Genomic DNA, 40,542 nt, shown 5'->3' on the forward strand with positions numbered 1-40,542 from the left:
AGTTCTAGTCTCTTCACCTTCTAAAATAGACGCATATACGATATAGAACCCTAGTCCAATCAATAAAATGGCTCCTGCAAAATTCGCAACATCCCCATACCTCTCTGATAGAAAACGTCCTAATATCATTCCGGTAAATGGCATGATAATATGAAATATTCCTATCGTCATACCGATATAAAGGATTTGTCTTAACTTTAATGTCACCATCCCCATACCGAGGCTCACTGAAAATGCATCCATCCCTAAGGCGAACGCCATAATTATTAAAGGTATTAGCTGTTCAAGCGTCATTCATGTCCCCCCTCGGACGTGCTACTTCACAATATGCTTATCCGAGGAGAAATATTCTGTTTGCTCAAGGTACATTATCATTCAGTGATAATATGATGTCCCGCAGCTTTTGTTAAACGATTCATAATTGCATTTCCTATTCCTTCATTCGGGAATGACTCACTAAAAATAACATCTACTTCACTTGCATCAAACGTTCTAAGTACATCATATAATTTAGTCGCAACGCTAGCTAAATCACTTCGCATACCACAAGATAATACAACATCAGCACTATATACATGTTGATACTCTTCGGTCGTTAATACACCTACTTTAAGCCCTTCTTTCTTTTTCTCATCCACAATAAGCTGAATAAACTCTCGTGATCCTTCAACAATACTAAGTGGTGCTTTCGGTGCATAGTGTGTATATTTCATTCCCGGTGATTTTGGCTTTTCTTTCGCATCCTTTAAAGCTGGATCTAAAGAAACATTTCCTATCACGGCTTCTAATTGCTCCTTCGTAATCCCACCTGGACGTAAAATCGTCGGAACCTCGCTCGTACAATCAATTACAGTTGATTCAACGCCTACTCCTGTTGCCCCGCCATCAACAATACCAGCAATTTTTCCATTTAAATCTTCATACACATGAGAAGCTAACGTTGGACTTGGGCGTCCTGAACGATTCGCACTCGGTGCCGCAACAGGCACGTTTGCCTCTTCAATAAGGGCGAGCGCTACTGGATGATCCGGCATCCTCACTCCGACTGTATTAAGTCCTGCCGTAACCCTCTCTGAAATCCCTTTTTTTCTCGGTAAAATGATTGTTAATGGTCCTGGCCAAAAATGCTCCATTAACTTTTCTGCAACCGGCGGAATTTCTCTTACAATACCATCTAACTGAGATTTTGTTCCTATGTGGACAATCAGTGGATTATCGCTTGGTCTCCCTTTCGCTTCAAAAATTTTCGCTATCGCTTCATCATCCATTGCGTTTGCTCCTAACCCATATACCGTTTCCGTCGGGAAGGCCACCGCTTCATTTTCTCTTAATAATCTCGCTGCTTCTTTTAATTGTGGATAATATTTTTTTCTTTCCACAACATTATCCACAATCCACATATTTGTATGCATTTTTCCCCACGTCCTTTTCTACCATGAAATACTTGTCTATTTTTAGTTTACTATGAGATTTATCCAAAAGACAAACAAGGTTTATCCACAAAATGTGGATAAACCTTGTTAATCCGTGGATAACTTTGTGAATAGCTGACAATTTAGTATTATTGCATTTAGCTCTTTTATATTTTTACAAAAGTGTTCTAACTGTCGAATTTCCTCTGGTACTTCCTCTTTCTCTATAATGACAAAGTTAAAAAACTGAAAGATTGTCACAGATTGTGGATGATTTGTGAGTAAGTACAATTGTCGAATATCTTTTTCTTTCATATACTGCAAAAACATCTCAAAAAAATATAAGAAAGTCTGTTTATCCACATTAGGTGTGAATAAACAAGAACGGATAAGTGCATTTTCTCCACTTTGTTCATATCCAATTACCGCTCGTATTTCTCCCGCCTCTTCCAAGATCATAAATTGTGCGTACAACTCATTTATTTTATCATCTTTTTTATTAGCTTGTCCGAAAAAAGAATGCAATCTTTCTACATCTGCTTTCGTAGCAAAATACACGTTCTTCATAGTAAATCCCTCCTCATTGATATATATGAGGAAGGATTTATTAATAGTACTATTTAGAGAATAAAGATGTAAAAGCTTCGACGATAAATAATTTAACCTCTGGTTTTTCTTCTTCCTCTTCTACTGTTACATACTCATTTTCCTTTTCTTGTTTTTGCTCCACAGGTTTCTCTACTTTTTTTACAGGCTGTTCTTCTACTTGCGTTTCGTGTTTTACTACTTTCTTTTCCTGTGCTGTTACTTTTTCAGCTTTTTCCAGCTTTACTACTTTCTTTTCTTTCACCTTATCCTCTTTCTTCTCCGGTGCATCCACTACTTCCTCATCTGGTTGTCTCACCTGCTCCTCTTCAGGAGATTCAGCTTTCACAACATGTTCTTCTTTCCTTACAGCTGTACCACTTGAAAAATCTAAGAAACACATCGGTGGAAATAACACACACCACCAGTTTGCACCTTCACCTTTTCCAATTGTAATAAGTACCGCTTCATATTCTCCTGCCGGATAAATAAAATTCCCATATACCTTTGTAGGAAACTTCACATTCTTACCGAATTTCACTTGAAACGCCTCTTTACTTCCTTCTCTTTTCAGCGTATTCGCCACTGTCTTTTCAATTTCAGGAATATGATTTTGAATTACTTTTCGAGCTTCTTCAAATGACGTTAAATCCGCTACCCATCCATCAATTTGTACTTTCACTTCATCACGTACTTTACGTTTTAATGCCTGATCTTTATCAGAATCACTATTAGCTAAAATACGTAATCGAACGGCCTCTTTCGGAATAACAGCAGGCCCTTTTGCATCAGCTTTCATATATCCAAACTGCACAAGTAACTGTGCACCAATTAATAATAAAAGAAAGTAAGCAATAACTTGTTTTTTCATTTCCTCCACCGTCCCCTCTAGAAACAGTGTGGACAGAGTTACTTCTTTCTAAACTATTAAATTCAAAATCTATATAAATTTTTGTAACTACTCCGCCACTCTATGAAAGGCCGACAGAAAAGCATTTTTTTAAATGGACGAGAGGGACTGGCTACGTACAGGAGCGGTCAGGGCCTTTTCCTGCCACACGCAAAGTTTTAAAACAAAGAAAGCTAGCAAAGTGTATGTCCATTTTTATTTTCATGGCAGCAATCTATATGCTGAAAAATGAAAATAACTTTCTATAGGTAATAAGAGGCGTATTTTCTCTGGAATAATACTCCTTACCAAACTTCTAAATGAAATGTATGGCTGAGTAGTTACGAATTTTTTATACAAAAAATAGAGTAAGGCTTATGCCTTACTCCATCTCTGCAAATACCATGCGATCTTTTCCATTAATATCAAATACAACTTCAACTTGAGCGCGCGGGAAAGTTTGCTGTAATAATGCTTTCACATCTTCACCTTGCCCTACACCAATTTCGAACGCCACAATCGCCTTTTTCTGTAATACATTCGGCAATTCCTCCATAAAACGACGATAGAAATCTAGTCCATCTTCCCCACCAACAAGCGCACGCTTCGGCTCATGCTCCTTCACAACAGTAGAAAGACCACGCCAATCTTCCTCTGGTATGTACGGAGGATTGGAAACAACAACATCTAACTTCTGACCTGTTTCATAAAACGGCGACAGTAAATCGCCGTGATAGAAAGTTACATCCGCCCCTAAAGTTTTTGCATTTTCTTTTGCAACTTCAATCGACTCCTGTGCGATATCTACTGTATGCACATGAAGATTTTTATTTTCTAAAGCGAGCGTAATAGAAATCGCTCCACTACCAGTTCCAATATCCGCTATGTGAAGCTCCTCATTACCGAAATGGCGCTCAATTCTCTCTAGCACCCCAACTATAAGTTCCTCTGTTTCCGGTCTTGGTATCAATACCTCTTCATTTACAAAGAATGATCGGCCATAAAACATTTCATAACCAAGCATATATTGGATCGGAGTACCTTCTACGTGCTTGTGGATAAATTCTGCAAAACTTTTCTCTTGTTCCGCAGTTATTTCTTCACGCATATTCATGAGCATTCCGGTTCTGTTCGTCTTTAATACATGACAAAGGACAATTTCTCCCGCATTTTCATCTCGTCCATTTTCCTGTAAAAAAGAAGAAGCCCATTTCAGGGCTTCATAGACACGCATTACTCAGCTGCCTCCATCTTTTGAGCCTGATCTTCCATCACTAAGGCATTGATGAAATCATCTAACTTACCTTGTAGGATTTGATCTAGCTTTTGAATCGTTAAACCGATTCGATGGTCTGTAACACGGTTTTGCGGGAAGTTATACGTACGAATACGCTCTGAACGATCTCCCGTACCAACAGCTTGTTTACGGTTTTGATCATACTCAGCTTGCGCTTCTTGTCTAAACTTATCATAAACACGTGCGCGTAATACTTTCATCGCTTTTTCTTTATTCTTAATTTGTGATTTCTCATCCTGACAAGATACAACTACACCAGTCGGTAAATGTGTTAAACGTACCGCTGACATCGTTGTATTAACGCTTTGTCCACCTGGACCACTAGAAGCAAACGTATCAACACGAACATCTTTTTCATGAATATTAATTTCTACTTCTTCTGCCTCTGGTAATACAGCTACAGTTGCTGTAGATGTATGAATACGTCCACCAGATTCCGTTTCAGGAACACGTTGTACACGGTGAGCACCATTCTCGAATTTCAGCTTAGCGAAAGCACCTTTACCATTAATCATAAAGATAATCTCTTTATATCCACCTAACTCTGTATAGCTCGCTTCGATAATTTCAGTTTTCCAACCTTGCACCTCAGCATAACGGCTATACATACGATATAAATCACCAGCAAATAAAGCCGCCTCGTCACCACCAGCAGCACCACGAACCTCAACGATAACGTTTTTATCATCATTAGGGTCTTTTGGAACAAGTAAAATTTTCAGACGTTCTGATAATGTTTTCTCTTGTCCTTCTAATTCAGAAACCTCTTCTTTTACCATGTCACGCATATCAGCGTCTAACTTATCTTCTAACATTGCTTTTGCATCTCGTAATTGCTCACGAACATCTTTATACTCACGGTACACCTCTACCGTGTCCTGAATATCAGATTGCTCTTTTGAATACTCACGAAGCTTATTTGTATCGCTAATAACCTCTGGGTCACTTAACAACTCATTCAACTTCTCATAACGATCTTCTACAGCTTGCAAACGATCTAACACACCATTCACCTCTACATCCTAGTATCTAATACAAATAGTATATGGTACTTAATCAAAAAAACGCAAATTATATTTAAAAGTGTAGGTGGCTCGTTCAGCTCTGACCAGCTAAGGTTCTCTCGCACAAAAGGTGCTTTTCACCTTGAGTAGCGGAGGTTCTTAGGCACGAAGAGCTTGCCACCAATCTTCATCTATTTTCGAAAAAAACCCGCTCTACATAGCGAGTTTCATTTATCTTTGTTTTGTAGGTACTGCATGACAATGACGACAACGTGGTTCATACGATTCTGAAGCCCCAACTAAAATAATTGGATCATCAAATGCCGCTGGTTCTCCATCGATTAAACGTTGCGTACGACTTGCAGGAGATCCACATGCAGAACAAACTGCCTGCAATTTAGTTACATGTTCAGCAATCGCCATCAGCTGAGGAACTTGTCCAAATGGTAGACCACGGAAATCTTGGTCTAATCCAGCTACAATGACGCGATAGCCACGATTTGCCAATACTTGCACCACTTCCACAATGTCCCCATCAAAAAATTGTACCTCATCGATTGCAATAACATCCATTTCTTCTGTTACATGGTTAAATATATCTTTTGAAGCTGAAACAGGAACTGCTTTAACCTTTAATCCATTATGTGATACAACATCTTCTTCACTATAACGATTATCAATACATGGTTTAAATACAATTGCATGTTGTTTCGCAAATTGTGTACGGCGTATACGGCGGATGAGCTCTTCTGATTTTCCAGAAAACATACTCCCGCAAATCACTTCAATCCAACCATTTTGATTCATTAAGTACATTGAGCTCTCCTTTCATCTACTTTCCTAATCCAAAGTAGGGTAAAGGTTTAATATTTTCGCAAAAAAAACAGACAAGCGAATACATACACTTGCCTGTTTTATGTTCTTTATTACTTAATACCGTATTTCTTATTGAAGCGGTCAACACGTCCGTCTGCAGTAGCAAACTTCTGACGTCCAGTGTAGAATGGGTGAGAATCAGAACTGATCTCAATTTTTAGTAATGGATAAGTGTTACCATCTTCCCACTCAACAGTTTCGCTAGAGCCTTTTGTAGACCCGCTTAAGAATTTGAAGCCAGTGTTCGTGTCCATAAATACAACTTTATTGTAATTTGGATGGATTCCTGCTTTCATTCTTTTCATCTCCTTCCGCCCTGAATCATTTTCGAAACAGAGTTTTTCATCTTCAGCTGCTTACACAACTATATTGATGAAACACATATGATGAAATTATAACAAGGCTAACCCCATTTTGCAACTACCTGTTTTTGTCTTTTTAAAATTAAAAGCGCAAGCGGCTCGTTCAGAATCGTAGGGCACTTCAAGCTCTCGATCCAAATATGATTTTCATCTCAAAAAAACAAAACTATTTCCATATATTACTCTCTCTAATATTCCCTTAAAAACATAAAAAACTCGCTTACTACGAAATAAGCGAGTCTCAATCTTTTCCCTTTACTTAGTTGTTACATATCTTTTTGAGTCTGCAACAATGTTTTGTAAAAATTCTTCATTTGTCTTTGTTTGACGAAGTTTACGTAAGAAGCCTTCAACAAAGTCTGGTGTATCACGCATTGTTTTACGAATACCCCACAGCTTGTCTAAATGTTCTTTCGGAATTAATAGGTCTTCTTTACGCGTACCAGAGCGACGAATATCAATCGCCGGGAAGATACGACGCTCAGCTAATGAGCGATCTAAATGAAGTTCCATATTTCCAGTTCCTTTAAATTCTTCGTAAATTACATCATCCATACGAGAACCTGTATCAACAAGCGCTGTTGCTAAAATTGTTAAGCTACCGCCCTCTTCGATATTACGTGCAGCACCGAAGAAACGCTTTGGCCTATGGAAAGCAGCTGGATCAATACCACCTGATAGAGTTCTACCACTTGGCGGAATAACAAGGTTGTAAGCACGCGCTAAACGGGTAATACTATCCATTAGAATGACAACGTCTTTTTTATGCTCTACAAGACGCATTGCACGCTCTAATACAAGCTCAGCTACTTTAATATGATTCTCTGGCACTTCATCAAAAGTAGAACTTACAACATCACCTTTAACAGAACGTTCAATATCTGTTACTTCTTCTGGACGCTCATCAATTAAAAGTACAATTAATTCTGCTTCCGGATGATTTGTTGTGACACTGTGTGCAATTTCTTTTAACAGACTTGTTTTACCAGCCTTTGGAGGCGCGACAATTAAACCACGTTGTCCAAATCCAACTGGTGCGATTAAATCCATGATGCGTGTCGGTAACTTTTTCGTTTCCGTTTCCAATTTCATTTGGCGATCTGGGTATAACGGTGTTAATGCAGGGAAATGCACACGCTCTTTTGCTGAGTCTGGATCATCTCCGTTTACAGCTTCAACTTGTAATAATCCAAAATAGCGTTCATTTTCTTTCGGAGGTCGTACTTTACCAGAAACCTTATCTCCATTACGTAAATCGAAACGACGAATTTGCGAAGCCGAGATATAAATATCTTCTGAGCTTGGAGAGTAGTTGATAGGACGTAGGAATCCAAATCCTTCTGATTGAATAATTTCTAATACGCCTTCCATGAAAAAGAAACCTTCTTTTTCTGCTCGAGCTTTTAAGATAGCGAAAATCAGCTCTTTTTTCGTTAACTTGCTGTAATACGAAATCTTAAATTCTTTCGCAAGCTCGTATAACTCTTTTAATTTCATGTTTTCTAATGCTGCAATTGACAAATTCATTCAGACACCACACTTTAACGTTATTCTCTTTTCACATGGGTAAAGGGAAAAAATACGGAAGGCAAATAAATAATAATGAAAGGCAATAAGTTCAAGTAGGATAATATTCACTATTGTAACCCTTTTGTCTAGTTTTAATCAATACGTTGAAACACAAATACAAGAAGCGAAGACAAGAAAATTTGTCTTCGCCTTTTATATTTCTTACTTTTTTCTACTCACCTTATTATAAAGAAGAATAGATAAGGCATTTCTGCTTTTATTTAATCTAGCTCCAGCGGCTAGAATCTCCGGTCATTTCACTCTCTCACTCGAAGCAAAAAGCGCTTCAAGGTCGAGAGTTTGAAGTGCCCTGCGATTCTGAACGAGCCGCCTCCACTTTTTACTTAATCCAGCTTCAGCAGCTAGAATGGTCGGTGGCTTCGCTTCTTCCTACGAGGCAAAAAGCGCCTCTACGTCAGAAGCTCCATCCCCCTCCCATTCTGAACGAGCTGCTTACGCTTTTTACTTAATAACCAAATTCGGTTTTTTGTTTAAGCTATGGCGTCCGTCTACGAAGCGTACTGTACCTGATTTTGCACGCATAACAAGGGATTGTGTTGTTCCTACGCTACCTTTAAATTGAACACCACGTAATAGTTCTCCGTCTGTTACACCTGTCGCTGCAAAGATTGCATCGTCACCCTTTACTAAGTCTTCCATACGAAGGATACGATTTATATCTTCAATGCCCATTTTTTTACAACGCGCTAATTCAGCTTCATTTTGAGGAAGAAGCTTCCCTTGGATTTCTCCACCTAAACATTTTAATGCAACAGCCGCTAATACTCCTTCAGGCGCCCCACCAGAACCGAATAAAATATCTACACCTGTACGGTCAAATGCTGTATTAATTGCTCCAGCTACATCTCCATCGTTAATTAACTTAATACGAGCTCCAGCTTTACGAATTTCTTCAATAATTGCTTGATGACGTGGACGATTTAAAACTGTCGCTACAACATCTTCAATATCTTTATTTTTCGCTTTCGCCACAGCACGTAAGTTATCGATGATAGGTGCGTCGATATCAATTGCTCCAACCGCTTCTGGGCCAACCGCGATTTTATCCATGTACATGTCAGGAGCATGTAACAAATTGCCGTGATCTGCAATTGCAATAACAGCAAGCGCATTCCAGCCGCCAGCCGCTACGATATTTGTCCCTTCTAAAGGATCAACTGCAACGTCTACGCGTGGTCCATATCCTGTACCCAATTTCTCTCCGATATATAGCATTGGCGCTTCATCCATTTCGCCTTCGCCAATTACAACTGTACCTTTCATCGGAATTGTATCAAATACATCACGCATAGCTGATGTTGCTGCACCATCTGCCTCATCTTTTTTTCCGAGACCCATCCAACGCGCTGATGATAATGCTGCAGCCTCTGTTACACGTACTAACTCCATAGATAAACTTCTTTCCACGATAATCCCTCTCCTTTAAGTCTTTATATTTCTGCCGTATTTTGTGAACCTTGTTTTTCTATAAAGTGTGCTTCCGTTAGTAGTGATTCTTCGCTCCCCATTAACGGAAGTATCACCACCTTATCCCGATTGGTGAGGGCTAATAATCGGCGTGGGATACCCCATACTGATTAAAGTTTCACTTTATGCATTCTTCATTTCTTCAATTTCTTGCTTTGTCATTTGTTCTCGCCAAATGTTTGCGCCAAGCCCTTTAAGCTTGTCTACTATATTTTCGTAACCTCGATCAATATGATCAAGCCCCGTTACTTCTGTAATGCCATCTGCCATTAAACCCGCAATAACAAGGGACGCACCAGCTCGTAAGTCACTCGCTTTCACCTTCGCACCTTGCAATAAAACAGGTCCAGTCACAATTGCTGAACGGCCTTCTACTTTAATTTGCGCGTTCATACGGCGCAATTCATCAATATGCTTGAAACGTGCGCTGTAAATTGTATCAGTTACAACTCCTGTTCCATGCGCTTTTGTTAAAAGTGTTGTAAACGGCTGTTGTAAATCTGTTGGAAACCCTGGATATACAAGCGTTTTTACATCAACTACTTTTAACCTTCTATTGCCATTCACTGTAATTTGGTCATCGTTCGTTTCAACTTGAACACCAGCTTCTCTTAGCTTCGCAGTAACGGATTCTAAATGCTGAGGAATAACATTATCAACTGTTACTTCTCCTCCTGACGCTGCTCCTAAAATCATATACGTACCAGCTTCAATACGGTCTGGGATGATAGTGTGGTGACACCCATGTAAAGAATCCACACCATCAATTCGGATTACGTCTGTACCAGCACCTTTAATACGTGCTCCCATACTCGTTAACAATGTAGCTACATCAATAATCTCTGGTTCTTTCGCTGCATTTTCAATAACAGTTCTACCTTTCGCTCGTACAGCCGCTAGCATAATATTAATCGTAGCTCCTACACTAACAACATCTAAATAAATACGCGCTCCACGTAGTTCGTCTGCTCTTAAATAAATGGCACCTTGTTCATTTGTAACATGTGCCCCTAACGCTTCAAACCCTTTAATATGCTGATCAATCGGTCGTGGCCCTAAATGACATCCACCTGGAAGCCCAATAACAGCTTTTTTAAAACGGCCAAGCATTGCACCCATTAAATAATAAGAGGCGCGCAATTTTTTCACTTTTCCATTTGGTAAAGGCATCGCAACCATGTTAGAAGGATCGACTACCATCTCTTCTTCCTGCCCATAAGTTACTTTCCCTCCAATTTCCTCTAGTAAGTCTCCTAACATTTTCACGTCCGAAATATTAGGAACGCCACCGATAGTTACTGGAGTATCTGCTAAAATTGTCGCTGGAATTAGTGCAACAGCACTGTTCTTTGCACCACTCACGCGAATTGTTCCATTCAAAGCTCTTCCGCCTTCAACTAGCAACTTTTCCATATTGAGCTCCCTTCTTGTGAATGTATTTATCTTCTACTTCTTTAATAAGGAGAAGTAGAAGATTCCCCCTTAAGAATCTCAATCCCTCTTTCCATCCAAACTCAATAAGTAGAAAACCATCACCTGCAGCTCCCCTGCTGTACAAATAGATGAAGATTAACTATTCATCGAATCAAATTCCTCAATTCAGATACTTACCACATTTATTAATAGGATTATGCACATTATTTTCTATATTCGCAAACCAAAAATTCACTTTATAAAATCTTTAGATTTGTTCGCGCTTTCATTATACAACAAAAGGAAACCGTCTAAAAGACTAGACGGTTTCCAAAACGGAATTTTATTCTTACGCTTTACCGTTAGAACCGAACTCACGCATTTTACCAGCAACAGTTGCTTTGATAGCGTCGCGGCCAGGTCCAATATATTTACGAGGATCGTAAACTTCTTGGTCTTTGTTTAATGCTTCACGAACAGCCTTTGTAAACTCAATTTGGTTCTCAGTGTTTACGTTAATTTTTGAAGTACCTAAAGAAATAGCTTTTACGATATCAGCAGTTGGGATACCAGTACCACCGTGTAATACTAAAGGTACGCCAGTGAAGTCACGAACTTGTTCCATTTCAGCGAATCCTAAGTTAGGCTCACCTTTGTAAGGACCGTGTACAGAACCTAAAGCTGGAGCTAGGCAATCGATACCTGTTGCTTCAACAAGGTGCTTACACTCTGCAGGATCAGCGTAAATTACGCCTTCAGCGATGATGTCGTCTTCTTGTCCGCCAACTGTTCCAAGCTCAGCTTCAACAGATACGTTACGAGCGTGTGCGTATTCTACCACTTTTTTAGTAGTTTCAACGTTTTCATCGAATGGGTGGTGAGAAGCGTCGATCATTACAGATGTAAAACCTGCATCAATTGCTTCTTTACACTTTTCGAAGCTTGAACCATGATCAAGGTGAATCGCTACAGGAACAGAAATGTTCATTTCTTCGATTAAAGCTTTAACCATAGCTACAACTGTTTTGAAACCAGTCATATGACGAGCTGCACCCTCAGATACACCTAAGATTACAGGAGATTTTTCTTCTTCCGCAGCAGCTAAGATAGCTTGAGTCCACTCTAAGTTGTTCATGTTAAATTGACCAACTGCGTATTTTCCTTCTAGTGCTGTGTTTAGCATTTCTTTCATAGAAACTAAAGGCATGGTGAATCCTCCTAAAAAACGTTTTTTGTATCCGATAAGTTCTTATCGCTGGTAGTATGACCAGGATAAGGTAAAATATGTATATTTACATACCGGACTTCTTTCTACACTCAATAGGATAACAACTTGTACTCAAAAACTCAACCGTATTCACCTGCTCAATAGTCCATGTAAACGCTTTTTTCCATATTTTTTATAAAAAATTCATTTTTTACGCCTCTACAGCAAGCTGATCTCTCACTGCTTGACGAATCTCATCAATATCAAACGGTTTAGCAAAGTGCATTAAAGCTCCTAAATCTTTCGCTTCTTGAATCATATCCAATTCTCCATAAGCAGTCATTAAAATCACTTTAATACTCTCATCAATTTCTTTTACATGTTTTAAAATCTCTATACCATCCATACCTGGGATTTTCATATCTAACACTACTAAATCTGGATTATCTTTTTTCACGATATCTAAAGCTTGAAATCCATTCGCTGCTTGGAACGTCTGATAACCTTCTTTTTGGAACACTTCATGCAATAAAACACGAATGCCATATTGATCATCAACGATTAAAATTTTCCCTTCCATAACTCCCAACCTTTCTGTGTAAGTACAAGATTTAAAGCTTCTTATATCTTATCGGTTTATTTTCGCTACTCTTTGCCAAATCCCTTCCTATTCTTTCTTATTTTACCGTTTCCTATTTTGTTATGCCACCCTACTATTTCCCCTTTCCAAAAAAAATAAGCTATAATGAGAACCAGCTAACACGAAAGAAAGGAGCAACAACATGTTAAAAATTTTCTCGACTCAATTAAGTGGATATTTCTCAAAAATTTCTCAAAAAGAGGAAATGAATATAGAAGATAGCGCTCGTCTACTTGCCCAGGCGTTAGTTGGCGACGGTTTCATTTACTTGTATGGTACAAACGAAATGGAGGGTATTGTTTCAGAAGCATTATTTGGCGCCGAACCAATGAAACAAGCAAAACGTTTAATAGAAAACGGTGAACTGGCGGTAGTGACTTCTGCGGACCGCGTACTTCTTATTAGTCGTTTTTCGACAGATGAAGAAATTATAAAAGCCGCGAAAAAACTTCATGAAGAAGGCCAATCTATCGTTGGAATCTCGGCTATTCAAGAAGGTGCTGAATCACTGGAACAATATACAGATGTACATATTGATACAAAGCTGTTAAAAGGTCTTATTCCAGATGATGAAGGTAACCGTTATGGTTTCCCAAGTTTAATTGTAGCTTTATTTGCTTATCACGGAATTAAATTTACAATTGATGAAATAATTGGGGACTATGAATAATTTATGTTAACAGGGCCTAAAACTTAGTTCCTGTTATACATTTCTATTTAATCTTCTTTGCTAATACGCGTACTTAACAATTTACTTCTTTCTATATCCGAATAATATTGAAATCCAACTTAAGCAAGTAAACGACCGACGTATCGTTCCTATCTTTTTTCATATAAACGGGAAATCATTCTCTGTCGTGGATAGAAATGGCCATTTTTTAGATCACACTAATTCCAATTTTAATATCATCAGTGTCGTGCACACATTTAGTCATATGTATACTGAAATATCAGATGCAAACTTTAATGAATAGTTAAAAACAGATGTCTATATTTTCATGAGAGACCTTCTTATTTTCAATATATTAATTAAACGCGGCATTATATCAAAGTTTGAAAACCAAAATATATTTGTATCTAACAAATATGATGGTCCAATATTTGTTGATAAATTTAAAGAAATATTTGCGATTGCTTAAGAAACCATCGACGCTCATATGGACTGGATTTCCTCAGGGAATAATAATTCTAGAATCTCCACACTTCTTGAAACTTTAGAATTACCTGTAGATACAAGAGATATGAATGTTATCAAAAAACAGTATAGAAGTTTAGCAAAGAAATATCACCCTGATACAGGAAATGGCTCAGAAGAAAAAATGAAAAAAATTAATGTAGCTTACGAGGAACTTTGCCAACAACTTGCAGCATCCTAAGTCATTATTATAATTACATAGAAAACTTATAAAAAAACAGCCATCACTTTAAAGTGACGGCTGTTTTTTTATTACTTGCTCTCTTTATTCGTAATAGAAGCACTTACGAAATCATGGAACAATGGTTGTGGACGGTTTGGACGAGATACAAGTTCTGGATGGAACTGTGCTGCCACGAACCAAGGGTGATCTTGTAATTCAATAATTTCCACTAGACGACCGTCTGGGCTTGTACCAGAGAATACAAATCCCGCTTTTTCCATATCTGGACGGAATTGATTGTTGAACTCATAACGATGACGATGACGCTCATATACAACCGGCTCGTTGTAAGCATTGTAAGCATTTGTTTCTTCAGCAAGCTTACATGGGTATAGACCAAGGCGAAGCGTACCACCTAAATCTTCTACATCTTTTTGTTCTGGTAATAAATCGATAATTGCATAAGGTGTGTCAGGATTAATTTCAGAAGAGTTAGCCCCTTCTAATCCTAATACGTTACGTGCAAATTCGATTGATGCAAGTTGCATACCTAGGCAAATTCCTAAGAATGGAACTTTGTGTTCACGAGCATATTGAATTGCAACGATCTTACCTTCTACACCACGATCGCCGAAGCCACCTGGTACAAGGATACCATCTGTGTCGCCAACTAATTCTTTTACGTTCTCTGCTGTTACGTGCTCAGCGTTTACCCATTTCACTTCTACATCTGTGTCGAATGAATAACCTGCATGACGAAGTGCTTCTACAACAGAAATGTATGCATCTTGAAGCTCTACGTATTTACCAACAAGAGCGATTTTTGTTTTCTTAGAAAGGTTACGTACTTTATTAACTAGCGCAGTCCACTCTGTCATATCTGCAGCTGGATTGTCTAATTTTAAGTGATCGCAAACGATTTGGTCCATGTTTTGTTCTTGAAGAGATAATGGAACCGCATATAAAGTATCTGCATCGCGTGCTTCGATAACTGCTTTTGTATCGATGTCACAGAATAATGCAAGCTTGTCTTTCATGTCCTGAGAAACAGGTAGTTCTGTACGAACAACGATAATATTTGGTTGAATACCTAAGCTACGAAGCTCTTTAACGCTATGTTGCGTTGGTTTTGTTTTCATTTCACCCGCTGCTTTTAAGTACGGGATTAACGTACAGTGAATGTACATTACATTGTCACGACCGATGTCGCTCTTAATTTGACGAATTGCTTCTAAGAATGGCAGAGACTCAATATCACCAACAGTTCCACCGATTTCTGTAATAACAACGTCGGCGTTTGTTTCGCGACCAGAACGATATACACGTTCTTTAATTTCGTTAGTAATGTGAGGAATAACTTGAACTGTTCCTCCTAAATATTCACCACGACGCTCTTTTTGAAGAACTGAAGAGTAAATTTTACCTGTTGTTACGTTGCTGTATTTATTTAAGTTGATGTCGATAAAACGCTCATAGTGACCTAGGTCTAAGTCCGTTTCTGCACCATCATCTGTTACGAATACCTCACCGTGTTGGTATGGGCTCATAGTCCCTGGGTCTACGTTAATGTATGGATCAAACTTTTGAATAGTTACGTTTAAACCACGATTTTTTAAAAGTCTTCCAAGAGATGCTGCTGTAATACCTTTTCCTAAAGACGATACTACACCGCCTGTTACAAAAATATACTTAGTCATGAAAATACTCCCTTCTACTTCGTTGTTATATAATCACCGTTGCAAAGTGCAACGTATGTAGATAACACTGTATCTATCTTATTGTTAGACTCTTTTTATTTTCTAAACAAAAAACAAAAAAGAAAATTGCTCCCCTCATCACATAAAGTAATAAGTAGGGAGCAATTTTCTTTTATATTTACACTTTAAAAGTATTATCGTCTTTTTTAAAGAGCCCAAAAATGATTCTACATGGACGATAATGAAAAGTCAAGAACTACCGCTCTTCCTCTTCTTCTTCTTCAGTTTCATCGTACTCAAGTTCTTCTTCTGCGAAGTCTTCATTATCTTCTTCTACATCATCTGCGTCTTCGTCTTCAAGAACCTTGTCCAAATCTTCTACATCTTCTTCTACATCTTCTTCTACATCTTCTTCTACATCATCTTCTTCAATGTAGTCGTCAAAACCGTCCTCTTCAACTTTGCGTTTCTTCTTTGGTTTTGGCTGAGGCAGAATTTCTTCATCAATTTGCTCATATGGGTACCAGCTACGTAGCCCCCAACGATTTTCGCCTAAATTAATGAAACGTCCATCGATGTTTAAATCTGTATAAAATTGTGCGAGTTTCGCATTAACTTGTTCTTGAGATAGTCCCAGCACTTGAGCGATTTCTTGAACCAACTCGTTGAATGTCGTTGCTTGTCTTTTATCCCCTAAAACGCTATGTACAACTTCAATCATTGAACATTCTTTTAGCTCTTCTGGTGAATATTGCTTAAAATTCACTTATGCGGCACTTCCTTTCTTCAAATATAACCTTATATACAACGGTCTGCTTAAAAAAATCCATACTATTCATTATAAACAAAAGTCGCACAAATATGCTACAAAAAAAACGGGAAACTTTTATCCCGCTATTTGCGGGCAGTAAAACTCCCACCTCAAAATTCGGCTGGAGCAAAGAAGTTAGGTGGGAGATCCACTGCCCGTAAACGCCCGATTGGTGAAGGCTAATAATCAGTGTGGGATGAACACCCCCCCCCACTGATTAAAGTTTCACTTTATATGGTAATAAAATTATAATTTGTCTATTCCTTATTTCGGAAACATATGTGCTCCTTGCAGTACATACCTAATTTGCATTTCAGTATATTCTTCAAGCGTATACAGTTTTTGCAGGGCCCAACGTCTAAATCCCCACATTTGTCCTTGTATGAAAATATTATGTGCAAGAAGCTGTACTTCCTTTTTATTTAGTGTAAATGTCCCATTTTCCGTACACTGCTCTAAAATATTCTCAAATATCCCGACCATTTGAAACTCTTTTTCTAATACATATGGGAGTGATTCTTTCGGTAAAAAACGTACCTCTTGATACATAATTAATACTTCTTCTTGCAATTCATCCATCACTTTAAAGTAATTCGTTATCGCTATCTTTAAGCTTTCTATACTTCCCTTCTCTGTACACACTACTTCCTCTAACCGCTCTTTTACATGTTCATAAATACTATCACAAACTAAATATAATACATCATCTTTTGTGCGAATATATTCATACAGTGTTCCGATACTAAATCCAGCCGCTTTCGCAATTTCTCTCGTTGTTGTACGCGGGAATCCTTTTTGCTTAAACAGCTGCACCGCACCTTTAATCATCTGTTCACGCCTTAACGCAACTAATTTTTCATCTTTCACTGACGCATGTACATTATGTTTAACCATCCCTTCACCTCTCTCTATTATTTTTGGAAGTAAAAAGCGTAGGAAAATACCTACGCTTTCGTTCCTACTTCGTTAACATACGAGAAATTACAAGCCTTTGAATCTCTTGTGTTCCCTCATATATTTGTGTAATCTTTGCATCGCGCATATAACGCTCTACTGGATAATCTTTCGTATAACCATAACCACCAAATACTTGTACTGCTTCAGTCGTTACCTTCATCGCTGTATCACCTGCAAATACTTTTGACATCGCTGATTCTTTCCCGTACGGAAGCCCTTCAGATTCAAGCCAAGCCGCTTGATATGTTAAAAGACGCGCTGCCTCTACATCCGTTGCCATATCTGCAAGTTTAAAGCCAATTCCTTGTTGCGCCGCAATTGGCTTCCCAAACTGATGACGTTCTCTTGCATATTCTACAGAAGCATCTAAAGCGGATTGTGCAATCCCGACCGCTTGCGCCGCAATACCATTACGGCCGCCATCTAACGTTTGCATCGCAACTTTAAATCCTTGGCCCTCTTCCCCTAGCAGATTCTCTACAGGAATACGGCAGTCTTCAAACATAATTTCAGTCGTTGGCGAAGAACGAATTCCTAACTTACTTTCCTTCTTCCCAACTGAAAATCCTAGCGTATCACTCTCCACAATAAATGCACTCGTGCCGCGTTGCTTTGACTCAGGATCTGTTAATGCAAAAACAACATAAATATCAGCAATGCCGCCATTTGTAATAAAGATTTTCGAACCATTTAAAATGTAATGGTCTCCATCTCGTTTTGCAGTCGTCCTCATTCCACCAGCATCTGACCCAGAGCTTGGTTCTGTTAAGCCATATGCACCAATTTTCTTCCCTTCAGCCATTGGGCGCAAAAATTTTTGTTTTTGCTCTTCCGTTCCAAATTTAAAAATCGGCCATCCAGCAAGTGAAGTATGTGCAGACAACGTTACACCTGTAGAAGCACAGACACGAGATAATTCTTCAACGGCAATTACATACGCCAAGTAATCGCTTCCAATTCCGCCGTATTCTTCAGGCCACGGAATACCGGTTAAACCAAGCTCTGCCATTTGATCGAATAAAGCGCGATCAAATCGCTCTTCCTCATCACGCTCTGCTGCCGTCCGTGCTACTTCATTCCTTGCAAAATCCCGAACCATTTTTCTTATCATTTCATGTTCTTCTGATAATTTAAAATGCATTCCCGTCTCCCCCTCTGCCTTTTTATAAAGCTCGACTAATTACAAGCTTTTGTATTTCGCTCGTTCCTTCATATATTTGTGTGATCTTCGCATCACGGAAAAATCTTTCTACTGGATAATCTTTCGTATAACCATAACCACCAAATACTTGCACCGCTTCAATCGCAACTTCAACAGCCGTCTTAGAAGCAAATAATTTCGCAATAGAAGCTTCTTTACCGCATGGTAATCCTTGTGCTCTTAGCGATGCTGCTCTGTATACAAGTAATCGCGCTGCTTCTACGCTAGTCGCCATATCTGCAAGTTTGAATCCGAGTCCTTGCTGCGCCGCAATTGGCTTTCCAAATTGCTCACGCTCTTTCGCATAATCAATCGCACATGCAAGCGCCGCTTCCGCGATTCCTAATGCCTGCGCTCCGATTCCAATTCGCCCAACATCTAAATTCGCCATTGCCACCTTAAATCCTTGTCCTTCTTCACCAAGTAAATTCTCGACCGGCACTTTCATATCTTCAAACGTAAGTTGCACTGTACGAGAACCAAGAAGACCCATCTTATGCTCATCTTTTCCGATGATTAAGCCTGGTGTATCTTTCTCTACTATAAATGCTGAAATCCCGCTTTTCCCCGCATCTGGATTTGTAGACGCGAAGACGATATATGTACTTGCTTCACCACCATTTGTAATAAAGACTTTCGATCCATTAATGATGTAGTGATCGCCTTTCTTTACAGCTCTTGATTTCAAACTACCTGCATCTGATCCTGCATTCGGTTCTGTTAGAGCAAATGCGCCTAAATATTCACCAGTCGCCAGTTTAGAAACATATTTCTGCTTCTGTTCTTCTGTTCCAAAATACAAAATCGGATTCATTCCAACTGACGTATGTACAGCTAAAATTACACCAACCGTTGCGCTTACCTTTGAAATTTCTTCAATCGCTAGAATATAAGAAATAAAATCCATTTCTGCCCCGCCATATTTTGCAGGCGCTGGAATACCCATTAGTCCAAGCTCACCCATCTTTTGCAAAATCTCTTTTGGGAACACCCCTTGTTCCATACTAGGAACAAAGGGAGCTATTTCCTTCTGTGCAAAATCTCGAACCATTTTCCTCATCATTTGTTGCTCTTCAGTAAAATGAAAATTCATGTACTTCGCCTCCGTTTGCTATATATCCTTTTAACAACTTGGTCAGACCACTACTTTAATAAAGGGAGGAATTTATTCGTAAACGTAGAAACCACGACCCGTTTTACGCCCTAACCATCCTGCATTCACATACTTACGTAATAATGGACATGGGCGATATTTACTATCTCCTAATCCTTCATGCAACACTTCCATAATGTATAAACACGTATCTAAACCGATAAAATCAGCTAATGTAAGTGGTCCCATCGGATGATTCATACCGAGTTTCATTACTTCATCAATCGCTTCTTTCGTTGCTACACCTTCATATAACGTATAGATCGCTTCGTTAATCATCGGTAATAAAATACGGTTCGATACAAACCCTGGGAAATCATTTACTTCAACTGGCACTTTCCCGATTTTTTTCGTAATATCCTCAATCGTTTCGTACACTGCATCATCTGTAGCTAAACCACGAATAATTTCAACGAGTTTCATAACCGGAACTGGATTCATAAAGTGCATGCCGATTACTTTCTCAGGACGTTTCGTTACCGCTGCAATTTCCGTAATTGGTAACGATGACGTATTCGTCGCTAAAATTGCGTGTTCTGGAGCGATTTCATCTAGATTCGCAAAAATTTTCTTTTTAATATCCATTTTCTCAACAGCTGCTTCAATAACAAGATCCGCTTCTTTTACACTATTTAAATCGAGCGTCCATGTAAGACGATTTAAAGTCGCTTCTTTCTCTTCTTCCTTCATACGGCCTTTTTCTACTTGACGGGCTAAATTTTTCGAAATAATAGCTAGCCCTCGGTCTAATTGCTCTTGCTTTAAATCTTGCACTTTCACATCATAGCCTGCCATTGCACACACTTGTGCGATACCTGAACCCATTTGCCCTGCACCAATTACAACTATTTTTTGTACACCCATTCTTTCTTCCCCCTTAATATAAGTTGTTAATAAACCAAAAATTTTCTGAACGTAAATTAATGAACCTCAATCATCACTGCATCACCTTGACCGCCACCGCTACAAATAGAAGCAATTCCAATTCCGCCGCCGCGCTGCTTCAGTGCATGGATAAGTGTAACGATAATACGTGCTCCGCTCGCTCCAATTGGATGCCCCATTGCTACAGCACCGCCATTTACATTCAACTTTTCCGGATCAATCCCTGCGATTTCTGTACTTGCAATTGCTACTGCCGCAAATGCCTCATTGATTTCAAATAGATCAATTTCTTCAATTGTCTTGCCTGTCTTTTTCAGCAATTCATTAATTGCATAACCTGGCGTTCTTGGGAAATCTTTCGATTCTACTGCAATCGCCGTATGCGCCAAAATTGTCGCCAATGGCTTTCTTCCTTCTTGCTTCGCTCTGTCCTCGCTCATTAATACAAGCGCAGCACCGCCATCATTTAGTCCAGGAGCATTACCAGCTGTTACTGCCGACGTCTTATCAAAAACAGGCTTTAATTTCGCTAATTTTTCAACCGTTGTATCTTCACGCGGCGCCTCATCCTTAGCCACGACGATAGGATCGCCTTTTCTTTGCTGAATTGTTACTGGTACAATCTCCTCTTCAAAACGACCTTCCTTATGTGCCGAAACCGCACGTTGATGGCTACGATATGCCCATTCATCTTGTGCTTCTCGAGAGATCCCATCCTCTTTTGCAACTTCTCCGCCATAAACACCCATGTGTATACCTGAAAATGCGCATGTTAAACCGTCTGCAACGTTTAAATCGATAACTTCGTTGTTACCCATTCTGTATCCCCATCTTGCCCCTCGTAAAATGTAAGGGCTGTTACTCATCGATTCCATTCCACCAGCTACAATCAGTGATTGATCACCAGTACGAATAATTTGATCCGCTAACGTAACTGCACGAAGTCCTGATGCACAAACTTTATTTACTGTTTCTGTCTGCACTTCCCAAGGAATGCCGGCCGCTCTTGCTGCTTGGCGTGATGGAATTTGTCCTTGCCCTCCTTGGATAACCGTTCCGAATATAACTTCTTCAACATCACTAGCGGAAACATTCGCTCTTTCAAGCGCTGCCTTAATTGCGATTCCTCCAAGTTCTGTTGCTTTCACGTCTTTTAAAGTTCCTCCAAATTTTCCAACCGGTGTTCTTGCAGCACTTAAAATAACTGTTTTATTCATATTTCTTTCCCCCATTTCTTTTTTTAGCACCGAGCGCTCGCTCGGTATTCCTACGTTGAGAAGAGGTGCAATTATTGCACCTCTTTCTAAAGTTGGATGCATTCCTACAAACTACATTGCTTCTTTCTTTTGTCCGATAACTGAGCGTTCTAAAATCTCTGTTACGTCCAGAGTTTGAACTGTTTCTTCAACTTCTTTCGCTTTCGTACCGTCACTAATCATCGTTAAGCAATACGGGCAGCCTGTACCGATAATTGACGGCTTTACAGCTAGCGCTTGTTCTGTACGAGCAACGTTAATACGAGAACCTGTCGTTTCTTCCATCCACATTAGGCCGCCACCCGCACCACAGCACATTCCCGTTTCACGGTTACGCGCCATTTCTACAAGGTTTACACCTGGAATTGCTTTTAGAATATCGCGCGGCGCTTCGTATACTTCGTTGTATCTTCCTAAGTAACAGGAATCATGGTACGTAACTGTCTCCTCAATAGAATGGACAGGTTTTAAACGTCCTTCCTTCACCCACTGGGCTAGTAATTCTGTATGATGATAGACTTCTGCTTGTAAGCCAAAGTCCGGGTACTCATTTTTAAAGGTGTTATAAGCATGAGGGTCAATCGTAACGATTTTCTTCACTCCTGCTTTTTCAAATTCTTCAATATTTTTAGTCGCCATTTCCTGGAATACAAATTCATTTCCAAGGCGGCGCGGTGTATCACCAGAGTTCTTTTCCTTATTACCAAGAATTGCGAATGAAATGCCTGCTTCGTTCATTAGCTTCGCAAATGATATCGCAATCTTCTGACTGCGGTTGTCATACGAACCCATTGATCCAACCCAGAATAAGTATTCAAACTCTTCGCCAGCTTTTGATTTCTCCTTTACAGTTGGAACTGTTACTTCATCATCACCTTGGCGCCATGTTTCACGCTCTTTACGGTTCAGTCCCCACGGATTCCCTTGACGCTCAATGTTTGTCATTGCACGCTGCGCTTCCGCATCCATTTTTCCCTCTGTTAAAACGAGATAGCGGCGTAAATCAATAATTTTGTCAACATGCTCATTCATAACTGGGCACTGGTCCTCACAGTTACGGCACGTTGTACATGCCCAAATCTCTTCTTCTGTAATAACATCTCCGATTAAACTTGGATCGTACGCTAGCGCTGTAGCCGCTGATTCCTGTTGTCCTTTTCCAGCTGCCATCATCGCTAACTGATTTCCTTGTGTATTATTAAAAGCAACAACTGGAACCCACGGTGCTTTTGATGTTACCGCTGCTCCTTTATCAGTTAAATGATCACGAAGTTTTAAAATTAAATCCATCGGTGATAACATTTTCCCTGTTCCTGTTGCCGGACACATATTTGTACAACGACCACATTCGACGCAAGAATATAAGTCGATAAGTTGATTTTGTCTAAAGTCTTCAATTTTACCAACACCGAATGTTTCTTGAGTTTCATCTTCAAAATCGATTTTTTCAAGTTTTCCTGGATTTGAAAGACGACCAAAAAATACGTTAACTGGCCCAGCAATTAAATGCGCATGTTTTGATTGTGGTACATAAACTAAAAACGTTAACAAGATTAATAGATGCACCCACCAAGAGAAATAGAACACTGAAATGGCTACGGTTTCATTTACCCCTGAGAAAACGTAAGCTATTGCAGAAGCGATTGGTTCACTCCACGAAAGCTCTTCGCCATGCCATATAATTCCCATCCCATTACCAAGTAGCACAGAAATCATTAAGCCACCGATAAAGATAAGGACAAGACCTGATTTGAAATTACGTTTTAAACGAACAAGCTTTTCAACATAGCGTCTATGAAAAGCCCAAAAGACTGCAATTAAAATAACAAGTGTGACAATTTCCTGGAAGAATGTAAATGCAGGGTATAGTGGTCCAAGTGGAAGATGTGATCCTGGTGCGAGCCCTTTCCAAACGAAGTCAATTGCTCCAAATTGGACAAGAATAAATCCGTAAAAGAACATAACGTGAATGATGCCGCTCTTTTTATCTTTCAGCAGCTTTTTTTGACCGAAAACATTGACCTTAAGGAGATCCCAACGCTCTTTAAAACGACGGTCAAATTCAATCTTTTTTCCTAATTGTATGTAGGCCATCCTCGTTCGTATAAGATATACAAACAAATATCCCGCATAAGCAATAACAGCAATGGCAGCCAGCCAATTAATGATTAGTAAGCTATTCATTTTATGCTACCCCTCTCTTTGTAAGCCTTCTTCTTTTTTTAGAATCTTCGAAAATATATAATTTTCTGAATTATATCCCCTATTCCCATTATATAATGAGTGAGCATTCAGTCAACAGTTTTTTGTTATACAACAACACATTTTTTAATAAAGCTGTTTATTTCGGTAAAACTATAAAGTGAAACTTTAATCGGCGGAGCTGTTCATACCCCATGATTATTAGCCCACACTAATCGGACTTTTTCGGGCACCCCGAATCCCACTCAACTTCTTGGTTTTACCCTAATTTTGAGGTGGGAGTCTTATTGCCTGCAAATAGCGGGATAAATTGAATTTTTGATTTGTAAAAAACTGATGGTGAAAAGACCGTGAAGGAGGGAATTTACTTATGTTTTTCTTATCTCTCTTGTTATTAGGCAGCGCTCTCTGGATTACAATCGACCTTTCATATGGGAGAATTGTTCACTTAAAGCGTGTACGTTCTCGTTCTTTCCCTTTACGTCAAAGTGATTTTCGCCTTTATACATACGGAAATGATCTGTACGATGCTCTCTTTACTGATATAAAACAAGCTAAACACCATGTGCACGTTTTATTTTTCATTGTAAAAAACGATGACATAAGTCGTACGTTTTTAAAGTTACTTATCGATAAAGCACAAGAAGGAATTGAAGTAAGACTTTTACTCGACCGGTTTGGAAGTCATTATTTATCAAAAGAAGCGATTTACTCCCTACAAAAGCATGGTGTCTCTTTTTCATTTTGTCACAAAGTGAAATTTCCTTTTCCCTTCTTTTCTGCAAATCAAAGAAACCATAGAAAAATTACAGTTATTGACGGGAAAATTGGTTATATTGGTGGATTTAACATTGGCGAGGAATATTTAGGGCATAATCAAAGGTTAGGGTTATGGCGAGATTATCATTTACGTCTTACAGGAGAAGGGATACAAGATTTACAAAAACAATTTTTACATGATTGGCTCGACGATACAGACCAAAATTTATTAGATTCATCTCTTTATTTTCCTACGCAACAACCAGGGACCGTTCTACATCGTTTCATCCCTACTGATGGTGCCTATTTACAAAATACATTTTTACATTTAATCGAAAGCGCGAAAAAAGAACTCTTTATCGGTACACCATATTTTATTCCTGGAAAAAAAATTATGAATGCATTATTAAAAGCGCGAAAACGTGGGGTTCAAATAACCATTCTCGTTCCACAAAAGGCTGATCACGCCCTCGTTCGAGAAGCAAAATTCCCATATTGCCGAAAGTTAATACAAGCTGGTTGTAATATTTACGCTTTTCAGCAAGGATTTTTCCACGCCAAAATTATTATAGTAGACGATCATATTTGTGATATCGGAACTGCTAATTTCGATATGAGAAGTTTATATGTTAACCATGAAATCAATTGCCTTTTATACGATAAACATTTCATACAAGAAGTAAAAAGTAAATTCGAGGAAGATTTGGGACGCTCCTCATTACTTTCCTTTGAAGATGTCAGCCCTCTCTCCATTATCGATAGAGGAAAGGAATGGATAGGAACGATACTCGCGTTCTTTTTATAGAGAAATTTCAAGAGCCAAAGAGGTGCATCACATATGATAATTCGATTTGGATATGTCTCACATGCTACGGCATTATGGGACTGTTCGCCTGCCAAAACAATGACATTTACAAGCTGGAAAAAACTAAAAAAACAAGAGCGTGAAGATAAATTATATAATGTTACACTACAAAATCTAGAACATACAATACGTATCCTTCATTACAATATTGCACATGAAATTCCATTATATCGTTTATCATCTTCTATCGTCCCGCTTGCAACACATCCTGAAGTCAAATTTGATTACCTTCAAGCATTTGCACCGCTTTGGCGTAAAATAGGGGCATTAATTCAGGAACACAATTTGCGCATAAGTTTCCATCCAAATCAATTTACGCTATTTACAAGCGACAAGCCACATATTACAACTAATGCGATTACAGATATGACCTATCATTATAACGTATTAGACGCTATAGGAATTGCAGATTCTTCCTACATTAATATTCATGTAGGCGGCGCATATGGAAATAAGGAAAGTGCAATTGGACGTTTTCATGAAAACATAAAAAAACTTCCTTCACATATAAAAAAACAAATGACTCTTGAAAATGACGATAAAACATATACCACTTCTGAAACTTTGGCTATTTGTCAAAAGGAAAACATCCCTTTCGTATTCGATTATCATCATCACATAGCGAATCTGTGTGATGAACCGCTAGAAAGGCTACTTCCTGCAATTTTTGAAACTTGGCCACATACAAATGTACCTCCTAAAGTTCATATTTCTTCTCCTAAATCAGAAAAAGAATTTAGGGCCCACTCAGATTATATTGATTTAGAGTTTATTAAACCCTTTTTACACATCGCAAAAAAAGTTGATCGTAATTTCGATATTATGATTGAGAGTAAACAAAAGAATTTAGCACTTCTTCAATTAATAGAAGAACTCTCTTCTACTAGGGGAGTGAAAAGAATAAAAGGCGCAACATTACAATGGTAAATTGTAACGTTGCGCTATTTTTTTCAAAAAGTATTTCTTATAGTAAAAAAGCTCCTGTTTTATATGCTATTATTTAAATTAGCATTTTCCCCCTGTGATTCAACTTTATTGAAACGGAGCCATTATATGATCAATCAAAAAAAATATGTACAATTTGTCATGATGTATATTATTATATTTTCTCTTTGGATATTCCTTATCCCTAAGGACTTGAATATAAAAGAAATTGGAATTCTCTTCTTATTTTGTTTTGCTGCACTCTTTTCTTGCTATTGTTTATATAAAGCAATTAAAAAAATGAAGCGCGGTGATAAACTATTTTGGGTTTTACTACTATGTACTTGCCTATGTGGACTAACTATGGAAATAACTTTATTCCTTCATTCTCTTTCTATTTATGACCAAGTCATATTTTCATATAAAGCACTACCCTTTTTCATCGTACAATATATTTTGCTCTTTTCTGGCTTTGCTATAAAGTTTATACAACATTACTCCATTAGAGGTCTTGCTCAATTTTCATTCGATAGCATCTTTATTGTTATTATGAATATTTACTTTAACTTAACCTTTATTTTAGACATTTCAAGCTTTCGTATGTTAACAACGGATACGTGGGTTTCAATTGGATATTTCATTGCTCAATCATTAGTAATTTACGCCGTTATTAGCTTATATAGAAGAGAGCAGTATTCTTCTAGTAGAATCTCATTAATTGTCGGCTTCACTATCATACTTGTTTACGGATATATACACCTGTTCCAGTTAAGATCAGGAATGGAAACTTCTTCTGAAGTCTCTTATTTAATACATACTGCTTCAATTTTATTAATCGGTTTATCGTCCATACTATACATTTTAGATAAACCAATGCAACATGAAACTAAGACTAAATATTATCGATTCGATTATGTACGCTTTATATTACCTTATTTTAGTATAATCATTACTTTTTCCTTTATTGTCATTCAGCCTTGGGATGATAAGTTCATGTTAATCGGTCTCGTATTATCACTCATCTTATTATTCCTACGACAACTTTACATGTGGAAAGATAATCAAGTATTAATCGATACATACGAACAGTTGACTACACAACTAGAAGGCAAAGTTGAAGAAGGTGCATCTGCACTATCAAAAAGTGAACAACGTTATAAATCTTTATTCGAAGATCATCCTGATGCTGTTTTTTCTTTGAATATGAACGGGATTTTTCAACAATCTAATAAGGCTTGCGAAAGTTTATTTACATCCTACTATTGTGAAGTAACAAGCTATTCTCTTCTACACTTCATCGATTTGCAAGATCATAAATTATTGAAGAAATCTTTACAAATTACAAAAGAAGGTAGACCACAAACTCTAGAAGTTCGTACAAAAGAGAAAGAGGGATATTATTATTACCTTCACATTACACTCATCCCGACTTTTATAAATAAAGAAGTTGTTGGAATGTTTGGTATAGCACGTGATATTACAACTTTATATGAAAAACAAAAACAAGTAGAACATTTGGCTTTCCATGATGCACTTACAGGACTACCGAATCGCCGGAAATTCGAAAAAGATTTAAAAACGATTTTAAATACAGCTCAAAATAGCGCAAATGACGTTGCTGTCATGTTCCTTGACTTAGATCGATTTAAAAAAATTAACGATCGACTCGGCCATGATGTTGGGGATTTATTATTAATTGAAGTAGCCAAAAGATTACGTGGATGTTTGCGTTCAAAAGATATCGTTGCCCGCCAAGGGGGAGACGAATTTACAATCTTATTACCAGATATGTACTCTGAAAAAAGTGCTACTTTTATAGCCGAACAAATTTTAACTATATTAAATAAGCCTTACTTCATTAAAGATGAAGAACTTTCTGTTACACCGAGTATAGGAATTGCAATGTGCCCTGACTACGGAACCGATGTAACTGAATTAATGAAAAATGCAGATATGGCTATGTATCGAGCAAAAACTAATGGGAAAAATAGATTCATTTTCTTCTCAAAAGAAATGAGTATTGCGCAAAATGAAATACACTTCCTAGAAGGTGAACTTTCAAAAGCTCTGCAACAAAATGAATTTTTCCTTGAATATCAACCACAAGTAAATACAAAAACAAAACAAATTATCGGTTTTGAGGCATTAATTCGTTGGAAACATCCAAAACTCAGAATTGTATCGCCTGCCCAATTCATTCCTCTAGCGGAGGAAACAGGATTTATTATTGAACTTGGTAACTGGATTTTACGTACCGCCTGCTTAGAAGCAAAAAAGTGGCATAACCAAGGATTTTCTCACTTAAAGGTTGGTGTAAATTTATCTGTTGTTCAATTTAATCACGCAGATTTAATATCAACTATTTCAAAAGTCTTGGAAGAAACAGAACTAAAGCCGGAAGCGCTAGATATTGAGATTACAGAAAGTATCGCAATTAATCAAAATCATTCGGTAATTGCTAAACTAGAAGAACTTCAAAATCTCGGTATCCAAATTTCAATTGATGACTTTGGAACTGGTTATAGTTCTTTAGCTTATTTAACGAAATATCCAATCAATACATTAAAAATTGCTCGAGAATTTATTTGCGGAATTACAAATAGCCCTTTAGAAGAAGCGATTATCGCTTCCATTATTAAGCTATCGAAAGAATTAAAGTTAGAGGTTATTGCGGAAGGTGTAGAAACAGAAGAACAATGGAAGTTTTTACACGAACAAAACTGTGACCACATTCAAGGATTCCTCTTTAGCAAACCTGTTTCTAGTAAAGATGTTTGGATGTTACTCCACGAAAAAACAACCGTCTAAGTAAGACGGTTGTTTTTTTTAATATTCAAAAGGTAGATCTGAAGCTAATTGTACCTCTTGATCGTTATGAGAAATTACTTGGCTTTTCTCGAAAGCTGTATCCCCTAGTGAAATACCCCATGCCATTGCTAACGTTAATAGACTACCAATAAGTAGTTTCTTCATATTCCATCACCCACGTTTTTTCTTTTAATATATCATGAAAATTTATCCATATCGTATGCAATTATGCATATCCATTTTTTAGGCTGTTTATCTACTGATTTTATTTGCGAGCGCTTCTTTATATGCATGCATTTCTAATATATCAAAAAAGAAACTTGCCTTTTTATATGCATCTTCAATCTCTGCCCCATCATACTCCAACTTCCCTAGGCATTCACCTCTTTGATAATATAGCTGTCCAATTAATGCCATACTATTAATTCGGCATGATATTTCAATCGCTTTATTTACTTGATAAAGTGACTCTTCATATTGGTCATCTAAGTATAATGCTTTTGCATGATTATACCTTACCTTCACGTCAAATTCTTCATTATCATGCAATGCCTCTAATTGTTTTAATATATCTTCAAATAACTCAATGCTCTTCTTAAAATAGCTATTTTCAGCATAAATATTTGCAATTGCATTTTCTATATAAAGATTTTGATACATATCTATCCCAGTTAATTGTTGATTTAGTAGCTTTTTTAACTCTAGAATACAATATTCATAATCAATCTTCTTCAACACATACGCAGATACATGATATTGCCATTGAAGAAACTGCTGAAACTCAGGGTGATATTCTTCCTTTTTCAGCTCATTCCATACTTTATTATAAATTTCTTTATATTTCTTTTGCTTACAAAGTACAATAATTTGATCTTTAAACTGCTTTTTCTTCTCAATATCGGAATAAATGAGTACCTCATAAAAATGAATAATGGGAACTTGTAATTTTGCTGCGATACCTTGCAATATATCCATACTTGGGTATACCGCGCCCGATTCAATTCTGCTCACTTCCGATTGATGACATACATTATCGGAGAGTTGTTTCTGTGTTAATCCTCTCATTACCCTAATTTTCTTTATTTCGCTTCCTAATTTTTCTGCGTGCATACTTACTCACCATCCCATTATAACAATCTAATTTTTTAAGTTGTCATACCACTACAATAATGTGCATTCGACAATTTTTGATATGAAATAATGCATAATATATATAAAATTCGGCAAATTTCTCATACAATTCATCTCACATACACAATACGAGATTAGGAGTGTTATAGATGAATTATAGAAAACTTGCTAGTGCTTTCGTCACATTCGGTCTTCTTTGTCCTTTATCAACAGAAGCTATTCACGCTCAAGAATTAGATAAAAATGAAGTAAAAGTTGAAATTGCTCAGCCTGGTTTAACAATCGGGAAATTAACACAACCTCAAAATGATACGAAAGAGAATATTGCTAAAAAATATTTAAAAGGTGAGGTAAACGGGGCTAAAGCTCAACAAGAGCAAGTCACTACTGAAAAAAACGTAGATTTTCAACCTACAAATAAAGAAACAAAAGAAAATCAAACCGAAGTACGCCTTGCACAAACGTACAAAAACTATAAAGTATATGGTCAAGATCTCATTGTAAAAGTAGATAAAAATGGAGTAATTACAACTGTTAGTGGTAAAGTTGTCCAAAATTTAGACCAACAACCTAATCTTACTATAACAAATTTTTTGTCGAAAAATGAAGTAAAATCTAAATTACGCAATACACTTCAAATTCCAAGTGATGCGACAGAAACAGAATTTTCTAGCGAAACGGTAGTTTATAAGAAAAAAGATGGCTACTATACATACGCAACGATCCTTACATTTACGTATGAAAACAATGAACAAATTATAAATGGAAATGCCATCATGGACCTACAAAATGGTGAAGTACTTTTCCAAGAAAAGTTCATTAAAAATAAAGAGAATAAAACTATTAATCAAGTAACATCACCTAGTCTTTCCCTAGCTAAAGAGCAAGGAACTGGGAAAAATGCCTTACAAGAAAATGTATTATTTAATATCGCAAAAGGTACTGACGGAAAATTTTATTTAGCTGATTTATCCCGTGGAAATGGTATTTATATTTATAACGCAAACTATGCTGATTCTCTTGGTGGCGATAGCCAAGCCGGTTATCCAGGGACACTTATTTCAAGCAACACTTCGAGCTTTGCAGATAAAGAAGCAGCTGGTGTTATGAAAAATATGAGTGATATTTACGACTATTTTAAGAAAGAACATAATCTAAAAAGTTATGATAATAAAGATTCGAAAGTTGTTGCTAGCGTCCACGGATTCGATTCTACCGAAGTTAGTGATGGTGTAAAAGAAAACTATGTAAATGCATTTTGGCATCCAGCTTGGAATCAAATGGTCTTTGGCGATGGTCTAAACGGGAAATTAACCTCCGCTCTTGATGTAACAGCCCATGAATTTGGACATGCTGTATTTAGTGGTACGACGAAAAATAAAATTGTGCGATATCCAAGTGCTGAAACATCTGCACTAAATGAAGGTTTAGCAGACTTCTGGGGTACACAAATAGAATATTACGTAAAGAAAGATAAAGGAAATTGGATTATGGGCGATACGTTAGGCGGCCTAACAATTCGTGACATCCCAAGGGAAATTGGTGACGGTGGCAACAAACTATATACAAACTTACAAGATTTCTATAATGACGGAAATGATCAAGAGTCGCACGTAAATTCTGGTATCATTAGTCACGTATTATATCAATTAGCTGAGGGTAAGACATACAACGGGATTGCTGTTCAAAAACAAGGCAATGAAAAAGTAAGTAAAGTTGTTATGCGTGCATTGCAAAACTACGCAACTTCAGCAGAAGATTTTGAATCACTTCAATCCCACATTGTACAGGCTGCAAAAGATTTATATGGCAATACAACATCGACAGAATTCGAAAAGGCTTTCCAAGCACATGGATATAAAGCACTAGCAAAAATTAGTAAAGTAGTAGAAGTACAACAAGGAAAATAAGCAAAAAAGAAGTTTACCGATTATAGGTAAACTTCTTTTTCATATCCATCCCTTTTCTTCCGCAATTGTAATTGCCTCAATTCTATTTTTTGCATCGAGCTTCGTTAATACTTCAGAAATGTAATTACGAACTGTGCCAGGTGAAAGATAAAGTGCCTTCGCAATTTCATTTGCAGTCTTTCCTTCTTTCGCAAGTAACAGCACTTCTTTTTCGCGATCCGATAACGGATTCTGCTCTTGCCATAAGCCAAACATTAACTCTTGAGAAATCTCTCGTTTCCCTTTCATTACGTTACGAATTGCCGAAGCTAAATCCTCACTCGGACTATCTTTCAATAAATATCCGTGCACACCAGCTTTCATTGCCCTTTCAAAATAGCCCGGTCGTGCAAATGTTGTTAAAATCATTACTTTACAAGATGATTTTTCTTTCTTTAACGTTTCAGCAACATCTAAACCACTTTGAATCGGCATTTCAATATCCATAATACTTATATCTGGCTCTAACGATTCAATTAACTTTAAGGCCTCTTCACCGTTCGCCGCTTGCCCAACTACTTCAATATCATCTTCTAGATCAAGCAGGGCTCCTAATGCACCACGAAGCATCCGTTGATCTTCTGCAATAATAATTCGAATCATGCCCTCACCTCATCTTTTCCCGTTCTAATTACAATTGGAACTTTCACTGTTAACAGCGTCCCCGGATTAATCGTATCTAGCTCCACTAGACCGTCAATTAAGGCAATTCGTTCCTTCATACCACGAATGCCGTTTCCATCATGATTTTGCTCCTCTAAACTGATACCATTATCTTCTACTTTTAAAATCAATTCACCTTGTGATTCTAATATAGAAACAATGCACACCGTCGCCTTACTATGCTTCACGACATTCGTAACAGCTTCACGTAAACACATACCTAAAATATTTTGCTCAATTGGTGATAACGAACTAGAATTAGCTTCCTGTTTTACTTCTAATTCAATATTGGCTGCTTGCAAAATCGCTTTTATTTGCTCAAGCTCTTCTTCTACTGTAATCATACGCATATCAGAAATTAACTCTCTCAACTGTTTTAAAGCCGTACGAGATGTTTGTGTAATTTCCTTCGCCTCCATACTTGCACGCTCTGGATTTTTCACAATTAACTTCTCCACGAGCTGACTTTTTAAAGTAATAAGAGATAACGTATGCCCTAACGTATCATGAAGATCTCTTGCAATTCGCTGCCGTTCTTCGCGCTTTACTAAATCTTTAATTTGTTCATTTGCTTCGTTCAATTGATTCCTTAACATCTTTTTTTGATTGAAATTTCGCATTCCAAATGGTGTAAGTAGCATTAAAATAAACATTGGAACTATATTCACTAAACTCGTAACTGTTAGTTGATCAATATTTACAAATATAAAAGCTCCAAGCATTACAACTAACAAACCTAGTAACACACGAAATACTTTCTTACTTGGCGTAAATCCCATCGCACTCGCCGTGAAATATCCAAAAAGTATCATGAAAGGATTATAAAATAAAGCAAATAAAAAGGTTAGTAACATTTGAATACATGCCCATAAAATGAACGTCTTTTGAACGAAATAAAGTTGGCGGTATGTGACGATGAAAACCATCAACATACCGATGCCAATTACAAGCTTCCACCCTGATACTTGCGTTAAATTATAAATTGGAAATAACAGATACACGAGCCACATATACGGGAAGAACCCCATATGTTTCGGAAAAATCTCAAACTTCTTCTCTATCATTTATACCGCTTCCTGTCTTTTTCTTATATATATTGATACTACAACAAATATAAGGAAATAACCTCCTAGTACCGCGATATTTTCCCATCCAATTGATTTTCCAGCTACAATATCCCATGCCCCGCTACCAAAATGATATGTTGGTGTCCATTCTCCAATAGTTCTTAATACTTTTGGGAATACTTCAATTGGCATCCATAATCCGCCAACTACAGCTAAGCTCATATTTAAAATATTAGCCAGGCCAGCAGCTGCATCCGCCTTTTTGATTGAACCTATTACTGTTCCGAGTGCTAAAAATGGTGTCACGCCTAATAATAACCATAATCCGGCACCAATCCATTGACCTACTGTTAACTCGACATTATTAATTAATATTCCTGCCATAAAAATAACTAAGATTGAAAAAGCATTCACTACTGTTTGAGCAATAATCTTTGCTGCTAAATATGCTCCCTCTGGAAGTGGTGTAATTTTTAAAAGATGTGTCCATCCTTGCCCTTTTTCCTGAGAAAGTCTCACACCGAAACTAAAAAGTGCAGTCCCTACAATACTGAAAGTCGCCATTGAAATTAAATAATGAGCTTTCCAAGCATCTCCGTTTTGTGGGACTTGAATAACATTTGTGAAAATGTAGTAAAACATAACTGGCATTAATAATGAGAAAAAGATAAATAATTTATTACGGAACGTACGTAAAACCTCTATTTTACATTGCATCCATAATGCTCTCATGCGATTTCCCCCTTCTGATTTGCGACAAACTGTTCAAATGCTTCATCGAGACTTCCACGTTCAACTGAAATATCTGTTACAGGTAAGTTTTTTTGATAAATTGCTTGTAACGTGGCATCAGTATCCTCCGTTGTTAAAATAAACCGCCCCTCATTTGACTGTACTTCTGTTACATTCGGCAATTCCTTTAGCAAACCCATAGGGATATTTTCTTTCGAATAAAACGAGATCGTTTTTCGAGAAATCGTCGCTTTCATTTCATCTGGCGTACCATCTGCGATGATCTTTCCGTTCGCAAATAATAAAATCCGATCCGCTAAAGCATCTGCCTCTTCTAAATAGTGCGTCGTTAAAATAATCGTTTTCCCTTCACTTGCTAATTTTCTAATCGTTTCCCAAAATGTTTTTCGTGACGTAATATCCATTCCAACTGTTGGTTCATCTAAAAATAATAAATCTGGATTTCCTGCAAGTGCGAGTGCAAAATTTAACCTTCTCTTTTGACCACCTGATAACTTTTCACATCTTTGCTTTCTCTCTGATTCTAAATTTGATAACTGAAGTAATGTTTCTTTCGCTACTGGATTCGTATAATAACTACGGAATAACTCAATTGCCTCTTCTACCGTGATACTATCAATCACGCTTACTTCTTGCAGCATCGCACCAAGGCTATTACGAACATCTCTATGCTTCGGACTTTTTCCAAATATAGAGACATTCCCTTCTGTCGGATCTTTTAACCCGAGCATCATCGAAATTGTCGTTGTTTTCCCCGCACCATTCGGGCCGAGTAATGCTACTATTTGCCCTTTATTTACATGAAATGAAACATTATTTACTGCTTTTTTATGTTTAAATGTTTTAGAAACACCATTTACTTCAATAATCTTTTCCATCTCTCCACCCCCGCTGTTTCTTATATTTACATTGTATGCGCTGGAAAAGTCAGGAAACAGTATGATGCGTCATGACATCAATATGACAATTGTCATGTATTCTTTATGAGAGGAATCAACCCGCATACCGCACGCGAGTAGCAGTACAAAAATAAACATGATACAATCGGATAAGACATATATTCGAGGAAGGACAGTGGTTTTCATGATTATTCGTAATGAACAAGATTTAGAAGGTTTACGAAAAATCGGCCGCATCGTTGCACTTGCACGCGAAGAAATGAAAAAACAAGCGAAGCCAGGTATGACAACGAAAGAGCTTGATTTAATTGGTAAAAAAGTATTAGACGAGAACGGTGCTATTTCAGCGCCTGAAAAAGAATATAAATTCCCAGGTGTAACTTGCATTAGTGTAAACGAAGAAGTTGCTCACGGCATTCCAAGCGATCGCGTATTAAAAGAAGGCGATTTAGTAAACGTAGACGTATCGGCAGCACTTGACGGCTATTATGCAGATACAGGTATCTCATTTGTTCTTGGCGACGATGAAGAAAAAGAAAAACTTTGCCAAGCAGCAGTAGACTCATTTTGGGAAGCAATGAAAAAAGTAAAAGCTGGCTCAAAACAAAATCAAATTGGTCGTGCTGTTTCTAACTTTGCACATAAAAGTGGATATAACGTTATTCAAAACTTAACTGGTCACGGCATTGGTCTTAGCTTACACGAAGCCCCAAATCACATCTTAAGCTACTATGATCCAATGGATAATGCACTTCTAAAAGACGGCCTTGTTATCGCTGTAGAACCATTCATCTCTATGAAAGCTGATCATATTATTGAGCGCGGTGACGATGGTTGGACATTCGTTACACCAGATAAGAGCCTTGTTGCACAATGTGAACATACAGTTGTTGTAACACGCGGTGAACCGATTATCTTAACAGAAATATAATAAAAAACAGCCGTTTTGTAGATTCCTTCTACTAAGCGGCTGTTTTTTATTATTTTTAGGTATGTAAAAGCTTATATAAATAAAAAGGTGATGCATCAAAGTATCACCTTTTTAACGGGGTGAGGCTGTCCAAAAGTACGGAAAACTCTTGAACAGCCTCGTATTTTCATATGGATGCCTTACATATATCACTGATGATAATTATGAAATGCGGAAACATAGTTACCATCACATGATTCAAACAAAAGAAAAGAAACCCTATAACGGATCCCTTTTCCCCACATAATCTAAAGTTTGGGTACACTAGATTCATGCAATGTAGGAGCCTTCAGAATAGAAAGCGATCCTTCATTTAAAATGATAGCATACATATCTAAGCTGAAAATATGCAAATATGCATATAGCGTTTTTTATTTCTCAACATCCAATTATTGAAAATTCAGATATATAAAGATAAAATAAAGTCGTTATCCGTCTTCTTTTGTCAGTCAGAGAGAATAGAAGAATGGGAGAGGAAAAAATGAGAAAATCGCTGAAACAAAAAATAGTAAGCTCCTTGCTTGCTGTATCACTCGCCGTTAGCTTAGCTCCAATCGGGCAAGCAAAAGCTGATTCCACTTCAGAAATTACACAGACCCCACCTATTACAAAACAAGTTGATGCAAACCGCGCCATCGAGCATATCCGTTTCTTATCCGAAACAATCGGTCCCCGTCCAGGTGGTACAAAATCAGAAGAATGGGCTTCTCGCTATGTTGGTATGAATCTTAAATCAATGGGATATGAAGTAGAGTATCAGCCCTTTCAAGTGCCGGATCAATACGTTGGATTTATCGAATCAACATTAGGGACAAAGCGTAATTGGCAAGCTGGTGCTGCTCCCAATGCACTAATTTCTACAGAAGCTGTTACAGCTCCGCTTATCTTTGTTCAAGGTGGTACAAAATTGGACGATATTCCAAATGAGGTAAACGGAAAAATTGTTTTATTCGAAAGAGGTACAACAGTAGCAGATTATAATAAGCAAGTTGAAAATGCTGTTAGCAAAGGGGCAAAAGGTGTTCTTTTATACAGCTTAATTGGCGGACGCGGAAACTATGGACAAACTTTCAATCCTCGCTTAACTAAAAAACAGTCTATCCCTGTCTTCGGTCTAGCTTATGCTCAAGGAAATGCATTTAAAGAAGAAATCGCTAAAAAAGAGACAACAATTCTTTCCCTAAAAGCGAGACATGAATCTAATTTAACATCCTTAAATGTCATCGCAAAAAAGAAACCAAAAAATAGTACAGGTAATGACAAGGCTGTCGTTGTAAGTTCACACTACGATAGTGTCGTTGGAGCACCTGGAGCAAACGATAATGCCTCTGGAACGGGATTAGTATTAGAACTGGCTCGCACTTTTCAAAATGTAGAAACTGATAAAGAAATTCGTTTTATTGCTTTTGGTTCTGAGGAAACTGGCTTACTTGGCTCTGATTATTATGTTAATAGTCTGTCCCAAAAAGAACGCGACCGAATTTTAGGTGTCTTTAACGCAGACATGGTTGCAACAAATTATGATAAAGCAAAGAATTTATACGCTATGACTCCTGACGGTTCCACGAACTTTGTAACAGATGCCGCTTTACAAGCAGGTAAACAATTAAATAATGATCTCGTTCTTCAAGGAAAATTTGGCTCTAGTGATCACGTACCATTTGCTGAAGTTGGTATTCCTTCTGCACTATTTATTTGGATGGGCGTAGATAGTTGGAATCCATTAATCTATCATATCGAAAAGGTATATCATACACCTCAAGATAATGTATTTGAGAATATTTCACCAGAACGTATGAAAATGGCATTAGAGGTCATTGGTACAGGCGTCTATAATAGCCTTCAACCTACCGTGAAAACAGGACAAAAAGCTGCTTAATACTATTTCAAGCCACCGATTAATCGGTGGCTGTTTATTGAGAAAAAATAAATATGCATAAAAGCATATTTATTACATGGTATTATCGTGTATAATTAAAATTGTAATATATAAATAAAAAACATATTTATTGCATAGCATTATCATGTAGAATAAAAATTGTAATAATATTGATTACATCTAATAAAGAGGTTTTTCAATTATGAAAAAATTATTCTTGCAGTTGTGTGAACTTTAACTTGAATTTCAGGAATTAATGCTTTTATTCCTGAAATAAACGTTGCAGCAGCTACTCAAGAACAAAGCTTTCCAAAATACTATTTCTAAATTAGCCATAAAAATGGCTATGCATTCATCTAAAACTTAATGGAACATGGTCATTGACCTTAAATTACATGAGATAGGACACCACATTCTAAGCCTATGATAATAGACTTCTTAAAAGCAGCTTTATTATCGCTTTAGAGCCGCTTATCTCTATGAAAGCTGACCATATTATTGGGCCGTTGATTGAGTCCAACTTGAAACTGTTCTCTTTTTTCTATAAAAAAACCCTTCAGGTTGCATTCTTCCCTTCACTTTATCGTGAAGTTTTTGAATACTTACCTAAAGGGCGTAATATCAATAGTAATTTTTCAACTTGTCTGCTACTCAGATTACGGTTTAATCAATAATCTAAAGCTTTTTTATTATTTTATTCGCTGACGAGCAAATAGAATTCCACCTAAAAGGAACAATACCATACCGCCAAGAATTGAAATCATTTCTGCTGATGTTCCTCCTGTGTTAGGAAGTAATGTTGGCTTATCATTTTCTGTAGTAGGTGGAACTTTTGAATCGCTATTTTTGTCTGTATTTGTGTTTGGATCTGTACTTGGATCTTTTGGATCTACACCTGGTTCGTCCTTGATTTTTGTATTCGTGATGTCATAACCATTTACTTCGGATTTGTATCCCGCTACTGGTTTTTCTTTCACTTCATACTTGTACGCCTTACCTTCAGCATCATATGCTGCTAAATCTTTAAACGCATATTTCCAATCACTTGCTGTACTCACTTCTTGTGTTGCGATTACTTGGCCATTTTGTAGTAAGTCTACTTTAATCATTGAAGGACGTTCTTTCGCATTATCGTCTTTCCACGTTTTCGATCCTTCTACTTTTGTTTGACCAACCTTTGTATTCGTGATGTCATTACCTTTTACTTCTGTTTGATATCCGTCTACTGCTTGTTCTTTCACTTCATACTTGTATGCTTTTCCGTCTACATCATATGCTGCTAAATCTTTAAATTCATATTTCCAGCCTGTTGCTTTGCTTACTTCTTGCGTCGCAATCACTTTACCGTTTTGTAGTAAGTCTACTTTAATTGCTTTCGGACGATCTTTCGCATTATCGTCTCTCCACATTTTTGTTCCTTCTACTTTTGTTTGGCTTACTTTTGTATTCGTGATGTCATATCCTTTGACTTCGGATTGATATCCATCTACTGGTTGCTCTTTCACTTCATACTTATATGCTTTTCCTTCAGCATCATATGCCGCTAAATCTGTAAACACATATTTCCATTCGCTTGCTGCGCTCACTTCTTGTGTTGCGATTACTTGGCCATT

The 40,542-nt window shown here is 37.5% G+C and carries 36 protein-coding genes and 1 pseudogene (1 of these 37 running past the window's edge); 9 read left to right on the forward strand and 28 right to left on the reverse strand.

What is annotated here, in order from left to right; all coding sequences use genetic code 11:
• The 13 genes from CQZ94_RS15410 to spo0F form a co-directional block, all read right to left on the reverse strand.
• Positions 1 to 294: the 5' portion of a manganese efflux pump MntP gene (locus CQZ94_RS15410; RefSeq protein WP_105586065.1), read on the reverse strand. The gene continues 255 nt to the left of window position 1, outside the view; only the first 294 of its 549 coding nucleotides appear in the window; its start codon is at positions 292 to 294; its stop codon lies beyond the left edge, outside the window.
• A 77-nt stretch (positions 295 to 371) separates the two neighbouring features.
• Positions 372 to 1,412, reverse strand: coding sequence for an L-threonylcarbamoyladenylate synthase (locus CQZ94_RS15415; RefSeq protein ID WP_105586066.1), 1,041 nt, complete (start codon positions 1,410 to 1,412; stop codon positions 372 to 374).
• A gap of 108 nt (positions 1,413 to 1,520) precedes the next feature.
• Positions 1,521 to 1,979 (reverse strand): GNAT family N-acetyltransferase, encoded by a 459-nt coding sequence (locus CQZ94_RS15420; RefSeq protein WP_002016300.1) that lies wholly within the window; start codon positions 1,977 to 1,979, stop codon positions 1,521 to 1,523.
• A 49-nt stretch (positions 1,980 to 2,028) separates the two neighbouring features.
• Positions 2,029 to 2,868, reverse strand: coding sequence for a stage II sporulation protein R (gene spoIIR / locus CQZ94_RS15425; protein WP_105586067.1), 840 nt, complete (start codon positions 2,866 to 2,868; stop codon positions 2,029 to 2,031).
• A gap of 400 nt (positions 2,869 to 3,268) precedes the next feature.
• Positions 3,269 to 4,120 carry a peptide chain release factor N(5)-glutamine methyltransferase gene (prmC, locus tag CQZ94_RS15430; protein WP_105586068.1) on the reverse strand — a complete coding sequence of 284 codons (852 nt, stop codon included), beginning with the start codon at positions 4,118 to 4,120 and terminating at the stop codon, positions 3,269 to 3,271.
• Entirely contained in the window at positions 4,120 to 5,187 is a 1,068-nt protein-coding gene (prfA, locus tag CQZ94_RS15435; protein WP_002113060.1) for a peptide chain release factor 1, read from the reverse strand. Before prfA ends, prmC begins: the two co-directional genes overlap by 1 nt.
• A 231-nt stretch (positions 5,188 to 5,418) precedes the next feature.
• Positions 5,419 to 6,003, reverse strand: a complete 585-nt coding sequence (locus tag CQZ94_RS15440) for a thymidine kinase (RefSeq protein ID WP_000281086.1) — start codon at positions 6,001 to 6,003, stop codon at positions 5,419 to 5,421.
• Between the two features lie 110 nt (positions 6,004 to 6,113).
• Positions 6,114 to 6,359 carry a type B 50S ribosomal protein L31 gene (locus CQZ94_RS15445; RefSeq protein ID WP_000643447.1) on the reverse strand — a complete coding sequence of 82 codons (246 nt, stop codon included), beginning with the start codon at positions 6,357 to 6,359 and terminating at the stop codon, positions 6,114 to 6,116.
• Between the two features lie 321 nt (positions 6,360 to 6,680).
• The gene (gene rho, locus CQZ94_RS15450) at positions 6,681 to 7,952 is read right to left on the reverse strand and encodes a transcription termination factor Rho (protein WP_002123767.1); all 1,272 of its coding nucleotides are present in this window, start codon (positions 7,950 to 7,952) and stop codon (positions 6,681 to 6,683) included.
• 504 nt (positions 7,953 to 8,456) lie between these two features.
• Positions 8,457 to 9,422, reverse strand: a complete 966-nt coding sequence (gene glpX, locus CQZ94_RS15460) for a class II fructose-bisphosphatase (protein WP_105586069.1) — start codon at positions 9,420 to 9,422, stop codon at positions 8,457 to 8,459.
• Between the two features lie 183 nt (positions 9,423 to 9,605).
• Positions 9,606 to 10,895 (reverse strand): UDP-N-acetylglucosamine 1-carboxyvinyltransferase, encoded by a 1,290-nt coding sequence (murA, locus tag CQZ94_RS15465; RefSeq protein ID WP_105586070.1) that lies wholly within the window; start codon positions 10,893 to 10,895, stop codon positions 9,606 to 9,608.
• 349 nt (positions 10,896 to 11,244) lie between these two features.
• Entirely contained in the window at positions 11,245 to 12,102 is an 858-nt protein-coding gene (locus tag CQZ94_RS15470; RefSeq protein ID WP_002016312.1) for a class II fructose-bisphosphate aldolase, read from the reverse strand.
• Between the two features lie 211 nt (positions 12,103 to 12,313).
• A complete protein-coding gene (spo0F, locus tag CQZ94_RS15475; RefSeq protein ID WP_000398592.1) occupies positions 12,314 to 12,682 on the reverse strand; it encodes a sporulation initiation phosphotransferase Spo0F in 369 nt (122 codons plus the stop codon).
• Between the two features lie 202 nt (positions 12,683 to 12,884).
• On the opposite strand from spo0F, the gene CQZ94_RS15480 reads away from it, so the two are divergent.
• Positions 12,885 to 13,412 (forward strand): DUF2529 domain-containing protein, encoded by a 528-nt coding sequence (locus CQZ94_RS15480; RefSeq protein WP_105586071.1) that lies wholly within the window; start codon positions 12,885 to 12,887, stop codon positions 13,410 to 13,412.
• A 487-nt stretch (positions 13,413 to 13,899) separates the two neighbouring features.
• Complete coding sequence (locus CQZ94_RS15485) at positions 13,900 to 14,118, forward strand: J domain-containing protein (protein WP_105586072.1); 219 nt, start codon at positions 13,900 to 13,902, stop codon at positions 14,116 to 14,118.
• 71 nt (positions 14,119 to 14,189) lie between these two features.
• On the opposite strand, the gene pyrG is transcribed toward CQZ94_RS15485, so the two are convergent.
• From pyrG to CQZ94_RS15525, 8 genes are all read right to left on the reverse strand, one after another.
• Complete coding sequence (gene pyrG, locus CQZ94_RS15490) at positions 14,190 to 15,797, reverse strand: CTP synthase (RefSeq protein ID WP_105586073.1); 1,608 nt, start codon at positions 15,795 to 15,797, stop codon at positions 14,190 to 14,192.
• 256 nt (positions 15,798 to 16,053) lie between these two features.
• Complete coding sequence (gene rpoE, locus CQZ94_RS15495) at positions 16,054 to 16,563, reverse strand: DNA-directed RNA polymerase subunit delta (protein ID WP_105586074.1); 510 nt, start codon at positions 16,561 to 16,563, stop codon at positions 16,054 to 16,056.
• A gap of 309 nt (positions 16,564 to 16,872) precedes the next feature.
• Positions 16,873 to 17,502: a TetR/AcrR family transcriptional regulator gene (locus CQZ94_RS15500; RefSeq protein ID WP_105586075.1), complete on the reverse strand. Its 630-nt coding sequence runs from the start codon at positions 17,500 to 17,502 to the stop codon at positions 16,873 to 16,875.
• A gap of 64 nt (positions 17,503 to 17,566) precedes the next feature.
• Positions 17,567 to 18,706, reverse strand: a complete 1,140-nt coding sequence (gene acdA, locus CQZ94_RS15505) for an acyl-CoA dehydrogenase AcdA (protein WP_105586076.1) — start codon at positions 18,704 to 18,706, stop codon at positions 17,567 to 17,569.
• Between the two features lie 22 nt (positions 18,707 to 18,728).
• The gene (locus CQZ94_RS15510; RefSeq protein WP_105586077.1) at positions 18,729 to 19,859 is read right to left on the reverse strand and encodes an acyl-CoA dehydrogenase; all 1,131 of its coding nucleotides are present in this window, start codon (positions 19,857 to 19,859) and stop codon (positions 18,729 to 18,731) included.
• 72 nt (positions 19,860 to 19,931) lie between these two features.
• On the reverse strand, positions 19,932 to 20,783 hold the full coding sequence (locus CQZ94_RS15515; RefSeq protein WP_105586078.1) for a 3-hydroxybutyryl-CoA dehydrogenase: 852 nt from the start codon (positions 20,781 to 20,783) through the stop codon (positions 19,932 to 19,934).
• Between the two features lie 56 nt (positions 20,784 to 20,839).
• On the reverse strand, positions 20,840 to 22,123 hold the full coding sequence (locus tag CQZ94_RS15520; RefSeq protein ID WP_105586079.1) for an acetyl-CoA C-acetyltransferase: 1,284 nt from the start codon (positions 22,121 to 22,123) through the stop codon (positions 20,840 to 20,842).
• Between the two features lie 9 nt (positions 22,124 to 22,132).
• The gene (locus tag CQZ94_RS15525) at positions 22,133 to 24,244 is read right to left on the reverse strand and encodes a (Fe-S)-binding protein (RefSeq protein ID WP_105586080.1); all 2,112 of its coding nucleotides are present in this window, start codon (positions 24,242 to 24,244) and stop codon (positions 22,133 to 22,135) included.
• 388 nt (positions 24,245 to 24,632) lie between these two features.
• Between CQZ94_RS15525 and cls the strand changes: the two genes are divergently transcribed.
• From cls to CQZ94_RS15540, 3 genes are all read left to right on the forward strand, one after another.
• Positions 24,633 to 25,826 carry a cardiolipin synthase gene (gene cls / locus CQZ94_RS15530; protein ID WP_105586081.1) on the forward strand — a complete coding sequence of 398 codons (1,194 nt, stop codon included), beginning with the start codon at positions 24,633 to 24,635 and terminating at the stop codon, positions 25,824 to 25,826.
• Positions 25,827 to 25,859: 33 nt separating this feature from the next.
• On the forward strand, positions 25,860 to 26,813 hold the full coding sequence (gene uvsE / locus CQZ94_RS15535; protein WP_105586082.1) for a UV DNA damage repair endonuclease UvsE: 954 nt from the start codon (positions 25,860 to 25,862) through the stop codon (positions 26,811 to 26,813).
• A 126-nt stretch (positions 26,814 to 26,939) separates the two neighbouring features.
• Positions 26,940 to 29,618 carry a DUF4084 domain-containing protein gene (locus tag CQZ94_RS15540; protein WP_105586083.1) on the forward strand — a complete coding sequence of 893 codons (2,679 nt, stop codon included), beginning with the start codon at positions 26,940 to 26,942 and terminating at the stop codon, positions 29,616 to 29,618.
• 18 nt (positions 29,619 to 29,636) lie between these two features.
• Here the strand turns inward: CQZ94_RS15540 and CQZ94_RS15545 are convergent, their stop codons facing one another.
• Both CQZ94_RS15545 and plcR read right to left on the reverse strand, forming a co-directional pair.
• Positions 29,637 to 29,783, reverse strand: coding sequence for a quorum-sensing peptide PapR (locus CQZ94_RS15545; RefSeq protein ID WP_105586084.1), 147 nt, complete (start codon positions 29,781 to 29,783; stop codon positions 29,637 to 29,639).
• An 87-nt stretch (positions 29,784 to 29,870) separates the two neighbouring features.
• Positions 29,871 to 30,728, reverse strand: a complete 858-nt coding sequence (gene plcR / locus CQZ94_RS15550; RefSeq protein WP_105586085.1) for a transcriptional regulator PlcR — start codon at positions 30,726 to 30,728, stop codon at positions 29,871 to 29,873.
• 170 nt (positions 30,729 to 30,898) lie between these two features.
• Here plcR and CQZ94_RS15555 point away from each other — a divergent pair, with 170 nt between their 5' ends.
• Positions 30,899 to 32,659, forward strand: a complete 1,761-nt coding sequence (locus CQZ94_RS15555; RefSeq protein WP_105586086.1) for a M4 family metallopeptidase — start codon at positions 30,899 to 30,901, stop codon at positions 32,657 to 32,659.
• 39 nt (positions 32,660 to 32,698) lie between these two features.
• Here the strand turns inward: CQZ94_RS15555 and CQZ94_RS15560 are convergent, their stop codons facing one another.
• From CQZ94_RS15560 to CQZ94_RS15575, 4 genes are read right to left on the reverse strand one after another with little or no spacing between them, the layout of a single operon-like run.
• Positions 32,699 to 33,301 carry a response regulator transcription factor gene (locus tag CQZ94_RS15560; protein ID WP_044438293.1) on the reverse strand — a complete coding sequence of 201 codons (603 nt, stop codon included), beginning with the start codon at positions 33,299 to 33,301 and terminating at the stop codon, positions 32,699 to 32,701.
• Complete coding sequence (locus CQZ94_RS15565; protein WP_105586087.1) at positions 33,298 to 34,425, reverse strand: sensor histidine kinase; 1,128 nt, start codon at positions 34,423 to 34,425, stop codon at positions 33,298 to 33,300. Before CQZ94_RS15565 ends, CQZ94_RS15560 begins: the two co-directional genes overlap by 4 nt.
• On the reverse strand, positions 34,426 to 35,160 hold the full coding sequence (locus CQZ94_RS15570) for an ABC transporter permease (protein WP_002113090.1): 735 nt from the start codon (positions 35,158 to 35,160) through the stop codon (positions 34,426 to 34,428).
• On the reverse strand, positions 35,157 to 36,059 hold the full coding sequence (locus CQZ94_RS15575; RefSeq protein ID WP_105586088.1) for an ABC transporter ATP-binding protein: 903 nt from the start codon (positions 36,057 to 36,059) through the stop codon (positions 35,157 to 35,159). Before CQZ94_RS15575 ends, CQZ94_RS15570 begins: the two co-directional genes overlap by 4 nt.
• Positions 36,060 to 36,216: 157 nt before the next feature.
• Here CQZ94_RS15575 and map point away from each other — a divergent pair, with 157 nt between their 5' ends.
• The 3 genes and pseudogenes from map to CQZ94_RS31770 form a co-directional block, all read left to right on the forward strand.
• Positions 36,217 to 37,011, forward strand: a complete 795-nt coding sequence (map, locus tag CQZ94_RS15580) for a type I methionyl aminopeptidase (RefSeq protein WP_105586089.1) — start codon at positions 36,217 to 36,219, stop codon at positions 37,009 to 37,011.
• 520 nt (positions 37,012 to 37,531) lie between these two features.
• On the forward strand, positions 37,532 to 38,929 hold the full coding sequence (locus CQZ94_RS15585; RefSeq protein WP_105586091.1) for a M28 family metallopeptidase: 1,398 nt from the start codon (positions 37,532 to 37,534) through the stop codon (positions 38,927 to 38,929).
• A 330-nt stretch (positions 38,930 to 39,259) separates the two neighbouring features.
• A pseudogene (locus CQZ94_RS31770) lies at positions 39,260 to 39,429 on the forward strand (type I methionyl aminopeptidase); the annotation flags it as partial.
• Positions 39,430 to 39,618: 189 nt separating this feature from the next.
• Here the strand turns inward: CQZ94_RS31770 and CQZ94_RS15590 are convergent.
• On the reverse strand, positions 39,619 to 40,542 hold a 924-nt coding region (locus CQZ94_RS15590; protein WP_142395847.1), incomplete at its 5' end, for a Cna B-type domain-containing protein.

The organism is Bacillus sp. MYb209, assembly GCF_002975175.1.
Lineage (GTDB): Bacteria > Bacillota > Bacilli > Bacillales > Bacillaceae_G > Bacillus_A.

Bases quoted from the DNA above. Each gene is read 5' to 3' on its own strand.
- CQZ94_RS15415 (WP_105586066.1), bottom strand. From the start codon at position 1,412: ATGCATACAAATATGTGGATTGTGGATAATGTTGTGGAAAGAAAAAAA.
- CQZ94_RS15420 (WP_002016300.1), bottom strand. From the start codon at position 1,979: ATGAAGAACGTGTATTTTGCTACGAAAGCAGATGTAGAAAGATTGCAT.
- spoIIR (WP_105586067.1), bottom strand. From the start codon at position 2,868: ATGAAAAAACAAGTTATTGCTTACTTTCTTTTATTATTAATTGGTGCA.
- prmC (WP_105586068.1), bottom strand. From the start codon at position 4,120: ATGCGTGTCTATGAAGCCCTGAAATGGGCTTCTTCTTTTTTACAGGAA.
- CQZ94_RS15440 (WP_000281086.1), bottom strand. From the start codon at position 6,003: ATGTACTTAATGAATCAAAATGGTTGGATTGAAGTGATTTGCGGGAGT.
- CQZ94_RS15445 (WP_000643447.1), bottom strand. From the start codon at position 6,359: ATGAAAGCAGGAATCCATCCAAATTACAATAAAGTTGTATTTATGGAC.
- rho (WP_002123767.1), bottom strand. From the start codon at position 7,952: ATGAATTTGTCAATTGCAGCATTAGAAAACATGAAATTAAAAGAGTTA.
- murA (WP_105586070.1), bottom strand. From the start codon at position 10,895: ATGGAAAAGTTGCTAGTTGAAGGCGGAAGAGCTTTGAATGGAACAATT.
- CQZ94_RS15470 (WP_002016312.1), bottom strand. From the start codon at position 12,102: ATGCCTTTAGTTTCTATGAAAGAAATGCTAAACACAGCACTAGAAGGA.
- spo0F (WP_000398592.1), bottom strand. From the start codon at position 12,682: ATGGAAGGGAAAATTTTAATCGTTGATGATCAATATGGCATTCGTGTT.
- CQZ94_RS15480 (WP_105586071.1), top strand. From the start codon at position 12,885: ATGTTAAAAATTTTCTCGACTCAATTAAGTGGATATTTCTCAAAAATT.
- CQZ94_RS15485 (WP_105586072.1), top strand. From the start codon at position 13,900: ATGGACTGGATTTCCTCAGGGAATAATAATTCTAGAATCTCCACACTT.
- pyrG (WP_105586073.1), bottom strand. From the start codon at position 15,797: ATGACTAAGTATATTTTTGTAACAGGCGGTGTAGTATCGTCTTTAGGA.
- CQZ94_RS15500 (WP_105586075.1), bottom strand. From the start codon at position 17,502: ATGGTTAAACATAATGTACATGCGTCAGTGAAAGATGAAAAATTAGTT.
- acdA (WP_105586076.1), bottom strand. From the start codon at position 18,706: ATGCATTTTAAATTATCAGAAGAACATGAAATGATAAGAAAAATGGTT.
- CQZ94_RS15510 (WP_105586077.1), bottom strand. From the start codon at position 19,859: ATGAATTTTCATTTTACTGAAGAGCAACAAATGATGAGGAAAATGGTT.
- CQZ94_RS15515 (WP_105586078.1), bottom strand. From the start codon at position 20,783: ATGGGTGTACAAAAAATAGTTGTAATTGGTGCAGGGCAAATGGGTTCA.
- CQZ94_RS15520 (WP_105586079.1), bottom strand. From the start codon at position 22,123: ATGCATCCAACTTTAGAAAGAGGTGCAATAATTGCACCTCTTCTCAAC.
- CQZ94_RS15525 (WP_105586080.1), bottom strand. From the start codon at position 24,244: ATGAATAGCTTACTAATCATTAATTGGCTGGCTGCCATTGCTGTTATT.
- cls (WP_105586081.1), top strand. From the start codon at position 24,633: ATGTTTTTCTTATCTCTCTTGTTATTAGGCAGCGCTCTCTGGATTACA.
- uvsE (WP_105586082.1), top strand. From the start codon at position 25,860: ATGATAATTCGATTTGGATATGTCTCACATGCTACGGCATTATGGGAC.
- CQZ94_RS15540 (WP_105586083.1), top strand. From the start codon at position 26,940: ATGATCAATCAAAAAAAATATGTACAATTTGTCATGATGTATATTATT.
- CQZ94_RS15545 (WP_105586084.1), bottom strand. From the start codon at position 29,783: ATGAAGAAACTACTTATTGGTAGTCTATTAACGTTAGCAATGGCATGG.
- plcR (WP_105586085.1), bottom strand. From the start codon at position 30,728: ATGCACGCAGAAAAATTAGGAAGCGAAATAAAGAAAATTAGGGTAATG.
- CQZ94_RS15555 (WP_105586086.1), top strand. From the start codon at position 30,899: ATGAATTATAGAAAACTTGCTAGTGCTTTCGTCACATTCGGTCTTCTT.
- CQZ94_RS15560 (WP_044438293.1), bottom strand. From the start codon at position 33,301: ATGATTCGAATTATTATTGCAGAAGATCAACGGATGCTTCGTGGTGCA.
- CQZ94_RS15565 (WP_105586087.1), bottom strand. From the start codon at position 34,425: ATGATAGAGAAGAAGTTTGAGATTTTTCCGAAACATATGGGGTTCTTC.
- CQZ94_RS15570 (WP_002113090.1), bottom strand. From the start codon at position 35,160: ATGAGAGCATTATGGATGCAATGTAAAATAGAGGTTTTACGTACGTTC.
- CQZ94_RS15575 (WP_105586088.1), bottom strand. From the start codon at position 36,059: ATGGAAAAGATTATTGAAGTAAATGGTGTTTCTAAAACATTTAAACAT.
- map (WP_105586089.1), top strand. From the start codon at position 36,217: ATGATACAATCGGATAAGACATATATTCGAGGAAGGACAGTGGTTTTC.
- CQZ94_RS15585 (WP_105586091.1), top strand. From the start codon at position 37,532: ATGAGAAAATCGCTGAAACAAAAAATAGTAAGCTCCTTGCTTGCTGTA.